Origin of the sequence: Mesorhizobium sp. M0894, from assembly GCF_040319725.1 — a bacterium.
In the GTDB taxonomy this organism is placed as follows: domain Bacteria; phylum Pseudomonadota; class Alphaproteobacteria; order Rhizobiales; family Rhizobiaceae; genus Mesorhizobium.
Genome location: NZ_JAMYOG010000016.1, coordinates 1 through 56,051, shown reverse-complemented (window position 1 = coordinate 56,051; position 56,051 = coordinate 1). Strand labels below are relative to the sequence as shown.

The 56,051-nt window shown below is 64.2% G+C and carries 54 protein-coding genes (1 of these 54 running past the window's edge); 19 read left to right on the top strand and 35 right to left on the bottom strand.

Annotated elements, in window-relative coordinates; translation table 11 throughout:
- A protein-coding gene (locus NKH91_RS25370; RefSeq protein ID WP_023717972.1) for a propionyl-CoA synthetase crosses the window boundary here: on the bottom strand, positions 1-1,774 show its 5' portion. Its footprint begins 134 nt before the window's first position; 1,774 of the gene's 1,908 nt are visible here — the first part of the coding sequence; its start codon is at positions 1,772-1,774; its stop codon lies off the left edge, out of view.
- A gap of 171 nt (positions 1,775-1,945) precedes the next feature.
- On the opposite strand from NKH91_RS25370, the gene NKH91_RS25365 reads away from it, so the two are divergent.
- Positions 1,946-2,743, top strand: a complete 798-nt coding sequence (locus NKH91_RS25365) for a DUF2259 domain-containing protein (protein ID WP_023717971.1) — start codon at positions 1,946-1,948, stop codon at positions 2,741-2,743.
- Positions 2,744-3,025: 282 nt separating this feature from the next.
- Here the strand turns inward: NKH91_RS25365 and dhaK are convergent, their stop codons facing one another.
- The 14 genes from dhaK to NKH91_RS25295 all read right to left on the bottom strand — a co-directional run bounded on the left by dhaK (position 3,026) and on the right by NKH91_RS25295 (position 15,745).
- Entirely contained in the window at positions 3,026-4,012 is a 987-nt protein-coding gene (gene dhaK, locus NKH91_RS25360) for a dihydroxyacetone kinase subunit DhaK (protein ID WP_352483976.1), read from the bottom strand.
- A 26-nt stretch (positions 4,013-4,038) separates the two neighbouring features.
- Positions 4,039-4,461 (bottom strand): hypothetical protein, encoded by a 423-nt coding sequence (locus NKH91_RS25355; RefSeq protein ID WP_023717968.1) that lies wholly within the window; start codon positions 4,459-4,461, stop codon positions 4,039-4,041.
- Between the two features lie 7 nt (positions 4,462-4,468).
- Entirely contained in the window at positions 4,469-6,085 is a 1,617-nt protein-coding gene (gene ptsP, locus NKH91_RS25350) for a phosphoenolpyruvate--protein phosphotransferase (protein ID WP_352847839.1), read from the bottom strand.
- Positions 6,069-6,371, bottom strand: coding sequence for an HPr family phosphocarrier protein (locus NKH91_RS25345; RefSeq protein WP_352717826.1), 303 nt, complete (start codon positions 6,369-6,371; stop codon positions 6,069-6,071). The genes ptsP and NKH91_RS25345 overlap by 17 nt, the downstream gene beginning before the upstream one ends.
- A 23-nt stretch (positions 6,372-6,394) precedes the next feature.
- Positions 6,395-6,784 carry a dihydroxyacetone kinase phosphoryl donor subunit DhaM gene (gene dhaM, locus NKH91_RS25340; protein WP_006325214.1) on the bottom strand — a complete coding sequence of 130 codons (390 nt, stop codon included), beginning with the start codon at positions 6,782-6,784 and terminating at the stop codon, positions 6,395-6,397.
- Positions 6,781-7,383, bottom strand: coding sequence for a dihydroxyacetone kinase subunit DhaL (gene dhaL / locus NKH91_RS25335; protein ID WP_352847840.1), 603 nt, complete (start codon positions 7,381-7,383; stop codon positions 6,781-6,783). The genes dhaM and dhaL overlap by 4 nt, the downstream gene beginning before the upstream one ends.
- Positions 7,384-7,464: 81 nt before the next feature.
- Complete coding sequence (locus NKH91_RS25330; RefSeq protein WP_352847842.1) at positions 7,465-9,108, bottom strand: dihydroxyacetone kinase subunit DhaK; 1,644 nt, start codon at positions 9,106-9,108, stop codon at positions 7,465-7,467.
- Positions 9,109-9,175: 67 nt separating this feature from the next.
- On the bottom strand, positions 9,176-10,189 hold the full coding sequence (locus tag NKH91_RS25325; protein WP_352885275.1) for an ABC transporter ATP-binding protein: 1,014 nt from the start codon (positions 10,187-10,189) through the stop codon (positions 9,176-9,178).
- A complete protein-coding gene (locus tag NKH91_RS25320) occupies positions 10,182-11,294 on the bottom strand; it encodes an ABC transporter ATP-binding protein (RefSeq protein WP_023717961.1) in 1,113 nt (370 codons plus the stop codon). The genes NKH91_RS25325 and NKH91_RS25320 overlap by 8 nt, the downstream gene beginning before the upstream one ends.
- 3 nt (positions 11,295-11,297) lie before the next feature.
- Positions 11,298-11,498: a hypothetical protein gene (locus tag NKH91_RS25315; protein WP_023717960.1), complete on the bottom strand. Its 201-nt coding sequence runs from the start codon at positions 11,496-11,498 to the stop codon at positions 11,298-11,300.
- Positions 11,495-12,445, bottom strand: coding sequence for a carbohydrate ABC transporter permease (locus NKH91_RS25310; RefSeq protein WP_023717959.1), 951 nt, complete (start codon positions 12,443-12,445; stop codon positions 11,495-11,497). Before NKH91_RS25310 ends, NKH91_RS25315 begins: the two co-directional genes overlap by 4 nt.
- A complete protein-coding gene (locus NKH91_RS25305) occupies positions 12,442-13,389 on the bottom strand; it encodes a carbohydrate ABC transporter permease (protein ID WP_031211681.1) in 948 nt (315 codons plus the stop codon). The genes NKH91_RS25310 and NKH91_RS25305 overlap by 4 nt, the downstream gene beginning before the upstream one ends.
- A gap of 122 nt (positions 13,390-13,511) precedes the next feature.
- Positions 13,512-14,843, bottom strand: a complete 1,332-nt coding sequence (locus tag NKH91_RS25300) for an ABC transporter substrate-binding protein (protein ID WP_023717957.1) — start codon at positions 14,841-14,843, stop codon at positions 13,512-13,514.
- 212 nt (positions 14,844-15,055) lie between these two features.
- Positions 15,056-15,745: a PIG-L deacetylase family protein gene (locus NKH91_RS25295; protein WP_352847845.1), complete on the bottom strand. Its 690-nt coding sequence runs from the start codon at positions 15,743-15,745 to the stop codon at positions 15,056-15,058.
- Positions 15,746-15,771: 26 nt separating this feature from the next.
- Here NKH91_RS25295 and NKH91_RS25290 point away from each other — a divergent pair, with 26 nt between their 5' ends.
- The 5 genes from NKH91_RS25290 (at position 15,772) to nhaA (ending at position 22,649) form a co-directional block, all read left to right on the top strand.
- Positions 15,772-16,662 (top strand): DMT family transporter, encoded by an 891-nt coding sequence (locus NKH91_RS25290; RefSeq protein WP_352847847.1) that lies wholly within the window; start codon positions 15,772-15,774, stop codon positions 16,660-16,662.
- 75 nt (positions 16,663-16,737) lie between these two features.
- On the top strand, positions 16,738-19,320 hold the full coding sequence (gene hrpB, locus NKH91_RS25285) for an ATP-dependent helicase HrpB (RefSeq protein ID WP_352847849.1): 2,583 nt from the start codon (positions 16,738-16,740) through the stop codon (positions 19,318-19,320).
- A gap of 91 nt (positions 19,321-19,411) precedes the next feature.
- On the top strand, positions 19,412-20,737 hold the full coding sequence (locus NKH91_RS25280) for an ActS/PrrB/RegB family redox-sensitive histidine kinase (RefSeq protein ID WP_352847852.1): 1,326 nt from the start codon (positions 19,412-19,414) through the stop codon (positions 20,735-20,737).
- 63 nt (positions 20,738-20,800) lie between these two features.
- Complete coding sequence (locus NKH91_RS25275; protein ID WP_023676342.1) at positions 20,801-21,364, top strand: ActR/PrrA/RegA family redox response regulator transcription factor; 564 nt, start codon at positions 20,801-20,803, stop codon at positions 21,362-21,364.
- Between the two features lie 91 nt (positions 21,365-21,455).
- Complete coding sequence (gene nhaA, locus NKH91_RS25270) at positions 21,456-22,649, top strand: Na+/H+ antiporter NhaA (RefSeq protein WP_352483987.1); 1,194 nt, start codon at positions 21,456-21,458, stop codon at positions 22,647-22,649.
- 49 nt (positions 22,650-22,698) lie between these two features.
- Here the strand turns inward: nhaA and NKH91_RS25265 are convergent, their stop codons facing one another.
- The 7 genes from NKH91_RS25265 to NKH91_RS25235 form a co-directional block, all read right to left on the bottom strand.
- Positions 22,699-24,126 carry a gamma-aminobutyraldehyde dehydrogenase gene (locus NKH91_RS25265; RefSeq protein ID WP_352495756.1) on the bottom strand — a complete coding sequence of 476 codons (1,428 nt, stop codon included), beginning with the start codon at positions 24,124-24,126 and terminating at the stop codon, positions 22,699-22,701.
- A gap of 25 nt (positions 24,127-24,151) precedes the next feature.
- Positions 24,152-24,967, bottom strand: coding sequence for an ABC transporter permease (locus tag NKH91_RS25260; protein ID WP_352847855.1), 816 nt, complete (start codon positions 24,965-24,967; stop codon positions 24,152-24,154).
- A complete protein-coding gene (locus NKH91_RS25255; protein ID WP_023717950.1) occupies positions 24,957-25,907 on the bottom strand; it encodes an ABC transporter permease in 951 nt (316 codons plus the stop codon). The genes NKH91_RS25260 and NKH91_RS25255 overlap by 11 nt, the downstream gene beginning before the upstream one ends.
- 14 nt (positions 25,908-25,921) lie before the next feature.
- Positions 25,922-26,920 carry an ABC transporter ATP-binding protein gene (locus NKH91_RS25250; protein WP_352495758.1) on the bottom strand — a complete coding sequence of 333 codons (999 nt, stop codon included), beginning with the start codon at positions 26,918-26,920 and terminating at the stop codon, positions 25,922-25,924.
- A gap of 182 nt (positions 26,921-27,102) precedes the next feature.
- On the bottom strand, positions 27,103-28,257 hold the full coding sequence (locus tag NKH91_RS25245; RefSeq protein WP_352847857.1) for an ABC transporter substrate-binding protein: 1,155 nt from the start codon (positions 28,255-28,257) through the stop codon (positions 27,103-27,105).
- Between the two features lie 198 nt (positions 28,258-28,455).
- A complete protein-coding gene (locus NKH91_RS25240) occupies positions 28,456-29,382 on the bottom strand; it encodes a LysR family transcriptional regulator (protein WP_023717947.1) in 927 nt (308 codons plus the stop codon).
- 66 nt (positions 29,383-29,448) lie between these two features.
- The gene (locus NKH91_RS25235; protein WP_352548939.1) at positions 29,449-30,225 is read right to left on the bottom strand and encodes a DeoR/GlpR family DNA-binding transcription regulator; all 777 of its coding nucleotides are present in this window, start codon (positions 30,223-30,225) and stop codon (positions 29,449-29,451) included.
- 435 nt (positions 30,226-30,660) lie between these two features.
- On the opposite strand from NKH91_RS25235, the gene NKH91_RS25230 reads away from it, so the two are divergent.
- Together NKH91_RS25230 and NKH91_RS25225 are read left to right on the top strand one after the other, a co-directional pair.
- Positions 30,661-31,545, top strand: coding sequence for a phosphotransferase family protein (locus NKH91_RS25230; protein WP_023717944.1), 885 nt, complete (start codon positions 30,661-30,663; stop codon positions 31,543-31,545).
- A complete protein-coding gene (locus tag NKH91_RS25225) occupies positions 31,542-33,995 on the top strand; it encodes a GcvT family protein (protein WP_352847860.1) in 2,454 nt (817 codons plus the stop codon). Before NKH91_RS25230 ends, NKH91_RS25225 begins: the two co-directional genes overlap by 4 nt.
- An 18-nt stretch (positions 33,996-34,013) precedes the next feature.
- Here the strand turns inward: NKH91_RS25225 and NKH91_RS25220 are convergent, their stop codons facing one another.
- Positions 34,014-34,646: a class I SAM-dependent DNA methyltransferase gene (locus NKH91_RS25220; protein ID WP_023717942.1), complete on the bottom strand. Its 633-nt coding sequence runs from the start codon at positions 34,644-34,646 to the stop codon at positions 34,014-34,016.
- A gap of 104 nt (positions 34,647-34,750) precedes the next feature.
- On the opposite strand from NKH91_RS25220, the gene NKH91_RS25215 reads away from it, so the two are divergent.
- Positions 34,751-35,653, top strand: coding sequence for a phosphotransferase (locus tag NKH91_RS25215; protein ID WP_352847862.1), 903 nt, complete (start codon positions 34,751-34,753; stop codon positions 35,651-35,653).
- On the opposite strand, the gene NKH91_RS25210 is transcribed toward NKH91_RS25215, so the two are convergent.
- From NKH91_RS25210 to ilvD, 3 genes are all read right to left on the bottom strand, one after another.
- Positions 35,650-36,570 (bottom strand): DMT family transporter, encoded by a 921-nt coding sequence (locus tag NKH91_RS25210; protein ID WP_352847864.1) that lies wholly within the window; start codon positions 36,568-36,570, stop codon positions 35,650-35,652. The genes NKH91_RS25215 and NKH91_RS25210 overlap by 4 nt on opposite strands.
- Before the next feature lie 114 nt (positions 36,571-36,684).
- On the bottom strand, positions 36,685-37,959 hold the full coding sequence (locus NKH91_RS25205; RefSeq protein WP_352495764.1) for an amidohydrolase family protein: 1,275 nt from the start codon (positions 37,957-37,959) through the stop codon (positions 36,685-36,687).
- Between the two features lie 28 nt (positions 37,960-37,987).
- Complete coding sequence (gene ilvD, locus NKH91_RS25200; RefSeq protein WP_352483996.1) at positions 37,988-39,832, bottom strand: dihydroxy-acid dehydratase; 1,845 nt, start codon at positions 39,830-39,832, stop codon at positions 37,988-37,990.
- A 282-nt stretch (positions 39,833-40,114) separates the two neighbouring features.
- Between ilvD and NKH91_RS25195 the strand changes: the two genes are divergently transcribed.
- Positions 40,115-40,588: a VOC family protein gene (locus NKH91_RS25195; RefSeq protein WP_352847867.1), complete on the top strand. Its 474-nt coding sequence runs from the start codon at positions 40,115-40,117 to the stop codon at positions 40,586-40,588.
- Between the two features lie 172 nt (positions 40,589-40,760).
- On the opposite strand, the gene NKH91_RS25190 is transcribed toward NKH91_RS25195, so the two are convergent.
- The 3 genes from NKH91_RS25190 to NKH91_RS25180 form a co-directional block, all read right to left on the bottom strand.
- Positions 40,761-42,353, bottom strand: coding sequence for a peptide chain release factor 3 (locus tag NKH91_RS25190; RefSeq protein ID WP_352484942.1), 1,593 nt, complete (start codon positions 42,351-42,353; stop codon positions 40,761-40,763).
- A 94-nt stretch (positions 42,354-42,447) separates the two neighbouring features.
- Complete coding sequence (locus NKH91_RS25185; RefSeq protein ID WP_352847869.1) at positions 42,448-43,374, bottom strand: haloalkane dehalogenase; 927 nt, start codon at positions 43,372-43,374, stop codon at positions 42,448-42,450.
- A 4-nt stretch (positions 43,375-43,378) separates the two neighbouring features.
- Complete coding sequence (locus NKH91_RS25180) at positions 43,379-43,969, bottom strand: TetR/AcrR family transcriptional regulator (protein ID WP_352847870.1); 591 nt, start codon at positions 43,967-43,969, stop codon at positions 43,379-43,381.
- Between the two features lie 117 nt (positions 43,970-44,086).
- Between NKH91_RS25180 and NKH91_RS25175 the strand changes: the two genes are divergently transcribed.
- Positions 44,087-45,163 carry an NAD(P)/FAD-dependent oxidoreductase gene (locus NKH91_RS25175; protein ID WP_352847872.1) on the top strand — a complete coding sequence of 359 codons (1,077 nt, stop codon included), beginning with the start codon at positions 44,087-44,089 and terminating at the stop codon, positions 45,161-45,163.
- On the opposite strand, the gene NKH91_RS25170 is transcribed toward NKH91_RS25175, so the two are convergent.
- From NKH91_RS25170 to NKH91_RS25160, 3 genes are all read right to left on the bottom strand, one after another.
- The gene (locus NKH91_RS25170; protein ID WP_352847875.1) at positions 45,157-46,530 is read right to left on the bottom strand and encodes an amidase; all 1,374 of its coding nucleotides are present in this window, start codon (positions 46,528-46,530) and stop codon (positions 45,157-45,159) included. The genes NKH91_RS25175 and NKH91_RS25170 overlap by 7 nt on opposite strands.
- A 156-nt stretch (positions 46,531-46,686) precedes the next feature.
- Positions 46,687-47,487 carry a class II glutamine amidotransferase gene (locus tag NKH91_RS25165; protein WP_352484936.1) on the bottom strand — a complete coding sequence of 267 codons (801 nt, stop codon included), beginning with the start codon at positions 47,485-47,487 and terminating at the stop codon, positions 46,687-46,689.
- Between the two features lie 5 nt (positions 47,488-47,492).
- A complete protein-coding gene (locus tag NKH91_RS25160; protein ID WP_023717932.1) occupies positions 47,493-47,708 on the bottom strand; it encodes a DUF6356 family protein in 216 nt (71 codons plus the stop codon).
- 115 nt (positions 47,709-47,823) lie between these two features.
- Between NKH91_RS25160 and NKH91_RS25155 the strand changes: the two genes are divergently transcribed.
- From NKH91_RS25155 to NKH91_RS25145, 3 genes are all read left to right on the top strand, one after another.
- Positions 47,824-48,294 carry an Lrp/AsnC family transcriptional regulator gene (locus tag NKH91_RS25155; protein WP_023717931.1) on the top strand — a complete coding sequence of 157 codons (471 nt, stop codon included), beginning with the start codon at positions 47,824-47,826 and terminating at the stop codon, positions 48,292-48,294.
- An 84-nt stretch (positions 48,295-48,378) separates the two neighbouring features.
- Positions 48,379-48,864, top strand: a complete 486-nt coding sequence (gene dut / locus NKH91_RS25150; protein WP_023717930.1) for a dUTP diphosphatase — start codon at positions 48,379-48,381, stop codon at positions 48,862-48,864.
- Positions 48,865-48,877: 13 nt separating this feature from the next.
- Positions 48,878-49,534, top strand: a complete 657-nt coding sequence (locus NKH91_RS25145; protein WP_352484934.1) for an HAD family hydrolase — start codon at positions 48,878-48,880, stop codon at positions 49,532-49,534.
- A gap of 33 nt (positions 49,535-49,567) precedes the next feature.
- Here the strand turns inward: NKH91_RS25145 and NKH91_RS25140 are convergent, their stop codons facing one another.
- Positions 49,568-50,152 carry a TetR/AcrR family transcriptional regulator gene (locus tag NKH91_RS25140; RefSeq protein ID WP_352885276.1) on the bottom strand — a complete coding sequence of 195 codons (585 nt, stop codon included), beginning with the start codon at positions 50,150-50,152 and terminating at the stop codon, positions 49,568-49,570.
- Positions 50,153-50,234: 82 nt separating this feature from the next.
- Between NKH91_RS25140 and NKH91_RS25135 the strand changes: the two genes are divergently transcribed.
- From NKH91_RS25135 to NKH91_RS25120, 4 genes are all read left to right on the top strand, one after another.
- A complete protein-coding gene (locus NKH91_RS25135; RefSeq protein WP_352484931.1) occupies positions 50,235-50,645 on the top strand; it encodes an SRPBCC family protein in 411 nt (136 codons plus the stop codon).
- A 75-nt stretch (positions 50,646-50,720) separates the two neighbouring features.
- Positions 50,721-51,575, top strand: a complete 855-nt coding sequence (locus NKH91_RS25130; protein WP_352847879.1) for a hypothetical protein — start codon at positions 50,721-50,723, stop codon at positions 51,573-51,575.
- Between the two features lie 77 nt (positions 51,576-51,652).
- Complete coding sequence (locus tag NKH91_RS25125) at positions 51,653-52,456, top strand: isocitrate lyase/PEP mutase family protein (RefSeq protein ID WP_352484928.1); 804 nt, start codon at positions 51,653-51,655, stop codon at positions 52,454-52,456.
- A 14-nt stretch (positions 52,457-52,470) separates the two neighbouring features.
- Complete coding sequence (locus NKH91_RS25120) at positions 52,471-53,469, top strand: proline racemase family protein (protein WP_352847881.1); 999 nt, start codon at positions 52,471-52,473, stop codon at positions 53,467-53,469.
- Here NKH91_RS25120 and NKH91_RS25115 read toward each other — a convergent pair.
- Positions 53,466-54,161 (bottom strand): sulfate transporter family protein, encoded by a 696-nt coding sequence (locus NKH91_RS25115; RefSeq protein ID WP_352484924.1) that lies wholly within the window; start codon positions 54,159-54,161, stop codon positions 53,466-53,468. The genes NKH91_RS25120 and NKH91_RS25115 overlap by 4 nt on opposite strands.
- 78 nt (positions 54,162-54,239) lie before the next feature.
- The gene (locus NKH91_RS25110; protein ID WP_502899029.1) at positions 54,240-55,130 is read right to left on the bottom strand and encodes a DMT family transporter; all 891 of its coding nucleotides are present in this window, start codon (positions 55,128-55,130) and stop codon (positions 54,240-54,242) included.
- A gap of 218 nt (positions 55,131-55,348) precedes the next feature.
- Between NKH91_RS25110 and NKH91_RS25105 the strand changes: the two genes are divergently transcribed.
- Positions 55,349-56,051 (top strand): adenosine kinase (locus NKH91_RS25105; protein ID WP_352885277.1); only part of this gene is annotated, 703 nt, incomplete at its 3' end.

Genomic DNA, 56,051 nt, shown 5'->3' with positions numbered 1-56,051 from the left:
AGCGCGTCTTCGGCAGGCGCTTGATCGTCACCACCGTCTTGAAGGCGGCGACCGGGCCGATCCGTTCGCGCACCAGCGCGACCACCTCGTTTTCGATGATGCCCGCGTCGCGGTCGACGCCGGCATTCAGCACGACGAAGCCGAGCGGAACCTGGCCTTTCATCGCATCGGCGATGCCGACGACGGCGCATTCGGCAACGTCGGGATGCGCGGCCAACACCTCCTCCATGGCGCCGGTCGACAGCCGGTGGCCGGCGACGTTGATGATGTCGTCGGTGCGGGCCATGACATAGAGATAGCCGTCCTCGTCCATCATGCCGGCATCCGCCGTTTTGTAGAAGCCGGGGAACTCCTCGAGATAGGCTTGGCGAAACCGCTCGTCGGCATTCCACAGCGTCGGCAGACAGCCGGGCGGTAATGGCAGTTTGACCACAACGTTGCCCAGTGTGCCGCGCTTGACCGCATGCCCGGCATCGTCGAGCACGCGAATGTCGTAGCCGGGCATCGGCATGCCGGGCGAGCCGTATTTGACAGGCAGCAGGCCCAGTCCGGCGGGATTGATGGTCATCGGCGAACCGGTCTCGGTCTGCCACCAGTGGTCGATCACCGGCACGTTCAATTTCTGCTCGGCCCATTTGATGGTTTCCGCATCGGCGCGCTCGCCGGCAAGGAACAGCGTGCGGAACCGGGACAGATCGTGTTTCGGGACGAACTCGCCCCTCGGGTCCTGTCCCTTGATGGCGCGGAAGGCGGTTGGCGCGGTGAAAAGTGCGACCACGCCATGCTCGGCGATCACACGCCAATAGGTGCCGGCATCGGGCGTGCCGACCGGCTTGCCTTCGAACAGCACCGTCGTGCAGCCATGCAGCAGCGGGCCGTAGACGATGTAGGAATGGCCGACCACCCAGCCGACGTCCGAAGCCGCCCAGAACACTTCGCCGGGTTTCACACCGAACTCGTTTTCCATCGACCATTTCAACGCGACCATGTGGCCGCCATTGTCGCGCACGATGCCCTTTGGCTGGCCGGTCGTGCCGGACGTGTAGATGATGTAGAGCGGATCGGTGGCAAGCACCGGAACGCAGTCGACATTGGCACCCGCGGCCCGCTCCCGCGCCACAGCGTCGGCATAGTCGATGTCGTAGTTTTCCCTGAGCTCGCAGCGCAATTGGTCGCGCTGCAGGATGAGGCAGGCTTCGGGCTTGTGCCGCGACATCTCGATCGCCTTGTCGAGCAGCGGCTTATAGGCAACGACACGCGCGGGCTCCAGGCCGCAGGACGCCGAGATGATCAGCTTCGGCTTGGCATCGTCGATGCGCGTGGCGAGCTCATGTGAGGCAAAACCGCCGAAGACCACTGAATGCACGGCGCCGATCCGCGCGCAGGCAAGCATGGCGAAGGCTGCTTCCGGCACCATCGGCATGTAGATGATGACGCGATCGCCTTTTTGGATGCCGCGATTCTTGAGTACCGAGGTCAGTGCAACCACCTCGCGCTTCAACTCGGCATAGGTGAATTTCTTGATTGTGCCCGAAATCGCGCTGTCATGAATAAGCGCTATTTGGTCGGCGCGGCCGTCCGCCACATGACGATCGACGGCATTGAAGCAGGTGTTGCACGAGGCACCATTGAACCACCGGCCATAGACGCCGGCATTGGCATCGAACACGGTCTCGAAGGGCGAGAACCAGTCGATTGCGCCGGCGGCATCGGCCCAGAATTTTTCCGGGTCGCGTTTCCAGCCATCATAGACCTCGTGGTAGCGTGACGCCATCCAGCTTCCTCCCCAGGAATGTTTGCTGTTCTTGAAATAGCGTATGCTGCTTTCTGTAACCATGTATTTGTGCTTTTCGTTTGCCGTCGGTCTAATTCGGCCGCAAATGCAGGGTCGTCGTGGCCTGCGGGGCTGATACGGCCGAATTTTCGACATTGGGGGCAGGGCGCGATGAAACTGCGATACGAGCTTGGATTTGCCGTCGTTGCGACGCTGGCGTTCGCACTCGCTTCAGCTGCTCAGGCCGGCGATGCGGCGGCACGGCGCATCATCGGCTTTTCGCCCGACGGCAACTATTTCGCCTTCGAGCAGTACGGCACGCTCGATGCCGGTGCTTCGGATTCGGGCTGGTCGGAGATCGAAATCATCGACACCCGCACCGATCAATTCGTCGGCGGCAAGCCGATCCTCATCGTCGACGAGACGGAGGATTCTACGTTGACACTTGCGCAGGCAAGGGCACAGGCCGCCGAGCTGGCAGCGCCCTTGCTGGCCAAATATGCCATCGCACTGCGCGGCGAGCGGACGGGCTTCGACAAATTCACTTTTCCCGACGACATGGTCGCCTACAACGACATTGCGCGCCTCGAGCAGGTTTCGCAGAAATGGCTTTGGCCGACTTATGACGAGCTTGGCATCTCGACCATTCAGCTCGACCAGATCCTTGCCGACAGCACGGCGGATTGTTCATCGAGTTTCGACAGGACGCAGCAAGGCGAAACGACCGGCAAGGCGCTCGGCTTTCGCCTGACGCTGCAGGGTCAGGACGGCAAGCCGATCAAGCTGCTGCATGAGGACAGGGCGGTGCCGGGTTCGAGGAATTGCCCGACTTCTTACAGCCTGTCGGAATCTTACGCATTCACCCCCGACCGCAAAGCAGGCGTGCTTGTCGTACTCGTGCAGCGTTTCAGCCAGGGATTTGAAGGGCGTGACCGCCGTTTCATAGCCGTGACAGGGCAGGCGCGTTGAGACAACCCGCTGAGAAATAATCTGCTACTCGAGTTGATTCCTAAAGCGGCAGCGCAGCGAGCATGAGGCCAACCCCGCCGGCGATCAGCAAGGCGGCTGCCAGCATTTTCCCATGACGCTCGAAACCTGTCGGCGCCCGATCCCAATTGTAACGCATGCCCCAACTCCGCAAGCCCGCTGAGTCCCTTATCTTACCTAGGGTGAGGAGGACAACAGTCTGGCGATGCACCACGCTGCTGCTGTCGGTCTTATCACCGACTATTTCTGGGGCATTCTCCGCCGCTACATGCCCCAGCGCAGCGCGGCGGTGTGCACAGGCGCATCCCAAAACACTGCCGTCTCGGCGTCGAACATGCTCAGCGTGATCGAGCAGCCGGCCATGTCGAGCGAAGTCACATAGGACCCAACCAGCGACCGGGTCACCGTCACGCCGTGCTTCTCGAAGGTTTTGCGGGCGCTGTTGTACATCAGATAAAGCTCCATCAGCGGCGTGCCGCCAAAGCCGTTGACGAAGAGCAGCGCCCGGCCTTTGGCGCCGTCGCCCAGATCGCCGAGGATCGCGGTACAGATCTCCTCGACGATAGCGTCGGCGCTCTTCAACGTGTCGCGCCGCCTTCCGGGCTCGCCATGGATGCCGACCCCGAACTCCATCTCGCCGTCGCCGATGTCGAAGGTCGGCTTGCCCGCCGCCGGCACGGTGCAACTGGTCAGCGCCACGCCCATCGAGCGCGTTGCGCCGTTGACGCGCTCGCCCAGCGCCTTCAAAGACTCCAGTGGCATGCCTTGTTCGGCCGCCGCGCCGACGATTTTCTCGACCACCAGCGTACCGGCGACGCCGCGCCGGCCGGTGGTGTAGGACGAGTTTTCGACCGCGACGTCGTCATTGGTCACGATTTGCATCACGCCTTCCGACATTTCAGCGGCCATGTCGAAATTCATTACGTCGCCCTCGTAGTTCTTGACGATGAACAGGCAGCCGGCGCCCGTATTGACGGCTTCAGCCGCCGCCATCATCTGGTCCGGCGTCGGCGAGGTGAACACCTGGCCGGGGCAGGCGGCATCCAGCATGCCGTGCCCGACGAACCCGCCATGCAGCGGTTCGTGACCCGAGCCGCCGCCGGAGATCAACGCCACCTTGCCCGGCTTGAGCACCTTGCGGCGGACAAATTTGTGCTCCTCGCCAAGCGCCAGGATATCGGCATGCGCGGCAACGAAGCCGTCGAGGCTCTCGGTCAGCACCGTGTCGACGGAATTCAGAAATTTCTTCATGGCTGTCCTCCCGAAATAGCCCAGCGTCAGCTGCCCTTGCCGGCGATGCTGGTGATCTTCTGGATGAAATCATTGACCGCCCGGTCGAGCGCCGCGTTCTGCTTGTCGTCGCCGAAATCGGGAACGATCAGCGAGACATGGCGTGTCTTGCGCATGCCTGCAGCCAGCGACATCTTTCCCGGATGCGCCCGATGGTAGGCTTCGAGGAAATGATCGCGTTCGGCCGGGCTGAAATGGCAGACGGAGAAGATAGCCGGCAAATGCTTCGACGGGATCGGCGTCGAATAGGCCGGGCTGGAAATCTGCGTGACGAAGCTGCGATGCTTGCCCAGCGCGTCGGCGAGGCGCTGGCGCATGCCGGACGGGCGCTGATCGATCACCTGCGACAGGATCGTCTTGTAGGCGCGGATCGCCTCTTCGGGGCCGGATTGCGACGCCTTGTCTGACATGCCGGGCCTAGATCCAAACGTCCGCGATGGCCGCCTTGGCCATCGCGAGTTGGGCGGGAGCGACGGAGAGGTCACGCAGGCCGGCTTCGAGCAGCGCCGGGATCGAGGCGGGGTCGCCGCCGGCATCGCCACACAGGCTGACCGGGATATTATGCTCGCGCCCGAAGGCGGCAACCGACGCGATCAGCCGGAGTACGGCCGGGTGCCTGACGGAATTCAGATGTGCGACCGAAATGTTATCGCGAGCGGCGGCCATCACATATTGGGTCAAATCGTTCGAACCGATCGAGAAGAAGGCGGCCCTGGCGAATGCCTCCGGCGCAATCGCCACCGAAGGCACCTCGACCATGATGCCAAGTGGCGGCATTTTTTGCGCGATGCCGCGCGCCAAAAGGTCAGCCTGCTCCTCAGCGAACAGCGCGGTGGCGCGTTCATACTCTTCCGGAACGGCGATCATCGGGAACATCACCTTCAGATTGCCGTGCATGGCGGCGCGGAGCAAGGCGCGGATCTGCACACGAAAGACCTCCGGACGCGCCAGCGACAGCCTGATCCCGCGCAGCCCAAGGAATGGATTACATTCCTCGACGGTCAGGCCCGGCACAGGCTTATCGCCGCCAGCATCGACGGTTCGGATCGTCACCGGCCTGTCGCCTGCCCATTCCAGCACTTTGCGGTAGGCGCGATATTGCGTCTCCTCGTCCGGCAGCGTCTTGCCGAACAGGAATTCGGTCCGCATCAGCCCGACGCCGTCGCACGTCGCAGCATCGATGCTGTCGACATCGGACGGATCGGCGATATTCACCTGCACCCGGACCGCTATGCCGGTCTTCGTTGCCGCAGGCCTTATCAGATAGGCTGCCGCTTCGCCGCGATGCGCTGCGAAAGAGGACGACGATCGCCGGAATATGGCGATCTCCGCTTTCGAAGGCGCCAACATGATGGCGCCATGTTCGGCATCGAGCAGTGCGATTCCGGCAAGGTGGGCCGGCGAAGCACCGAGCCCGGCTACCCCACGCGCCACGAGCCCAAGCCCCACCACCATAGGCACGCCGCGCGAGCGCGCCAGCATTGCGACATGACTTGCGGCACTTCCGGCCTTAAGCGCTATGCCGCCGCCGGCACTCCAGTCGGTTTCGAGGAAGCGCGTCGGTGCGATATCCTCGCCGTAGAAGATCGCACCCGCCGGCGCGGCAATGTCGCCGCTTCCGGTCAGCGCGCGTAGCACCTGGTCGCGTATATCGCGCATGTCGGCGGCGCGGGCCCGGAAATAGTCCTGCTCGGATGTCTCATAGCCGGCTATCTCGGCGTCGAGTGCCCGCCGCCAAGCCACATCAGCGGCCATGCCCTCGGCAATGTGCGAAAAGGCCGGGGCGGTCAGCGCATCGTCCTCCAGCATGGCGAGCTGGAATTCGAGGATATCGGACGCCTCGCTGTCGCTGGTTTCGATCAATGTCGCGAGCCGGCCCGCGGCAATGCCGATGGCGACCTCAAGCGCCGCCTTCTCGTCCGCGGCACTCGCCTTGCGAACATAACGTACAGCGGCCTGGTCCAGATCGAACAGCGGCCCCTCGGCATAGCCGGCCGATGCCGAAATGCCCTGCAGCCTAAGCGGTTCGGGCATGGTCCTTGCCCTCGTCGAAATCGCGCCGCACCAGCTCGACCAGCGCGTCGACCGCCTCGCCGGCGCCGTCGCCTCTGGCTCGGATATGCAGCACAGTGCCTTTCGGCGCCTTGGCCGCCATCACCTTGACGATGCTCTTGGCGTCGTACCACGGCCCGTTGGCGGCGACCGCCACTTCGACCTCGGCCGAAAACGTCTTGGCAAGCTTGGTGAACTTCACCGAAGGACGCGCATGCAGGCCTACCTCATGGGTGATCAGGACGCTGGCTTCGGCTGCTGCGGACATGCTTGTCAAAATTCCCGTTCGTTTCACGAGGGCGACAATTCGTGCGCCGTCGCTACCACTTCCCTGAGCGAGGCGCCGCCGGAAGCCTCGGTCGCCGCCATCACCGCGCCTTCGACGATCGGCGCATTGCAGACGATGATCTTCTGGGCGCGTGGTTCGCCGATCATCTCGACCGCCATCTCGCTATTGGTCTCGGCGCCGCCGAGATCGACGAGGATGGCGACACCCGCCTCCGACCAGGCCTTGTCGATGGCGCCCATGATCGCCTCGACATTGGTTCCCAGCCCGCCATGGCCGTTTCCGCCGCACCATGCAAGCGGCACTTCGTCGCCGACCATCTGCCGCACCATGTCTGCGGTGCCTTCGGCGACCAGCGGCGAATGCGATACGATGACGATGCCGACATTGCTCATGCGCGCGCCTCGATTGCTTCGGCGACGGCCCGCACCAGAAGCGCGGTCGAGCGTGCGCCGGCATCCATATGACCGATCGAACGGTCGCCAAGGAAGGAGGCGCGCCCGCGCAAGGCCTTCATCGGCACCGTTGCGTCGGCTGCATTGTCGGCAATATCGACTATGTCCGCTGCCGTCTTTCCCTGCACCAGCGCTTCATGCACCGGCTGCAGTACGTCGAGCATGGTCTTTTGCCCGGCCTGCGACTTGCCTCTGGCGGCCACCGCTTCAATCGCCTTGCCGAAGGCCGCAGCCAGATTGGCGCGATCCGGCGCGGCGGAAATCTCCTTGCCGAGCGCCATGAACAGCGTGCCGAACAGGGGTCCGGAGGCTCCGCCGACGGTCATCACCAGCTTGGTGCCGACCGCCTTCAGCGCCTCGGGCAACGGCTTTGCCGCGAACGCGCCGGCCTCGGCCCGCACGGCCTCGAAGCCGCGTTTCATGTTGAGCCCATGGTCGCCGTCGCCGATCGCCTGGTCGAGCCCGGTCAGCTCTTCGGCATGGGCGGCGATGGTGTTTGCCGCCGCCTCGATTAGCCTGGAAAGATCCGCTACCGCCATATCACCCATGCTCCTGGCCTCCGCGCTGCCGGCAGTACGAGAAAATTGCATATCCGGCAATTGAAGCATTCTTTTCCCCAGTCAAGCGGGTTCGAGCAACGCAGCGAGGGCAGTGAAGACCTCGGCGACGGCAAAGGCGCCGGGGTCGACCACGCCGTCGAGCTGGCTGCCAATATAGGCGGACCGGCCAGCCTTGGCCCTGCGCATGGCAGCGGTGGCCTCGGCGCCGCGCTGCGCCGCGACCGCCGCATCTTCCAGACTGCCGCTATCCAGCGCCCTTAAGGCGGGTTCCAGGGCATCGATCATCGTGCGATCGCCGATCCTCGCTCCACCATAGAAGGACATCCGATCGAGGCCGGCGAGAAGTGCCTTGGGAAAAGTTGCGCCAGACGCCAACGCCTGCGCGGCGGCTGTAAAGAAGATCGACAGCAGTACGCCACTGGAGCCGCCCATGCTGGCGCTCAGGATGTCGCCCACGGTGGCGAGCGTTGCGGCAGGGTCGGCGAGCGGCAGTGTCTCAAGGCGGCTAAGCACGCTCCGCGCGCCGGCCGCCACAGTTGATCCGGTGTCGCCGTCTCCCGCCTTGGCATCCAGTCCGTTCAACGCGCCTTCAAGCGAGATCAGCCGTTCGCAGACCGCGACAACCAACTGCTCGGTGCGTGCATCCTGGCTGGCTTTTGACGCGTTGTTCGGGCCGGTGGCTTTGGCCACCGGCACGACGCTCACTGGGCGAACGGCTCTTGCCGGCAGCCAGGCGTGAGGGCCGACCGGCGCCCGCAAGGCTACTTCGCGAGGCGCATCGAGCCGGATCAGCGACAGGGAAAAGCCGTTCATGTTGAGCGCCGTCATAAGCTGCCCGGGCCCGATCGTCAGCGTCACCTTTCGTGCCAGCGGTGAAGCCAACACCGCATTGGTGACAAGCAACATTTCCAGCGGCGGCACCGAACCGAGATTGTTGATCAGCAAGGCGTAGTCACTGGCGGGATCGAGCCGCGCGGCAAGGCGCTCCGACATGATCGCAACCAGCCTTTCGGCACTTTGCACCGCAATCCGCTCAACGCCCGGTTCGCCATGGATGCCGAGGCCGAGTTCGGCGTCGTCGGCGCCAAATCTTTCGTCATGGCTCTGGCCGGGGATCGAGCAGGACGACAGCGATATGCCGAGTGAAACGATGTCCACCGCCGCGGTCCGCGTCGTAGCGGCAACCGTCGCCAGATCGTTGCCGGCTTCCGACAGGTGGCCGGCGATCTTGTGCACGAACAAGGTGCCGGCAACGCCACGCGGCTGGGCAATATCCGGCAGGGCAATGTCGTCGGCGACGATCACCATCTCGACGCGGAAGCCTTCGGCGCGCGCCTTCTCGGCTGCCAAGCCGAAGTTGAGGCGATCACCGGTGTAGTTCTTGACGATCAGCAGGCACCCGGCGGGACCGGTTACCGCGCGGATGGCGGCCAATACTGCTTCCACGCTCGGCGAAGCAAAGATCTCGCCTGATACTGCCGCCGTCAGCATGCCCACGCCGACGAAGCCGGCATGCGCGGGTTCGTGCCCGGCCCCGCCGCCGGAGATGATGCTGACCTTGCTCTTATCCCAGTCCGCACGGAGGACGACCTTGATTTCGGGATAGCCGTCGAGGCGAGCGAGATCGCCGGCGCCGGTCGTGCCGAGAAAGCCGTCCAGTGCCTCAGTTACGGTCGTATCCCTGCGATTGAAAAAATGCTTCATCGAATTGGTCCAGTCCGATGCCCGAAATTGCCGGTTGAAAGGTGCCAGGAAAACACTCGCGCAGCGCTCACATCAGCCGTCGCCCATCGGCGCCGAAATACAGTGGCGAGCGGTAACGGATCATGATCTTGTCGCCTTGCGCCAGGTGGGTGTCGGGGTCGGTCAGCGTCACCAGCTTCTTGGTCCCCACCGTCACGTGCAGATGGTTCTGGTCGCCGAGATGCTCGACCCAATCGACGACGCCGTCGGCATGGCCGTTCGCGGCCTTCTCGATCGAAAGATGTTCGGTGCGCGCTCCGACCGTCTTCGTTCCCGCCGGCGCGCCGCCATCCGGCAGCAGTCCGACCGGCAACAAATTGATTGCCGGTTGGCCGAGCCTTGCGGCGACGTGAAGGTTTGCCGGCTCAGAATAGATCGCGCGCGGCGAACCGATCTGCACCAGTACGCCGTCGGCGAGGATGCCGATGCGGTCGGCCATGGTCATCGCTTCGATCTGGTCGTGGGTGACGTAGAGCATGGTGGCGCCGAGTTCGGCCTGGATGCGCTTCAGCTCGAGCCTGAGATCGGCGCGCAGCTTGGCGTCGAGCGACGACAGCGGCTCGTCCATCAGGTAGATCGACGGCTTGCGCACCAGAGCGCGGCCGATGGCGACGCGCTGCATCTCGCCGCCCGACAGTTTGGTCGAGCGATTATTCAGCTTGTGGTGGATGCGCACCATCTTGGCCACGTCCTCGACGCGGCGGCGGATCTGATCCTCCGGCATTTTGCGCGCCGGCGAGCGTAGCGGAAAGGCGAGGTTGTCGTAGACCGACAGATGCGGATAGAGCGAATATTGCTGGAACACGAAAGCGGTGTCGCGCTCGGCCGGCGACAGCGTCGTCGTGTCGTGGCCGGCAATATGGATCGAGCCCGCTTCGGGCCGCTCCAGCCCAGCGATCAGCCTGAGCGTCGTCGTCTTGCCGGCGCCGGTCGGCCCGAGCAGCACGACGAATTCCCCGTCGGCGATATGCAGGTCGAGATTGTTGACGGCGACATGCTCGCCAAAAACCTTGGTCACGCCTTTGATGTGAACGTCAGCCATGATGCGCTCTCCCCTGGGAGGCCGACTCATGGATTTCGGTGCGCACCGCACGGCCGGATCCTTTTGCGAACAGCGACAGCCGCGCGCTGCTCAGCGCCAGGCCGACATGATCGCCCGGATTGAGCCGGATTTCGGCCGGCACCCTGGCCTTGATGATGCCGTCTGCCGTCTCCACCGCCACGATTTGCGTGGTACCGAGATACTCGGTGCCGTAAATGGCGCCGCGCAGCTTCGAGGCGTCGTCGAAGCGGATGTGCTCCGGTCGGATGCCAAGCGCCATCTCGGCCGGTGCAACATCCTCGCGCACTTCCGGCACGGCCACCTTCGCGCCTTGCACAACAATTTCCCTGGCGCCCTTTGAAAGGCCGCCGCCGAAGCCGAGGAAATTCATCGGCGGCGAGCCGATGAAGTCGGCGACAAACATCGTCGCCGGCCGGTCGTAGATCTCACGCGGCGTGCCGAACTGCTCGATGACGCCATGGTTCATCACCGCGATCTTGTCGGCCATCGACATCGCTTCCATCTGGTCGTGCGTGACATAGACGGTGGTGGCGTGGATGCGGTTGTGCAATTCGCGCAGCTCATGGACCATCAGGTCGCGGAATTCGGTGTCGAGCGTGCCGAGCGGCTCGTCCATCAGGAAACACTTTGGCCGCCGCACGATGGCGCGGCCGAGCGCCACGCGCTGGCGGTCGCCGCCGGCAAGCCCGGAGACGGATTTGTTGAGCAGATGGTCGATCCGCAAGAGCTTCGCCGTCTCTTCCACTCGGCTCCGGATTTCAGCGCCTGGCATGCCTTGCGCCAGAAGTGGAAAGCCGATGTTCTTTCTCACATTCATGTGCGGATAGAGCGCGAACAGCTGGAAGACGAAGGCGATGTCGCGCTCGCGGGCACGCCGCATGGTGACGTCCTCGCCGCCAAGCAGGATCTTGCCGCCGGTCGGCAGTTCGAGCCCGGCGATCATGCGAAGCGTCGTCGTCTTGCCGCAGCCCGACGGCCCCAGCATGACGAAGAACTCGCCGTCCTCGACGACGAAGTTGGAATCCTGCACGGCGACGAAATCGCCGAAAGCCTTCCTCAGATGTTCGATCCTGATCTCGGCCATCGTCTACTCCGGAAATTTCGAGACGATGATGAACATCGCCGTGCCGGCAAGCATGGTGATGAAGGAATAGGTGTAGAGCGCCAGTGCGAAGGGCTGGAACAGCATCAGGAAGCCGATGGCGATGATCGCGGTGGCGACGTTTTCCATCAGCCCGCGCCTGGCCCAAACGGGCCAGCGCGATTTGCGTTTTGCGGTCAGGTTCATTTGCGCACCGCGCCAAAGGTGATGCCGCGCAGCAATTGCTTGCGAAGCAGGATAGTGAAGACCAGGATCGGCACCAGGAAGATCGTTGTGCCGGCCGCGACCGCCGGCCAGTCCTGGCCGCCTTCGCCGATGATGGTCGGGATGAAGGGCGGCGCGGTCTGCGCCGTGCCCGAGGTCAGTAGCGCAGCGAAGGCATATTCGTTCCAGGCAAAGATCAGACAGAAAATGGCGGTTGCGGCAATACCGGTGGTCGCCTGCGGCAGTACCGTGCGCCAGAACGCCTGCAGCCTGGTGTAGCCGTCGATCATCGCCGCTTCTTCATATTCGCGCGGGATCTCGTCGATGAAGCCTTTCAGCAGCCACACTGCCAACGACACGTTAACCGCCGTATAGAGCAGGATCATGCCGAGAGCCGTGTCCGACAGGCCAAGCTCGCGATACATCAGGTAGATTGGGATGGCGACAGCGATCGGCGGCATCATCCGCGTCGACAGGATGAAGAACAAAAGGTCGTCGGCGAGCGGCACCTTGAAGCGCGAAAAACCGTAGGCCGACAGCGTGCCGAGGAACACTGCGCAAAAGGTTGAGCCGAAGGCGATGATCAGCGAATTGACGAAGCGCGGCATGAAGTTCGAGGGGCCGGCGATCACCATGTTGCGCTTGCGCACCGTCTCGTCGCAAAGGCCCGTCGCCGGCCCCAGCGAGTTGATGTATTCCGGCGTCTGCCTTGTCCGCGTCGTGAACAGGTTGCAGTAGCCCTCAACGCTGGGCTGGAACAGGATCTTCGGCGGATAGGCGATCGAATCCGGCGGCGTCTTGAAGCTGGTGGCGAAGATCCACAGCAGCGGCACGATCGAGATCAACGCGTAGGCGACGATGATCGTGCCGGCGACGCGCTTTGACGTGGCCGAGGGTGCGACGACCGAATGGGCTGACGTCAGGCTCATCTCTGCTTCACCTTGTTGAGCGCCTTGACGTAGATGTTCGCCAGGCCGAACACCGCGACGAACAGGATGATGGCGAAGGCCGAGGAATAGCCCGTCCGCCAGCTTTCGAAGGCCTGCCGCTTCAGCGTGATCGAGGCCACTTCGGTGGTCGATCCCGGCCCGCCACCGGTCAGCAAATTGACCATGTCGAACATCTTGAAGTTCTCGATTCCGCGAAACAGCACCGCCAGCATGATGAAGGGCAGCGCCATCGGCAGCGTGATCGACCAGAACTGCCGCCAGTTGGAGGCGCGGTCGACCTCGGCCGCTTCGTAGATGTATTCGGGGATCGAGCGCAGGCCGGCGAGGCAGATCAGCATCACGTAGGGAGTCCACATCCAGGTATCGACGATGATGATCGACCATGGCGCCAGCGACACGTTGGACAGCATGCTGATCTCGGTTGCCGGAATGCCGGTGACGAACGAAACGGCGTAGGCGAACAGCCCGATCTGCGGCTCGTAGAGGAAGCGCCAGAAATTACCGACCACCGCCGGCGACAGCATCATCGGCACCAGGATGATGGTCGTCCAGAAGGCGTGGCCACGAAACTTGCGGTCGATCAGCCAAGCCAGCGTAAAGCCGATCAGCGTCTGCAGCAGGATGGTCCAGAACACGAAATGCGCCGTCGTCTGCATGGCGATCCAGATGTCCTGGTCAGCGAGGATGCGCTTGTAGTTGGCCAGCCCAAGGTTCTTCACCACCTCGTTGGGGCGATTGGCGCGAAAGTTGGTGAAGGACAGGTAGATCGCCCAGAACAGCGGGAAGATATTGATGGCGAGAAGCAACAGGATCGTCGGCGAGATGAACAGCCAGGCGAGGCCCTTGTCGCTGATGCCCCGGACCTTGCGGGCCAACGGCTCAGGCGTAGCCCGGGCAACGCTGTCCGCCGTCCGATTGAGCATGGTCAGTCCTGCTTCGGTCACTTGGATCGTCTCGACAATGGAATTTATCTGAACTGTGTCCCGTGCCAAGGGCGGCACGGGACGGTTCGGTCATGGGCTCGGGAGGAGCCGGTTACATCCGATTACATCTTGCCATCGTCCTGGAAGACCTCGGTCCAGTCCTTGACGAGGCCGTCGAGCGCGTCCTTGGCCGAGCCTTGCCCGGCAACGACATAGTCGTGGAAGCGCTTCTGCGATGCCTGCAGCAGCGGTGCGTAGCTCGGCTCGGCCCAGAAATCCTTCACGATGGCCATAGAGTCGAGGAAGGTCTGCGCATAAGGCTGGCTGGCCGGGAAGCCCGGGTCCTTGACGACCGCGTTGAGGCAGGAATAGCCGCCGAGCGACCACCATTTGGACTGCACGTCCTTGTTGGCGAACCATTTGATGTATTTGAGCGCGGCTTCCTGCTTGTCGGAATAGGAGACCACCGAGATGCCCTGGCCGCCGAGCTGGGCGAACTGGTCGCCGTCGGGACCCTTGGGATTGACGAAATAGCCGATCTTGTCGCCGCCGACATTTTCGTCCTTCTGCAGGCCTGGCCAGGTGAAGGCGAAGTTCATGTGCATCGCCACCTGGCCGGATTTGAAGGCGTCGACGCCTTCGCCCATGTAGCTGTTCGAGGCGCCGGGAGGGGTGCAGCAATCATAGAGCGCCTTGTAGAACTCCAAGCCCTTCACCGATTTATCGGAGTTGACGAAACCTTCCATCTCGTAGGGCTTTTTCGGATTTTCATACTGGAAGCCGAAGCTGTAGAGGACGTCCATGGCACCCATGGTGATACCTTCCGAGCCGCGCTCGGTGTAGATCGACGCGCCATAGACGGTCTTGCCGTCGATCTCGCGCTTCTGGAAGAATTCGGCGATCTGCCTCAGCTGGTCGAAGGTTGTCGGCGGGCCGAGATCCCAACCGTATTTCTCCTTGAATTCCTTCTGCAGTTCCGGCTTGGAGAACCAGTCCTTGCGATAGGTCCAGCCGACGACGTCGCCCATAGCCGGCAGCGCCCAGTAATTCGGCGAGTTCTTCGGCCATTCCGAGTAGCCGACGACAGTCGCCGGCACGAAATCGTCCATGCTGATCTTCTCCTTGTCGAAGAAGTCGTTCAGCTTGACGTAATGGCCGTTCTCGGCGGCGCCGCCGATCCACTGGCTGTCGCCGATGATCATGTCGCACAGCTTGCCGTGCGAATTCAGCTCGTTGAGAAAGCGGTCGGCATAGTTGGTCCACGGCACGAATTCGAATTTCATGCCGATGCCGGTTTCCTTGGTGAAGTCCTTGGACAATTCCACGAGCGCGTTAGCCGGGTCCCAGGCTGCCCAGCAAAGCGTCAGATCTTCTGCCTGCGCGACGTTCGAAACGGCTGTCGACGCGAGGAGTGTCGATGCCAGTCCCAACGCCAGTTTCAAGGTCGATTTCATGCCTTCCTCCCATTTGCGAAACGCGTCCGGATGACGGTTTCAAGAGCCCGCTAAACCCCTCCTCCGGGGCCTAAACACAACGGCGCGGCAACACGTCGGATGTTTAGTAATTTGTTTAGTGATGCAATTTTTACTAAACAAGGCAAGCGAATTCGTTGCTGCACCGCAGCATGCTGGATAGGAAAGCAACGTGAGAAGTTGCGGCGACCTGCCTAGGTCACCGTCTTGTTGCTGACCGCCACCGGACGGATCACTGGGGCCGGCGGCAGCAGCGCGCGGATATCGGCGAAGGGGAAGACCGGCTCGAAGCGGAAGGCCTCGGCGAACGATCCGGCTGGGCCGTTGCACTGGCCGGCGCGAAAGGCGTTCTGCGTGCGCGCCGCGTCGACGAAACGCTCGGGATCCTGCGACTGGTGCGCCCGGATCGCCTCCGCCTTGAGATCGAAATGCCTGGAGATATCGACGTAGTGCGTTGGCGAAAACCCGGTGCCGCCGAGCGTGTCGGCATGCAGCACCGGCACCGAGAATGACGCTGCGATGCGCACGCTATCCGATAGCGCGCGGTGGTCGCCATGATAGTCGTTCGGCGCATGGGTGATCGCCAGATCCGGCCTTATCTCGCCGATCAGTGCTTTCAGCGCCGCGATCAGGGCGGCGTCCGCCACCAGCGCGCCATCGGGAAAATCGATGAAGCGCGGCGTCACGCCAAGCAGACCGGCCGCCGCCGTCGCCTCTTTGCGGCGCGTGCGGGCAAGCGCGGCCGGATCGCCATAGCCGCCCCTGGCGCCATCCGTGGCTACGGCAAAAAAGAGTTCTGCGCCTTGCGCGGCATAGGCGGCCATCGTACCGAACATGAAGATCTCGATGTCGTCCGGATGCGCGCCAAGCGCCAATATCTTCACTCTCATCCCTCCCGGAACTGGAAAACGTGCCCAACGGAATTCTGCTCGCTCTCATCGCCTATGCAAGCTATTCGTGCAGCGACGCGGTTGTCAAAAGCCTGGGCGGGCAGTTCAACGTCTTCGAGATCGGCTTCTTCTCGACATTGTTTGCCGGCTGCTTTCTGCTCTTTGCCAGGCCGCCAGGCGAGCGCTGGCGCGATTTCTGGCGCACGACGCGGCCCTGGGCGGTACAGGCCCGCGCCTGGGCTGGCATCGCCTCCGGCGTGCTCAGCGTCTACGCCTTCACCACCATCCCACTGGCGGAAGTCTATGCGCTGATCTTCCTGGCGCCGCTATTCGTCACCATCCTGGCCACGCTGGTCCTCAAGGAGAAGGTCGGCCCATGGCGATGGCTGGCGGTGGTCGCGGGCTTTGCCGGGGTCATGCTGGTCGTCAGGCCGGGGTTTCGCGAGTTGCATCTTGGTCATCTGGCGGCGTTCATCATCGCCTTCCTGGCCGCCACCAATGTCATCCTGATGCGTTCGCTTGCCGCGCAGGAAAAGCGCACGACGATGCTCGGCGTGCTGATCGGCTACGGCCTGCTCTTCAACGGCGTCGGTGCGGCGGCCACCTCGTTCTCGCTGCCGGATGGCAGGCAATGGGCTTGGCTGGTGCTGGCCGGCGCCTTCACCGCCAGCGGCCAGCTGCTGCATCTGTTGGCGGTCAAATACGCACCGGCCAACCGCATCGCGCCAACGCATTATTCGCAGATCGTCTGGGCGGTGGTTCTAGGCGCGCTGTTCTTCAGGGAATATCCGGATTTTCTGTCGCTGGTCGGGCTTGCCGTGGTCGGCGGTTCCGGTCTGCTGACGATGGTGCGCGAGGAGGTGCGGCTCGGCACGGTGCGCTGGAACCCGTTTGCGCGGACCCGACTTTGAGCTGGTACCAAGCTTGCGCGGCGACCGCCACCGCTGATATGCGATCGCTGCCAACTGGCTGCACATCATAGGACAATGACGACAAAACCTTTGCCGGACCTGCCGGTCTCCGCGGTCTTGCCGGCGCTCAATGAAGCGCTGAGCCATGGTAACAGCGCCGTGCTGGTGGCTCCGCCCGGCGCCGGCAAGACGACGCTGGTTCCGCTGACGCTGCTCGATGCGCAATGGCTCGGCGCCGGAAAGATCATCCTGCTCGAGCCGCGCCGCCTCGCCGCCCGCGCTGCCGCCCGCCGCATGGCCGAACTGCTTGGCGAAGAGCCCGGTGAAACCGTCGGCTATGCCATGCGCATGGAAAACCGGACTTCCGCGAAGACCAGGATCGTCGTCGTCACCGAAGGCGTGTTGTCCCGCATGATCCTCGACGATCCCGAGCTGCCTGGTGTCTCGGCGGTGTTGTTCGACGAGTTCCACGAACGTTCGCTCGACGGTGATTTCGGGCTGGCGCTGGCGCTCGACGTGCAGGGTGCGCTGAGGCCCGACCTCAGATTGCTGGTCATGTCAGCGACGCTCGATGGCGCGCGTGTCGCAAAATTGCTTTCCGGCGCGCCGGTGATCGAGAGCGCAGGCCGCGCCTTTCCGGTCGACATCCGCTATGACGAGCGGCCGGCCGGCGTCACCATCGAGGATGCCATGGCCAGGGTGATCCGCTCGGCGCTTGCCGGGGAGGAGGGCAGCGTGCTTGTCTTCCTGCCCGGCCAGCGCGAGATCGAGCGCACCGCCGAGCGGCTGGCGGGCAAGGTCGGCGCCGACACCGACATCGTGCCGCTCTACGGCATGCTCGACAACAGGACGCAGGACGCAGCGATCAAGCCGGCGCCGCCCGGCCGTCGCAAGGTCGTGCTGGCGACGTCGATCGCCGAAACCTCCATCACCATCGACGGCGTGCGCGTCGTCATCGATTCCGGCCTGTCGCGGCTGCCGCGCTATGAGCCGGCCAGCGGCCTGACGCGGCTGGAGACGGTGCGTGCTTCCCGCGCTTCCGCCGACCAGCGCGCCGGCCGGGCCGGGCGCACACAGCCGGGCGTCGCTATCCGGCTGTGGCGGGCCGAGCAGACAGCGGCACTGCCGGCCTTCACGCCACCGGAAATCCTCGAAGCCGATCTCTCCGGCCTGTTGCTCGATTGCGCGGCGTTCGGCGTTGCCGATCCGACGAGCCTGTCCTTCCTCGACCCCCCGCCGGCTCCGGCGCTCAACGAGGCAAGGGCGCTGCTGCGCGCGCTCGATGCCGTCGATGCGGCAGGGCGCTTGACGGAGGCCGGTGCCGCGATGCGCAAGCTGGCTCTGCCGGTCCGGCTCGCCCACATGGTCGCCGAGGCGGCAAGGACCGGCCAGGCGCTCGAGGCGGCGATGCTGGCCATGCTGCTCACCGAGCGCGGCCTTGGCGGCGATGGTGCCGATCTCGAACGGCGGCTGATGCGCTTTCATGCCGAAAGATCGCCGCGTGCCACCGCTGCCCGGCAGCTGGCCGAGAGGTTGGCAAAGCAGGCTTCACCCTCCCCCTCGACGGGAGGGTCGGCGAGCGAGCCGAGCGCAGCGAGACGAGGGAGACGCGGCGGGGTCGCCGATGGCGTGCCCGAACCGACCCCACCCCGGTCCGCTACGCGGATCGACCCTCCCCTCAAGGGAGAGGGCAGCACCGCCGGCGCTCTCCTCATCCATGCCTGGCCGGACCGGGTCGCTAAAGCGCGCGGCGAGCGTGGCCGCTTCGTGCTTGCCACCGGCTCCGGCGCCATGCTCGACGCCTCCGACCCGCTGGCCGGCGAGACCTGGCTCGTCGTCGCCGATCTGCAGGGTAAGGCGCAGAACGCCCGCATCACCGCGGCGGCGGCGCTCGACGAGGCCGACATCCGCACCGCGCTGGCGGAAAAGATCGAGACTCGCCGCGAGGTGAGCTTCGACCGCGATAGGCGCGCGGTGCGGGTGCGCGAAACGGTTCGGCTCGGCGCCATCACGTTGTCCGAACGCATGCTGCCGGCGCCGACCGGTGCCGACGCAGACAGCGCCATTCTCGACGCCTTGCGCGAACACGGCCTGTCGCTGCTGCCGTGGAGCAGGGAAGCGGAGACGTTGCGGCAGCGGCTCGGCTGGCTGCATCGCGGCCTCGGTGCGCCATGGCCCGATGTCTCCGATGCGGCGCTCGTCGAGCGCCTCGACGACTGGCTGCTGCCGTTCCTTTCCGGTGCCGCATCCTTTGCCGCGATCGATCCCAGCGTGCTTTCGCAAGGCCTGATGACGCTGGTACCGCACGAATTGCAGCGCAAGATCGACACATTGGCGCCGACCCATTTCGACGCGCCGTCGGGCAGTCAGCTGCCGATCCGCTATGAAGGCGAATGGCCGGTACTGGCAATCCGCGTGCAGGAGCTGTTCGGCCTCGACCGGCATCCCGCGATCGCCAACGGCACTGTGCCGCTGACGCTCGAATTGCTGTCACCGGCGCACCGGCCGATCCAGACGACGCGCGACCTGCCCGGGTTCTGGCGCGGCTCCTGGGCCGATGTGCGGACAGACATGCGCGGCCGCTATCCCAGGCATGTCTGGCCGGAGAACCCGCTTCTCGCCGCCGCCACGAGCCGCGCCAAACCGCGCGGTACCTAATGATTCCCGGACTGTTATCCCGAACGGAAGGCCAGCTTCGGCGCTTTTTCGGAAAAGACCTCCGGCTGTTTCCCCTCTATAATCATTGGCCATGATAAACATCCTGCACGCACCCGACTTCCAGCAAAGCCAGCGGCTGCGCCTCAACACGCTGATCAGGTTGCGCTGGCTTGCCATCGTCGGCCAGAGCCTGACCGTGCTTGTCGTCGCTTACGGGCTGAAATTTCCGCTGCCGGTCAGCATGTGTTTTGCGCTGATCGCTTGTTCGGCCTGGATGAACCTTTTGCTGACCTTCCGCTATCCGGCGGCGCATCGGCTTACCCCGCTCTCGGCCTTTGCCATCCTGACCTTCGACAGCCTGCAGCTTGCCGGCCTGCTCTACATGACCGGCGGTCTCACCAATCCGTTTTCGCTGCTGATGACCGTGCCCGTCGTCGTCTCGGCGACGTCGCTGCCGCTGCGGCTGACCGCCATGCTCGGCGCGCTGGTGATCGTGGCGGCGACGCTGCTGGTCTTTTACCACCTGCCGCTGCCCTGGCATGAGGGCGCGCCATTGGCGATGCCGTTCATCTATGTCGCCGGCATGTGGATGGCGGTGTTCTGCTCCATCGCCTTTACCGCGATCTACGCCTTCCGGGTGGCCGAGGAGGCGCGGCTGCTTGCCAACGCGCTTGCCGCCACCGAACTGGTGCTGCAGCGAGAGCAGCATCTCTCGGCCCTCGACGGCCTCGCCGCCGCCGCCGCGCACGAGCTCGGCACGCCGCTCGCCACGATCGCGCTTGTCGCCAAGGAGATGGAGAAGGCGCTTGGCCAAGATCCGAAATATGGCGAGGACGTGAAGCTGCTGCGTTCGCAGAGCGAGCGCTGCCGCGAAATCCTGAAGCGCCTGACCAGCCTTTCCTCCGAGAGCGAGGTGCACCTCTCGCGCCTGCCGCTGACCTCGCTGGTCGAGGAGGTGACGGCGCCGCACCGCGATTTCGGCATTTCGATCAAGCTTCGGCCGGGCGAGCGCATCGGCCCGGAACCGGTGGGCCGGCGCAATCCCGGCGTCATCTACGGCCTCGGCAATCTGGTCGAGAACGCCGTCGACTTCGCCCGCAAGAATGTCACCGTGCGCTGGAGCTGGAACGAGGCCGTTGTCAGCTTCACGATCATCGACGACGGGCCGGGCTTTCCGCCCGAGATCATCGACCGCATCGGCGAACCCTATATGTCAACGCGACAAGGCACCGAAGCCGGCGGCGGCCTCGGCCTCGGCCTATTCATCGCCAAGACCTTGCTCGAACGCTCCGGCGCGACGCTCGATTTCCGCAATTCGAGCGAGCCCGGCGAGGGCGCTATCGTGCAGATATCGTGGCCGCGCAGCGTCTTCCTCAATCCCGAGCAGGCTTCGGCCACCATGTTCGACACGGCCTAAATTGGACAATAGCGTTGCGAAACTATATTTGCGTAAAAATCAGGCAGCAGGATTTTCAGCACGATGAGTACTGACGAAACGATTGGCGCAATGGTCGAAGGCGAGGACACCTCGCTGCTGATCGTCGACGACGACAAGCCGTTCCTGACGCGGCTTGCCCGCGCCATGGAAACCAGGGGTTTTGTCGTCGAGACGGCAGAGAGCGTCGAGGAAGCGGTTGCCAAGGCGCGCGCCAATCCGCCGGCCTATGCGGTGGTCGACATGCGGCTGGCCGACGGCAACGGCCTCGACGTCGTCGCCGCGATCCGCGAGAAGCGCGACGATGCCCGCGCCATCATCCTCACTGGCTACGGCAACATCGCCACCGCGGTGACGGCGGTGAAGCTCGGCGCTATCGACTATCTGTCGAAGCCGGCCGACGCCGACGACATCTTTGCAGCCCTGACCCGCACGGCGGGCGAACGCGCAGCACCGCCCGAAAATCCGATGTCGGCCGACCGGGTACGCTGGGAGCACATCCAGCGCGTCTATGAAATGTGCGACCGCAACGTCTCGGAAACCGCGCGCCGGCTGAACATGCATCGCCGCACGCTGCAGCGTATCCTCGCCAAGCGCGCGCCGCGCTAAAAGGCTCTGACTGCAGGCTTGCCCGGCCAGCGCTGTTTGCGCATCATCGCTTGGCGGTGTCGGACCTTGCCGCTGATACGACGGAGGCGACATGCAGGACGAAAAGCGGCTGGTCTCCATGCTGCGCGAATTCCTCGACAGCGAGGCGGCCGGCGGCCTCATCCTGATGGCTGCGGCGGCCCTGGCCCTGATCGTCGCCAATTCGCCGCTGGGCGAGGCTTATTTCTCCGCCCTCCACGCCTATCTCGGACCGCTCAGCGTCTCGCACTGGATCAATGACGGCCTGATGGCGGTGTTCTTCCTGCTGGTCGGCCTCGAGATCAAGCGCGAGATGCTCGACGGCCAGCTCTCGACCTGGCCGCGCCGCGTGCTGCCCGGCATCGCCGCCGCCGGCGGCATGGCGGTGCCGGCACTGGTCTACGTCGCCATCAACCGCAACAATGAAGCCGCTCTGTCCGGCTGGGCGATCCCGACCGCCACCGATATCGCCTTTGCGCTCGGCGTGCTGTCGCTGCTTGGCGGCCGAGTGCCGGGCTCGCTGAAGATATTCCTCACCGCGCTCGCCATCATCGACGATCTCGGCGCCGTGCTCATCATCGCGGTGTTTTATACCAGCGGGCTGTCGCTCGCCTATCTCGGCGCCGCCTTCGCCGTCATCGCGCTGCTGGTGGTGCTCAACCGCATGCGGGTGCTGACGTTGCTGCCGTACGTCTTGCTCGGCATCGTTCTGTGGGTTTTGGTGCTCAAATCGGGCGTCCATGCGACGCTTGCCGGCGTCGCGCTGGCCCTCACCATTCCATTGAAGATATCGCCGGGCAGCGGCCACGATCTCGACCATTCGCCGCTGCACCGGCTCGAACACGGCCTGCACAAAGTCGTCGCCTTTTTCGTCATCCCGATTTTCGGCTTTGCCAACGCCGGCGTCTCGCTCGGCGGTCTCAGCGCTGCCGCCCTGGCCGAGCCGCTGACGCTCGGCGTCGCCGCCGGCCTCGTCGCCGGCAAGCTGGTCGGCGTGTTCGGGTCTTCTGCGCTTGCCATCCGGCTCGGCTTCGCCGATCTGCCGGTCAATGCCGGCTGGCTGCACATGATCGGCATTTCGCTGCTCTGCGGCATCGGCTTCACCATGAGCCTGTTCATCGGCCTGCTCGCCTTCGCCAGCGACGTCGCTCTGCAGGACGCGGTCAAGGTTGGCATCCTCGCCGGCTCCTTCATCGCCGCGCTCCTCGGCGCCACCGTGCTGCTGGTGGCGCCGGCGGCGGACGGGACGGACGAGGCGGAAGAATAGTCGCGCCGCCACTTCCGGCCTTCAGGCCACCTTCTCTCGCATCTGGACCCTACCCGTGCGCAATCATGACGTGGCGGACGGCTGTGTAATCCTCCAGCGCATAGAGCGACATGTCCTTGCCGTAGCCGGATTGTTTCAACCCGCCATGCGGCATCTCGTTTGTCAGCATGAAGTGGGTGTTAATCCAGGTGCAGCCATATTGCAGGCGGGCGGCCGTCGCCATGGCGCGCGAAACGTCCTTGGTCCACACCGATGACGCCAGGCCATAGTCAGAGTCATTGGCCCAGTTCACCGCCTCGTCGACTTCGGAAAAACGGGTGACCGAGACCACCGGGCCGAACACTTCGCGGCGCACGATCTCGTCTTCCTGCAGCGCGCCGGCGACGACGGTCGGCTGGTAGAAGAAGCCGGAGCCCTCGCCCGGCTTGCCGCCCGTGGTAATCTCGATGTGCTTGAGCTCAGAGGCGCGCTCGACGAAGCTCGAGACGCGATCACGCTGGCGACGCGAAATCAGCGGGCCGATCTCGTTCTCGGTATCGTCGGGGCGATCATACTTGATGGTCGAGACCGCAGCGGAGAGGTCGGCGACAAGCTTGTCGTAGATCTTCTTGCCGGCGTAGATGCGGCAGGCGGCGGTGCAGTCCTGGCCGGCATTGTAATAGCCGAAGGCGCGCAGGCCGTTGACCACCGCACCGAGATCGGCGTCATCGAAGACGATGACCGGCGCCTTGCCGCCGAGCTCGAGATGTGTGCGCTTGACCGATTTGGCGGCGGCCTGCAGCACCTTCTTGCCGGTGGCGACGTCACCGGTGATCGAGATCATGTTGACCTTCGGGTGGTTGATCAGCGTGTTGCCGACACTGTCGCCGCGGCCGAGCACGACGTTGACGACGCCTTCCGGCAGGATATCGGCAAGGATTTTCGCCAGCTTCAGCGCGGTCAGCGGCGTCTGTTCCGACGGCTTGAAGACGACGGTGTTGCCGCCGGCAATCGCCGGCGCCAGCTTCCAGGCCATCATCATCAGCGGATAGTTCCACGGCGCGATCGACGCGACAACGCCGATGGCGTCGCGGCGGACCATCGAGGTGTGGCCGGGAATGTATTCGCCGGCGACCTGGCCGGGCATCGAGCGGACCGCACCGGCAAAGAAGCGGTAGCAGTCGACGATCGCCGGGATCTCGTCATTGAGCACGGCATTGATCGGCTTGCCGCAGTTCAGCGCCTCGAGCGTCGCGAAATCCTTTGCCGCGGCCTCGATGCGATCGGCGATCTTCAGGAGATAGCCGGCGCGCTGCGCCGGTGTTGTGCGGGACCAGGTGACGAACGCTTTTTCCGCGGCAAGCACTGCTGCCTCGATCTGCGCCGGGCTGGCCTCGGGCAGGTTGACGATGGTCGCCCCGGTCTTCGGGTTGAGGATCGGTTCCTCGGTCTCGGTGCCTTTTTCGAATTTCGAGCCGATCAGCATCTGCGTGTCCATGGAAGTCTCTCCCTTATGAACGAGATCATTTGCCCGAACCGGCGATCTGGTCGCCGTCGCGGGTCAGGTAATAGGCAGCGAGGATGGGAAGCAGCGTCACCAGCACCACGACCATCGCCACGACATTGGTGACCGGACGCTGGCGCGGACGGATCAACTCTTCGAGCATCCAGATCGGCACCGTTTGCTGCTGGCCGGCGGTGAAGGTGGTGACGATGACCTCGTCGAAGGACAGCGCAAAGGCCAGCATGCCGCCGGCCAGCAGCGCGGTTGCGATGTTGGGCAGCACGACATGCCGAAAGGTCTGGAAACCGTCGGCGCCGAGGTCCATCGACGCCTCGATCATCGAGCCGGACGTGCGGCGGAAACGGGCGACCGCATTGTTGTAGACGACGACCACGCAGAAGGTGGCGTGGCCGAGCACGATCGTCCAGAACGAGAACGGGATTTCGGCCAGCGCGAACGCCGAGCGCAGCGCGATGCCGGTGATGATGCCGGGCAGCGCGATCGGCAGGATCACCAGCAGCGAGATGGTTTCGCGGCCGAAGAATTTTGTGCGGGACACGGCGGCGGCGCACAGCGTGCCGAGGACCAGCGCGATGGCGGTCGAGATCGCCGCGACCCGTACAGACAGCGACAGCGCCTGCCAGACGTCGGGGCGGTTCCAGGTGGTGGCGAACCATTGCGTGGTCAGGCCCGGCGGCGGCCAGACGAAGCTCTTCTCCTCGGTGGTGAAGGCATAGACGAAGATCAGCAGAATCGGCAAATGCAGGAAAAGCAGGCCCCCGGTGGCAGCGAGCTTCAGGCCGATCGGCGCGGATTGGCCGCGGTCAGAGCGCATCGAAGGCCCCCATGCGCTTGGCGCCCCAGAGATAGAAGCCCATGATGACGATCGGCACCACAGTGAAGGCGGCGGCGAGCGGGATGTTGCCGGCGGTGCCCTGCTGCGAATAGACGGCCTGGCCGATGAACAGCCGCGAGGTGCCGATGATCTGCGGAATGATGTAGTCGCCGAGCGTCAGCGAGAAGGTGAAGATCGAACCGGCGACGATACCCGGCAATGCCAGCGGGAACAGCACGTTGCGGAAGGTCTGGCCGGGTGACGCGCCGAGATCGGAAGAAGCCTCGACCAGATTGCCCGGCACGCGCTCGAGGGCCGCCTGCACCGGCAGGATCATGAACGGCAGCCAGACATAGACAAAGACGATGAAGGTGCCGGTGGACGATACCGACAGCGAGTTGCCGCCGACGATCGGCAGCGACAGCCAGGCATCAAGCAGCCACAGAAGATGCAATTTGGCCAGCAGCCACGTCAGGATGCCTTCCTTGGCGAGGATCAGCTTCCAGGCATAGATCTTGACCAGGTAGCTCGACCACAGCGGCAGCATGACGCCGAGATAAAACAACGCCTTCCAACGGCCGCGCGCATAGCGCGCCGCGTAATAGGCGATGGGAAAGGCAATGACCGCCGACGCAAACGTCACCAGCGCCGCCATCGTCACCGTGCGCAGGATGATGTCGAGATTGGCGGCCTGCAGCAGGTCGCCATAAGTCTTCAGCGTGAACTCGCGGTTGATGAGGCCGGAGAACTCGTCGATCGAGAAGAAGCTCTGCAAAAGCAGCGCGAACAGCGAGCCGATATAGACGATGCCGAGCCAAAGAACCGGCGGCAGCAGCATGAGCAGAAGCAGGAGTTGGGGCCGGCGCCAGAAGAGGTCGGAGAGCGCGCCGCGCAGGCCGCCGCTTCCCGGCAGGATGGCGGGGGTCGTGGCCCGCGGCATGGCGGCGTCCAGGCTCATCCCAGCTCGTCCATCAGATGCAAATGCTCGCGGTTGAAGGTGAGCACCACCGCCTCGCCTTCCCGGGGCAAGGCAGCACCCGCCGGCACGATGGCATGCAGCCGCAAGCCTTCGGCATCGAGCGCCAGTCTTATCGTCGCGCCGAGATAGTTGGTCGACACCAGGCGAGCCGCAACGCCGTCGCCCTTGGCCGCCCGGCCGATGCGAATGGATTCAGGGCGCAGGCTGCCCCAGCGATGCTGGCCGGCATAGCGCTGGACGAAATCCGGCGGCAGTACGTTGGACGAGCCGACGAAATCGGCGACGAAGCGGGTCTTGGGGCGCTGGTAGATGTCTTCCGGCGTGCCGATCTGCATGATCTTGCCGTCGTTGAAGACGGCGACGCGATCGGCCATCGACAGCGCCTCGCCCTGGTCATGGGTGACGAACACGAAGGTGATGCCGAGCGCCTTCTGCAGCGATTTCAACTCCTCCTGCATGTTCTCGCGAAGCTTGAGGTCGAGCGCGCCGAGCGGCTCGTCGAGCAACAGCACCTTGGGCTGGTTGACCAGCGCACGGGCGAGCGCGACGCGCTGGCGCTGGCCGCCGGAAAGCTGGCCAGGGCGACGCGCGCCGTAGCCGGGAAGCCGCACCAGCGCCAGCGCTTCTTCCGCCGCCTTTTGCCGCTCCGGTCTGCCGACGCCCTTGACCATCAGCCCATAGGCGACGTTGTCGAGCACGTTGAGATGCGGGAACAGCGCATAATCCTGGAACACGGTGTTGACGTTGCGGCGATAGGGCGGCACGCCCTCGGCGCGTTCGCCGAAGATCGAGATCGAGCCCGCCGTCGGCTGCTCGAACCCGGCGATGAGGCGCAGGCACGTCGTCTTGCCCGAGCCGGAAGGCCCGAGCATGGCGAAGAACTCGCCCGGCACGATGTCGAGATCGACCGCGTCGACGGCACGCACGCTGCCGAAATGGCGGGAGACTTTTTGGAAAGAAACGGCGGAGGTCATGGGTTGTCCTGATCTGTCAGGCTCATCAAATTCAGGGTAGCGCTGCCCCTCATCCGCCTGCCGGCACCTTCTCCCGTAGTGGACGGGGAGAAGGGAGGCGCTCCAACGCTGGCGACCCCCCGTTCTTCACGGGGAGAGGGTAAGGGTGAGGGGCAGCGCCGAGCTTCGTAGGTGAGACGAACTCACCGTCCGCCGATGACGCCGATATAGTCCGACACCCAGCGGTAATAGGGCACGCACTGGTCGTTCTGGGTGGCGCATTTCGAGACCGGCGTCTTCCAGAACTTGATCTTGTCGAAATTGTCGTAGCCGTTGGTCTTGCAGCCCTCTTCGCCGAGCAGTTCGTTGCCCTTGCAGGCGGCGGGCACCACCGGCAGCGAGCCGAACCAGGCGGAGACGTCGCCCTGCACTTTCGGCGACAGCGAATGCTCAATCCACATGTAGGCGCAGTTCGGGTGGGCCGCATCGGCCTCCATCATGGTGGTGTCGGCCCAGCCGGTGACGCCCTCCTCGGGAATGGTCGAGGCGACCGGCTTCTTGGCCGCGATCAGCGTGTTGACCTGATAGGGCCATGAACCGGAGGCGACGACGCCTTCGTTCTGGAAATCGTCGACCTGGATGGCAGCGTCATGCCAGTAGCGTCCGACCAGCGTACGCTGGACGCGCAGCAGGTCGAGCGCAGCCTGGTACTGGTCCTCAGTCAGTTCGTACGGATCCTTGATGCCGAGCTCCGGCTTGTGGGCCATCAGGTAGTTGGCGGCATCAGCAATGTGGATCGGCCCGTCATAGGCCTGGACGCGGCCCTTGTTCGACTTGCCGTCGGGTAGCTTCATTTCCTCGAACACGATGTTCCAGCTCTTCGGCGCCTCCTTGAACACTTCGGTGTTGTACATCAGCACATTCGGCCCCCATTGGTACGGCACGCCGTAATGGACACCGCCGACGGTGAACCAGGGCGCATCCTTCAGCCGGTCGTCGACCGTCTTCCAGCTCGGGATGAGGTCGGTGTTGATCGGCTGGACGCGCTTGCCCGCAACCAGGCGCAGCGAGGCGTCGCCCGAGGCAGTGACAAGGTCGAAACCGCCTTCGTTCATCAACGAAACCATCTCGTCGGAGGTGTTGGCGGTCTTGACGTTGACCTTGCAGCCGGTTTCCTTCTCGAACGAGGTGACCCAATCATAGCCCTTGTCGGTTTCGCCGCGCTCGATATAGCCCGGCCAGGCGACGATATTGACCTCGCCTTCACCCTTGCCCAGCTCCTTGACCTGGGCGATGGCCTGGCCGGAGAAGGTCAGCGCGACCGTCAAGGCAGTGCATGATTTCAGCAATGAATTCATCGTCGATCTCCCATTTTGCATGACCTCGAAACCGGTTTCGGTTTTCGGAAAAGGTCATGCGCCCGTTCAAACGTTGGATGCGCGGCTCTAAGGGGCCGTGCTCCTGCGGCAGCTTTGTTCCTTGGCTCAAAAGTGCTGCGAAATTTCCGGTTTCGCAAATTCATTTATCAGAAAGCCGATATCGGTTTTTCCGATACATCACCGGCCGATCTTCTCGGGCCGTTGGCGCACCATGCGCTGCGACTGGGCAAGTCCGATGAAGTCGCGCGCCGCCTGCGGCAGGCCGGAGCCGCGCCGCCAGACCATGCCGACCTGGACGACCGGCAACGATCCCGAAATATCGCGCGATTCGATGCGGTCGCCTTCCAGCGACCATGGCCGGTAGACGAGGTCCGGCAGCAGCGCCACGCCGGCGCCGGTGGCGACGAGACTGCGCACCGCTTCGACCGAGCGGGTGCGGAATGCGACGTGCGGTTTGGCGCCGATCGCCGTCAGCAGCTTTCCGGTATTCTCCTCGATCTCGTCGACGGTCAGCATGATCAGCGGTTCCGAGGCGATATCGCCGATGCCGATGATGTCGGCACCGGCCAACGGATGGCCGAGCGGCAGCCACAGCCGGTAGGCCGAGACTTCGAGGATTTCGGACTGCAGCGCGGTGCGGTCGCGCAGGTTCGAGGTGACCATGACCGCAATGTCGAGCTTGCCGCCGATCAACAGGTGCTCGAGATAGTCGCCATTGTCCTCGATCGCCGAGACCTCGACACCCGGATAGGCGCGGCGGTAGCGGGCAAGAAGATCGGACAGCACATAGCCGGCGACCAGCGAGGTGACGCCAAGTTGCAGCCGCCCGCTTGCCGCGATCTGTTCGCCGAAGAAGGCGCGGCGCGCATCGGAAACGTCGGCAAGGATCTTCCTCGCATGGCGCAGGAACTGGTGGCCCTTGTGGGTGATGTTCAGCCCGCGCGGGTGGCGCTCGAACAGCTCGACGCCGAGATCGTGCTCCAGCTCCTTGATCGCCTCGGTGACCGAGGATTGCGAGATCGACAGATTCTGGGCGGCGCCCGACACCGTGCCTTGCTCGGCGACGGCGATGAAGAACTGCAATTGGCGGATGGTGAAAGCCATGGCCGGACTAAACACGGCAGAGGCGGCGCTGGGAAGTGGGTGCTGGTGCCGTTCTCCCGATAGAGCTCAGTCCTCGCTTCCGCCATCCGCAATGCTGAGCCGCGCGCCGGCCTGGGCAAGGGCGGCGGCGATGTCATGCGGCGGCGGACGGTCGGTCGCGAGTTCGGAAAAGCCGTCGAAGCCGCAGACCTGAACCAGACCCTGCCGGCCGAATTTGCTGTGGTCGGTGACGACAAGCGAACGCTGGCCGCGCGACAGCACCATGCGGGCGAACTCAGCCTCTTCGAGGTCATAGTCCATGACACCCGTGATGGCATCGACCGCGCCGGTCGAAATCACCGCGTGGCTGACGGAGAAGCGGCTGACGAATTCGATGGCTGAGACGCCGAAAGCAGCACCGGAATCGCTGCGCAGCTCGCCGCCGGCCATATAGACCTTGTTGCCGTTGACGGTGGCCAGCGTGCGGGCGATGTCGGAGGAATTGGTGACGACCGTCAGCCGCCGGTGGCCGAGCAGCTCGCGGGCCAGGAAGCTCGTGGTCGTGCCGGTGTCGAGCATGATCGACTCGCCGTCGCGGATGGTGGCAGCGACCATGCGGGCAATTGCCCGCTTGGCATCGGCGTTCTCACGCATGCGCCGCTCGAACGGCGCTTCGCCGGCAATCGACGGCAGGCCGACGGCGCCATGCATCTTGAGGATGGAACCATCGCTGGTCAGTGGCTTGACATCGCGGCGTACCGTCTCCAGCGAGACGCCCAGCCGGTCAGCCAGGCTGGCAATGGTGACGGTGCCTTCCTCCTTGAGGAGGCGCAGGATTTCGCCATGCCGCTTCGAGTGGCCCATCGGTTCCAACCGGTCGAATTGTTGCACCATTGACCGTTTCTACGGCATAAATGCCACTTACTCCAAGATATTTCGCAAAATTCGGGCAAAAAAGCAGAAAACACCACAATTTCGCGTTGACAACGTCTCCAGCCTGGCGCGACATTATCGCTGTGACAGGCTCGGAACGGAGGCCGACGGCTGAGCCGCACGAAAAATTGCTTGCCTGAACACCTGGGAAATCCTCGGGTGCGAGGGAACCGAAAATTAGGATCCGCGGGGGCGGATGCCGGCGTCGAAGAACCCGGCACAAAGGGGCTCGTCGGTGCGGTGCGGGATACCGATCCCGAGATCTGCACCGACGAGATCTTCGCGTTGCCTCCATTCCTCCGTCCGATTGTCATCGCTGGCCAGCCATGACATGCGTGGAAAATTGACCCAATGTTGGACGAGATCGTGACTGTCGAAGACCGCATCCGCGCGCTGCCTTGCTGGACCGGCAGCATCGACATTGCGCCGCTGCCGGGCGGGTTGAGCAATGCCAATTACCTGGTCAAGGACGCGGCCGGGCGGCACGTCGTGCGCATCGGGCAGGACTATCCGTTCCACCATGTCTTTCGCGAGCGCGAGATGATGACCGCGCGGGCAGCACACGCGGCAGGCTTCGCTCCGGCCGTCCGCTACACCGGACCCGGCGTCATGGTGACGGAGTATCTCGGCGCCAAGGCCTATGTCGCGCAAGACGTGCGCGCCGATCTCGGCCGCGTCGCCGCGTTGCTGCGCGGTTTCCACCGGGAGATGCCCGGTCATGTCTCCGGCGCCGGCTTCATGTTCTGGGTATTCCACGTCATTCGCGACTATGCGCGCACGCTGGAGGAAGGCGGCAGCCGCAAGCTGGGCGAATTGCCACGCCTGCTGACGCTGGCGGACGAGCTCGAGCGCGCGCAAAAACTGCTGCCGATCGTCTTCGGCCACAACGATCTTCTGCCGGCTAACATAATCGATGACGGTCACAGGCTATGGCTCATCGATTTCGAATATGCCGGCTTCAACACCGCGATGTTCGACCTTGCCGGCGCGGCTTCCAATGCCGGCATGAGCGACGAGGAATCCTTCGCCTTCCTGACCGCCTACTTCATGAAGGAGCCGGACGAAGCGATACGGCGCTCGCACGCCGCCATGCAATGCGCGTCGCTGCTGCGCGAGGCGATGTGGGGCATGGTTTCCGAGCTCTACCTCGATGCGCCCGGCGTCGACTACGCCGCCTACGCCGACGAAAACCTGGCGCGGCTCGAAGCCGCCCTGGAAAACTACAGGACAAAATACGGGATGCGGCCATGACCTTGCCCGCCCACGCCGGCATCGTCGTCATCGGCGGTGGCATCATCGGCTGTTCGACGGCCTATCATCTGGCGCGCGACCACAAGGCCGAAATCGTGCTGCTCGAACAGGGCAAGCTGACCTCGGGCTCGACCTGGCATGCTGCCGGGCTGGTCGGTCAACTGCGCTCGTCGGCGTCGATCACGCGGGTGCTCAAATATTCGGTCGATCTCTACAAAGGGCTGGAAGCCGAAACCGGCCTTGCCACCGGCTGGAAGATGACCGGCTGCCTGCGGCTAGCCACCAATGCCGACCGCTGGACCGAGTATAAGCGGCTGGCAACGACGGCAAAGAGTTTCGGCATGGACATGCATCTGCTGTCGCCGATCGAGGTCAAGGAAATGTGGCCGCTGCTGGAAACCGGCGACCTCGTCGGCGCTTCTTGGCTGCCCAGCGACGGTCAGGCAAGCCCTTCCGACATCACCCAGTCGCTGGCCAAGGGCGCGCGCATGCACGGCGCAAAATTGTTCGAGGAGGTGCGGGTCACCGGCTTCGAAATGAGAGACGGCCGCATCACCGCGGTGAAGACCAGCAAGGGCGATATCGCCTGCGACAAGGTGGTGAACTGCGCCGGGCAATGGGCGCGGCAGGTGGGTGCGCTCGCCGGCATAAACGTGCCGCTGCAGCCGGTGAAGCACCAGTACATCATCACCGGGAGGATCAACGGCTTGGCGACCGATGCGCCGACGATTCGCGACCCCGATCGCCGCACCTATTTCAAGGAGGAGGTCGGCGGGTTGGTGATGGGCGGCTACGAGCCGAACCCGCAGGCCTGGACGACCGGTCTGCCCGGCGGCGATGTGCCGGACGATTGGGAGTTCCGGCTGTTCGACGATGATTACGATCATTTCGAGCAGCATATGAGCCAGGCGATCGAGCGTGTCCCGGCGCTCACCAATGTCGGCGTCAAGCAGATGATCAACGGTCCGGAGAGCTTTACGCCGGACGGCAATTTCATCCTCGGTGTGGCGCCGGAATGTCCCAATATGTTCGTCGGCGCCGGCTTCAACGCCTTCGGCATTGCATCCGGCGGCGGCGCCGGCTGGGTGCTGGCGCAATGGGTGGTCGACGGCGAGGCGCCACTCGACCTGTGGGTGGTCGACATCCGCCGCTTTTCCGATCTGCACCGCGACCGGCAATGGGTCCGAGACCGCACGCTGGAAGCCTACGGCAAGCACTACACGATCGGCTTCCCGCACGAGGAATATGTCAGCGGCCGGCCACGCATCGTTTCGCCTTTATACGAACGGCTGCAAAAACATCGCGCCGTGTTCGGCTCGAAACTTGGCTGGGAGCGGCCGAACTGGTTCGCGCCGGAAGGCATCGAGCCGAAGGACGTCTATTCGATGGGCCGGCAGAACTGGTTTTCACCCGTCGGCGACGAGCACCGCCACGTGCGCGAAAAGATCGGCATTTTCGACCAGTCGTCTTTCGCCAAATACGAAATGACCGGCGCCGACGCGCTGAAGGCGCTGGACTGGATCTGCGCCAATGACGTCGCCAAGCCGGTCGGCCGGCTGACCTACACGCAGCTCCTCAACACGCGCGGCGGCATCGAGGCCGATTTGACCGTGGCGAGGCTCGATGAGGAGAAATTCTACATCGTCACCGGCACCGGTTTCCGCACGCATGATTTCTCCTGGATTGCCGATCATATCGGCAGCGAGTTCGACGTGACGCTGACCGACGTCACCGAGGAGTTCGGCACATTGTCGCTGATGGGGCCGCGCGCCCGCGACGTGCTGTCAGCGGTGACCGATGCCGACGTCTCGAACGCCGCCTTTCCGTTCGGCCATGTTCGCGAGATCGCCATTGCCGGCCACATCATTCGGGCACTGCGCGTCACCTATGTCGGCGAGCTCGGCTGGGAGCTGCATGCGCCGATCGCGGCGACGGGCGAGGTTTTCGACGCACTGATGGCGGCGGGCGCGGTTCACGACGTCCGTCCGGTCGGCTACCGGGCGCTGGAATCGCTGCGGCTGGAAAAAGGCTACCGCGCCTGGGGCGCCGATATCACGCCCAACGACACGCCGCAGGAGGCGGGCCTCGGCTGGGCGGTGAAGCTCAGGAAGAACACCGATTTCCTCGGCCGGCGGGCGCTTGAAAAGCTCGACGGCGCGGCGCTCAGGAAACGTTTTGCCGGCTTCACAGTCGACGATCCCCGTGTCGTGCTGCTCGGGCGTGAGACCATCCTGCGCAATGGCGAGGCCGTCGGTTATCTCACCAGCGGCGGCTATGGCTACACCGTCGGCAAGAACATCGGCTACGGCTATGTGCGCAATGCCGATGGCGTGGGCGATGATTTCCTCACCTCCGGCGATTACGAGCTGGTGGTGGCGATGGAACGGACGCCGGCTAAAATCCACCTCGAGCCGCTTTACGATCCGGCGGGAGCAAAGGTGAAGGCCTAAAGCCTTCCGGTTTCAGCCTCAGTTCACGATGAGCACCAGCCCCCGGCTGGGCACCGTATCGGCCTCGCCTGGCATCGAGACATAGGGCGGCGTCTCCTCGGCGCGGGTGACGGTGCCTTGCGCCTCGAGCTCGGCGATCCGCGCGGCAAAACCCGCATCCCACAGCGTGTTCTTCACCGTCAGCACGATCACCCCGCCCGGCCGGCAGATGCGGATCAGCTCGTCCAGACCCTCGGCCCCGACATGGCCGGACGTGAAGACGCCGGCTGAGATGATCCCGGCATAGGCATCGTCCACGAAAGGCAGCGGCGCGCCAAGCGCGAGGCAATGAAGGGCCGAATAGACGCCTTTGCGCGCGGCTTGCGCCAGCATGCCTTCCGAAATGTCGAGCGCCTCGACCTGCGGATAACCGGTGATGGCAAGCCATTCGCCGATGAGCCCGGTGCCTGCGCCAGCATCGAGGAGAGGAGCGGCGCCGCGCGGCAGATGGCGGGCCAGCAAGGCAAGGCAGATAGTCGGATGGCGATAGCCGGCCGCCGACATGTCGGCGTCATAGGTGCCGGCCCAGCTGTCGTAGAGCGCCGCGACGTCTTCCGGTCGCTTCGCCGCATAGGCTGCGGCGAGCGCGCTCTGCTGTTTGCTGTCCGTCATCGCTTTCCGTCGCCTGGTATCGATCTGCGACGCGATCATAGCCAAACGGCGAAAACTGTGGAACCGTCGTCGCGACAATAAAGACGGGAAAAGGAGCGAAAGCCATGGCGGACGACCAGGCACGCGCCGCACTTGCGGCCATTCCGATGCTGGCCGGTTATGACGGCCCGCTGGAACGGCTCGGCGGCCTGACCAACCTCGTCTTCAGGGGTAAGGATTTCTGCCTGCGTATCCCCGGCAAGGGTACCGAGGAATACATCAACCGCGCCAACGAGGCAGTGGCGGCGCGGGAAGCGGCGAAGGCCGGCGTCAGCCCGGAAGTGCTGCATGTCGATGCCGAGACCGGCGTGCTGGTGACCCGCTTCATCGCCGGCGCCGAGACGATGTCGCCGGAAAAATTCAAGACCCGACTGGGCAGCCCGGCACGCGCCGGCAAGGCCTTTCGCAAACTGCACACATCCGGCGCGGTGTTCCCCTTTCGCTTCGAGCTATTTGCGATGGTCGACGACTATCTGCAGGTGCTGTCGAGCAAGGATGTCGCACTGCCTGCCGGCTATCACGATGTGGTCCGCGAGGCGGAAACCGTGCGCTCGGCACTTGCGGCTCATCCTCTGCCGATCGTCGCCTGCCACTGCGACCCGCTCTGCGAAAACTTTCTCGATACGGGCGACAGGATGTGGATCGTCGACTGGGAATATTCCGGGATGAACGATCCGCTCTGGGATCTCGGCGACCTCAGCGTCGAAGGGCAATTCGACGCCGCGCAGGACGAGGAGATGATGCTGGCCTATTTCGGCGGCGAGCCGAGACCGGCGGAGCGCGCCCGCATCGTCATCTACAAGGCGATGTGCGACCTGTTGTGGACGCTGTGGGGCTTGATCCAGCTTGCCAACAAAAATCCGGTCGACGATTTCCGCGCCTACGCCGACGGCCGCTTCGCGCGCTGCAAGGCACTGATGGAGACGCCGGAATTTTCACGGCATCTCGCGGCGGTGCGCCAGGGTTAGTTCACACCCCTCGGCACGTTTTCGGGCGGCACCGTGTCGACCACCTTCTGGCGGTGGAAGATGAACAGGCCGGCCAGCACGACAATGGCCGAGCCGACCAGGATGCGTGGCCCAGGCACATCGCCGAAGAAGGCCGAGCCGAAGACCACTGCCCACAACAGCAGGCTGTAATGCAGCGGCGCCAAGGTCGAGGCAGGCGCAAGCTTCAATGCCCTAGTGATCATCAGATGCGCGCCGCAGGAGACAATGCCGAGAAGCAGCATGGCGCCGAAATCGAGCGAGGACGGCGTCTTCCAACTGCCGATGGTCAACGCAGCGCCGACCAGCAGCGTGCCGATGGTTTGCCAGGTGACCAGCGAGGTGTCGCTGGTGCCGCGCAGTCGCCGGTTGAGGATGATGGCGAAGGCAAAGGAAATGCTGCCGGCGAGCGCGGACATCGACGACAGCGAGAACGCGGCCGAAGACGGCTTCAGCATGATCAGCACGCCGCAGAAACCGACCAGGATAGCCGCCCAGCGGCGCCAGCCGACCCTTTCGCCAAGCAAGAAGTGCGACAGCGCCGCGACATAGATCGGCCCGGCCATGTAGAAGCTCATCACGTCGGCGAGCGGCAGATAGACGACCGCCGCGTAGAACAGCGCCGTGTCGAGCGTCGTCATCACCACGCGCAGCAGCTGCAGCTCCGGCCGCTCCATGCGAAACAGCTTGGCCGCACCCTGATGTGCAATCATCGGCCCGAGTATGAAAAAGGCGCCGATCGAGCGGATCAGCACGACCTGGCCGACGGAAAAACTGGCGACCAGCCACTTGCCCATCGCGTCGTTCAAGGCAAACAGGAAATCGCCGGCGAGCATCAGCAGGATGCCGGCCAGCAGCACGTTCCTGATCGTCGAGTTCTGGGCTGCGGGCTGCGCCATTCCGTTACCGGTTCCTCGCCGTGGCTACGGTGACCCGCGTCGTAGTCGCTAGCAGCGGCCGTGACGAGGCGAAAATCGAGAATTCGGTAAGACCAGCGCCGGAAATCGGCTGGTCTAAGCGTGGCGCCGATTCACGGTGCCCGGCCTTCCGGCGATCGAAAGCCGCGTGTCCTGCCGGCTCCGCTCGGCCACCACCTTGCCTTTGGCAATGACGCAGAGCCGCTCGGGGCGCAGGCGCAGCGCCTCGAGCGGGTTGCCGGCATCGAGAACGACCAGGCTGGCGCGCTTGCCGACGGCCAGGCCAAGGTGGTCGAGACCCATGATGGCGGCATTGACGTTGGTGACCATGTCGAAACAGCGCGCCATCTCGGCTGGGCTCGACATCTGCGCGACATGCAGGCCCATGAAGGCGACGTCGAGCATGTCTGCGGTGCCCAGCGAATACCAGGGGTCGAGCACGCAATCCTGGCCCCAGCCGACGCGGATCCCGTGCGCCAGCATTTCCTTGACCCGCGTCAAGCCGCGGCGCTTGGGAAAGGTGTCGTGGCGGCCCTGCAGCATGATGTTGATCAGCGGATTGGGGATCGCCGAAACGCCGGCCTCGGCGATCAGCGGCAACAGCTTCGAGACGTAGTAATTATCCATCGAATGCATCGAGGTGAGGTGCGAGCCGGCCACTCTGCCCTGCAATCCAAGCCGCTGCGTCTCATAGGCAAGCTGCTCGACGTGGCGCGACAGCGGATCGTCGGTCTCGTCGCAATGCAGGTCGACCATCAGGCCGCGCTCGGCCGCGATCTCGCAGAGCTCGGTGACGGAGCGCGTACCGTCGGCCATGGTGCGCTCGAAATGCGGGATGCCGCCGACGACATCGACGCCCATGTCGAGCGCGCGGGTGGTGTTGTCGCGCGCCGTCGGCGAGCGGTAAAACCCGTCCTGCGGGAAGGCGACCAATTGCAGGTCGATATACGGCGCAACCGTCTTCTTCACGTCGAGCAGCGCTTCCACCGCCAGCAGGCGATCGTCGCAGACATCGACATGGGTGCGGATGGCGAGCAGGCCCATCGACACCGCCCAGTCGCAATAGGCAAGCGCACGGTCGCGCACCGCCTCGTGGGTCAGAAGCGGCTTCAGCTCGCCCCACAGCGAAATGCCTTCGAGCAACGTGCCCGAGACATTGATGCGGGGAATGCCGAGCGAAAGCGTGGCGTCCATATGGAAATGCGGATCGACGAAAGGCGGCGAGACCAGATTGCCATGGGCATCGATCGCCGTGCCGGCGCTGATGTTGAGCTCAGGCTCGATCGCCGCGATCGTCTCGCCGACGATGCCGATATCGGCGATCCTGCCGTCGGGCAGCGTCCCGCCGCGCACCACAAGGTCGAAATCCATTTATCGCCACCTCGTTGAAGAATGATGCCTATTCCGGCACGTACCGCACCGCACCCTTGGCAGCACTGGTTGCCATTGCTGCATAGGCGCGCAAGGCCGTCGTTACCTTGCGCTTGCGCTTTTCCTCGGGCTTCCAAGCGGCTGTTCCCTTCGCCTCCATCGCCGCGCGACGGGCGATGAGTTCCGCGTCGTCGACAGCCAGCCGGATGGTGCGGTTGGGGATGTCGATCTCGATCGTGTCGCCTTCCCTGACCAGCCCGATCAGCCCGCCTTCCGCCGCTTCCGGCGAGACGTGGCCGATCGACAGGCCGGAGGTGCCGCCGGAAAAACGCCCGTCGGTGATCAGTGCGCAGGCTTTGCCGAGACCCTTCGATTTAAGATAGCTGGTCGGATAGAGCATTTCCTGCATGCCGGGGCCGCCGCGCGGCCCTTCATAGCGGATGACGACGACATCGCCGGCCTTGACCTCGTTCGACAGGATCGCCTTGACGCTGGCGTCCTGGCTTTCGAACACTCTTGCCGGACCGGTGAATTTCAGGATCGATTCATCGACGCCGGCAGTCTTCACGATGCAGCCGTCGAATGCGAGATTGCCTTTCAGCACGGCGAGGCCACCATCCCTTGAGAAAGGATGTTCGGCCGAGCGGATGACACCTTTCTCGCGGTCGAGATCGAGATCATCCCAGCGGCGGTCCTGGCTGAACGCGACTTGCGTCGGCACGCCGCCGGGTGCCGCCAGGAAGAAATCGCGGACATTCTGGCTGGTGGTGCGCGAGATATCCCAGTGGTCGAGCGCTTCGCCGAGGCTCGCGGTGTGCACCGTCGGCAGGTCGCGGTTGATCAGCCCGGCGCTATCCAGCTGGCCGAGGATCGCCATGATGCCGCCGGCGCGGTGGACATCCTCCATGTGGACGTCGGCCTTGGCCGGAGCCACCTTGCAAAGCACCGGTACCCGCCGCGACAGCCGGTCGATGTCCTCCATGGTGAAGTCGACCTCGCCCTCATGTGCTGCGGCAAGGATGTGCAGCACGGTGTTGGTCGAACCGCCCATGGCGATGTCGAGCGTCATGGCGTTCTCGAAGGCGCCCTTCGAGGCGATGCTGCGCGGCAGCGCGGTGTCGTCGTCCTGCTCGTAATAGCGCTGGGCGAGATCCACGATCAGATGGCCGGCCTCGACGAACAGGCGCTTGCGGTCGGCGTGCGTCGCCAACGTCGAGCCGTTGCCGGGTAGCGAGAGGCCGAGCGCCTCGGTCAGGCAGTTCATCGAATTGGCGGTGAACATGCCCGAGCACGAGCCGCAGGTCGGGCAGGCCGAGCGCTCGATGATCTTGACGTCCTCGTCGGAGATCTTGTCGTCGGCGGCGGCGACCATGGCGTCGACCAGGTCGAGCGCCTGGCTCTTGCCGGCGAGCACCACCTTGCCGGCCTCCATCGGTCCGCCGGAGACGAAGACAGTCGGGATGTTGAGGCGCAGCGACGCCATCAGCATGCCCGGCGTGATCTTGTCGCAATTCGAGATGCAGACCATGGCGTCTGCGCAATGCGCGTTGACCATGTATTCGACGGAATCGGCGATCAATTCGCGCGACGGCAGCGAATACAGCATGCCGTCATGGCCCATGGCGATGCCGTCGTCGACGGCGATGGTGTTGAATTCTTTGGCGACGCCGCCGGCCTTCTCGATCTCGCGGGCAACCAGCTGGCCGAGGTCCTTGAGATGGACGTGGCCCGGCACGAACTGGGTGAAGGAATTGACCACGGCGATGATCGGCTTGCCGAAATCCGAATCCTTCATCCCGGTGGCGCGCCACAGGCCGCGGGCGCCGGCCATGTTGCGGCCATGGGTGGTGGTGCGGGAACGGTAGGCGGGCATTGAACTGTCCTTGCTGTCTGCGTCGCACCCAAAGGTGCGGAAAACCGGAATTGAGCCGCAGGCCTTATAGACGCCACGCTCTGGTCTGGCCACAATTTTGCGCTGCGCCAGGTAGCGGAACGAACGGCCAGCCAAAGACGCAGCCGGTCCAGACCGCAAAAAAGTCAGAGGTGCTGTCGGATCGTGTTTTGCTCGAGCGTCCTTGGGCAGACAGCAGGAGCGGGGCATCAATCACCAGCCGGCCGTTTCGAAAGCAAACAAACCAGCCCGAGGAGCAAGAGAATGCAAAAGATCACCACCTGCCTGTGGTTCGACGACCAGGCCGAGGAGGCCATGAACCACTACGTTTCCATCTTCAAGAATTCGAAGGTGCTGAGCGTGATGCGCTGGCCCAAGGGCAGCGGCGATCGTGAGGGCAAGGTGCTGATGGTCTCATTCGAGCTCGACGGCGTTCCGTTCCAGGCCCTCAACGGCGGCCCGCAATTCAAGTTCACCGAGGCGGTCTCGCTCTCCATCGACTGCAAGACGCAGGAAGAGGTCGACTATTTCTGGGACGGGCTCATCGCGGGCGGTGGCGAGCCCAGCCAGTGCAGCTGGCTGAAGGACAAATTCGGCCTCTCCTGGCAGGTCGTTCCCGAGCAGCTGCCCAAACTGCTGTTGGACCCCGACAGGGAAAAGGCCGGCCGCGTGATGCAGGCGATGATGCAGATGACCAAGATCGACGTCGCCAAGATCGAAGAGGCGGCCAAGGCGTGAACGAACGCGATCTTCCCTTCTCCCCCTGTAAGGGGAGAAGGTGGATCGGCGCAAGGCGCCGAGACGGTTGAGGGGTGTTGGACGGAATGAGACGTTGGTGTTTCCTGGAACACCCCTCATCCGTCGCCTTCGGCGACACCTTCTCCCGCAAGGGGAGAAGGAAAGCGCCGCATCAAGCCGCTCTGTCGCGGACCTGGTAATCCTTCACCGCCGCGAAGCGGATCGCCTTCCAGCGTTCGGCTTCGTAGTTTAGCGAGAAGGCGTGCTGGGCGAGGAACACTGGATCATTGTCGAGGTCGCGGGCGATGTCGCCGCGATGCGCTTCGATGAAGCGCTGGAGTTCGGCCCTGTCGTCGGCCGATATCCAGCGGCAGACGGAAAAGCGCGACATCTCGAAATCGACCGGCAGCGTGTATTCGAAGTTCAGCCGCTCCTTTAGCACGTCGAGCTGCAAGGCGCCGACGACACCGACGATGGCCGGCGAGCCGTCCTCCGGCGAGAACAATTGCACGACGCCTTCCTCGGCCATCTGATGCAGCGCCTCCTTGAGTTTCTTGGCTTTCATCGCGTCGCCGAGGCGAACGCGGCGCAGGATTTCAGGCGCGAAATTCGGCACGCCGCGAAACAGGATCTCCTCGCCCTCGGTCAGCGTGTCGCCGATGCGCAGCGTGCCGTGGTTGGGGATGCCGACGACATCGCCGGCAAACGCCTCGTCGGCGGTGACGCGGGTGCGGGCGAAGAAGAATTGCGGCGCCGACAGGCTCATCGGCTTGCCCGTGCGCACCAGCTTGGCCTTCATGCCGCGCTCGAGCTTGCCGGAGCAGACCCGGACGAAGGCGATGCGGTCGCGGTGGTTGGGGTCCATATTGGCCTGGATCTTGAAGACGAAGGACGTCATCTTGTCCTCGGTCGCCTCGACCTTGCGGCTGTCGGCCTCCTGCGCACGCGGCGGCGGCCCATAGGCGCCGAGCGCCTCGATCAGGTCGCGCACGCCGTAATTGCGCAGCGCCGAGCCGAAATAGACCGGCGTCAGATGGCCCTCGCGGAAGGCATCGAGGTCGAGCGGGCGGCAGGCTTCGCGCGCCAGCTCCAGCTCTTCGATGAAAGCCTCGCGCTCGTTCTCCGGCAGCAGGCCGGCAACGCGGTTGGAATCGGGGCCGTGGACCGGCGTGCGCTCCTTTTCGGCGTCGCCCTTGCGCACCGCGTTCAGCGCCAGATGGTAGGTGCCGGAAAAGGTCTTGCCGCGGCCGATCGGCCAGGTGATCGGTGCTGTGTCCAGCGCCAACTTCTGCTCGATCTCGTCGAGGATATCGAACGGGTCGCGGCTTTCGCGGTCCATCTTGTTGACGAAGGTGATGATCGGGATGTCGCGCAGCCGACAGACCTCGAACAGTTTCAGCGTGCGCGGCTCGATGCCCTTGGCGGCGTCGATGACCATGACCGCACTGTCGACCGCCGACAGCGTGCGATAGGTGTCGTCGGCGAAATCCTCGTGGCCTGGCGTGTCGAGCAGGTTGAAGACAGTGTCCTCATATTCGAAGGTCATCACCGAGGTGACCACCGAAATGCCGCGCTCGCGCTCGATCTTCATCCAGTCGGAGCGGGTCTGGATACGGTCCTTCTTGGCCTTGACCTCGCCGGCAAGCTGGATCGCGCCTCCGAACAAAAGCAACTTTTCGGTGAGCGTGGTCTTGCCGGCGTCGGGGTGCGCGATGATCGCGAAAGTGCGGCGGCGCGATACCGCTTCTGTAATCATTTCGGACATTTTTCAGGATTCCGTGTGAGGCCGGGCTTCTAGCAGCGGAGTGCAGTGCTGTCGACCTCTCCGGCTGCCGCAGCCGCCGGTTCACGTCCCGACGTCAGGCCGGTTCGGCGGCATGGCTCTCGAAGGCCACCTCGGGAATCCACTCGGCAATTGCGGCGCCGATCTTGTCGGCATGGTCCTCCTGCAGATAATGCGCGCCGGGTCCGAGATCGATCAACCGGCAGTTCTTCAGGCCAGCCGCGAATTCCCGGGCCGCCTGCGGGGACACAAGGGCGCCGGGATCGCCTGAGAAAAGCAGCTTCGGGTAGGAGGAAGCCCGGAGCGCCCGATGGTCGTGCTCGCTGATGGCGGCGACATCGGCGGGCTGGCCTTCGATCGGGAGTTCGCGCGGCAGCCGCAGAATCGGCTTGCGCGATTGCGGTGTCGGGAAGGGCGCCCGGTAGGCGGCCATTTCCTCATCGCTCATCGTGCGCAGCACAGCGGCCGGCAGCACCCTTTCGACGAAGACCTTGTCTTCCAAGACAAGCTTCTCACCGACGCCAGGCGTGCGCATTGCCTTGAACAATTCGCGCGCCTGCGGACGCTGGTGGAAATCGTCCCAGCTCTCGAAGGGGCGGATGAATTCCATGAAGGCGAGTCCGAGGATCCGCTGCGGCCGCCGGGCCGCGAGATGGAAGGCGAGTGCGGTGCCCCAGTCCTGCGCGACGACCACCATGTCGGCGACGCCAAGCGCCTCAAGGAAAGCATCGAGATACCGGACGTGGTCGAAGAAGCGATAGTCGATGTCCGGCTTGCCGGACTGGCCATAGCCGATCAGGTCGGGCGCTATGCAGCGGCCGAACGGCGCCACATGCGGGATGATGTCTCGCCAGATGTAGGACGACGTCGGGTTGCCGTGCAGGAAGAGCACCGTCGGACCGGCAGTGCCTGCCTCCACATAGGACATGGTTGAATCGAGTACCGCGACTTGCGAGCGCGGCAACATTGTGCGGGATTGCTGCTTTTCGAGTTTCGGGTTCATCGGATCAGCTCCTTTTTGCGAAGACTGTTTTGACGACGATATTCTTGAAACGCTCGAGCGGTTCGGGACTGCGCTCCACCTTCATGCACAGCATCGCGCCTTGCCAGGAACTCAAAAGGAAATCGGCGAGATCCTCGGCATCGAACGCGTCGGTGATATCGCCGGCCGCTTGGCCTTCGGCGATGCATTCGGCAAAGGGCTTACGCCAACGTTCGAAAATGGCGACGAGTTGCAGCCTCAGCGCCTCACTGTGAGCCGCCGTCTCGAGGCTGAGATTGCCGATCATGCAGCCCCGTGCCCAATCATGCGCCTCCAGCTTCGACGTGATGATTTCGAGATAGCGGCGCAAGCGCCCGACCGGGGGCGTGCCGTCTCGGGCGAGGGCCTGCTCCACCAAGCCGCTCACATAGGCGAAATAGCGGTCCAGCACCTCGCCGGTGAACGCCTCCTTGGAGGCAAAATGATTGGTGAAAGACCCCGGGCGGGCATCGGCCGCGGCGACGATGTCGCGTACGCCGGCGGACGAATAGCCGGAATTCCAGATGGTTTTGAAACCGGCGTCGAGAAGTTTTTCGCGAAGTGAATGTCTGGCCATATCGATACAATACGTACGTACGTATTAAAGTCAAGAAGCATATTTGATACCGCGCGCTCTTGGCAGAACCCACGGGCAATGGCATCGCGGTGGTGGCGTTGGAACGAGGAGTGAAGCATGACAGAGGCGAAAGAAGTGATTGTCACCGGCGCCGGCATCATGGGCGCCTCCATCGCTTGGCACCTGACCAAGGCCGGAGCAAAGGTGACGGTCATTGCCGGCAGCGGCGCCGGCGGCGTCGCGACGCCGAATTCCTTTGCCTGGATCAATGCCAGCTGGGGCAATCCGGAGCCCTATTTCCGGCTGCGCATTCGGTCGATGGCCGAATGGACGCGACTGGCGAACGAGGTGCCCGGCATCCCGTTGCAATGGTGCGGCGGCCTGTGCTGGGACCTGCCACGTCCCGAACTTGAGGCCTATGCGGCCGAGCACTCCGCCTGGGGCTACGGCATCGAGCGTGTCGACCGTGCCGGAGCTGCGCGCATCGAGCCCAATCTGACCGAACTTCCCGATTTCGCCCTTTATGTCGCCGAGGAAGGTGTCGCCGAGCCGGTCGCCGCCACGCAAGCACTGCTGGCCGACGTCGAACGGCGCGGCGCGCGGCTGCTGACAGGAGTTACCGCGACCGCGCTTGTGCGGGCCAACGGCCAGGTCTCCGGTGTCGACACATCCGCCGGGCGGATTGTTGCCGACGAGGTGGTGATCGCGGCCGGAGCCGGCTCTCCGGCACTAGCGGCAACAGCCGGGATAGAACTGCCGATCGGGACACCGCCCGGCCTGATCGTGCATTCGCGCCCCTACCAAAAGCTGCTCAATGGCCTGGTGATCGGCGACCGACTGCATATGCGCCAGACCGCGGAAGGCCGCATCATCGCCGGCTCGGATTTCGGCGGCGCCGATCCCGGCATGGATGCCGCGGCGACCGCCCGCGACCTGTTTGCGGCGATGAAGGCCATGCTGCGCGGCGCAGATAGGCTGGAACTCGATTTCCACACCATTGGCTACCGGCCGACGCCGGTCGACGGCTTTCCGATCATCGGCCGCGCCGAAGGCGGGGGCGGCGTCTACGTCGCCGTTATGCATTCCGGCATCACGCTGGCACCGGCCGTCGGCCTGTTCGCCGCCCGCGAGATCCTCGACGGCGATCGCGATCCGCTGCTTGATCCCTACGGGCTGGCGCGGTTTACTCAATAACCGGGCGGGCGGCGAAAGCCGCCGGCCAGCGGCTCGATTGCCCTGGCGATCCCGAGCAGGCGCGACTCCGACCAGCGTTTGCCAACAAGCTGTAGTCCGATGGGCAGGCCATTGCTGTCCTGTCCGCGGGGCAGCGACAGTGCGGGATGGCCGCTGTAGTTGAACACCGCGCCATAGGCCGGCAGCATCCAGTAGCTTTGCTCGCTATCGTCGACCTCGATCGGCGTTCCCGGCTCGCAATGCGGGAAGGCGGTGACCATTGCGACCGGGCACAGCAAGGCGTCGCAACCGTCGAAGAACCGATCCCACGCCAGGATGGAGCGGTCGCGGCGGGCGAGCGCCTCGAACCAGCGCGAGACCGGCGTCGGCTTCTCCGGTGGTTCGGGCTGCGCCGCCTCCAGCATCATGCCGATCAGGACGCCGCCCTGCTCCAGGTCGTCGTGCAGGTCGAGCTCCGGCAATTTGGCTTCCTCGACGATGGCGCCCGCGGCCTGAAGCTCTTTTGCCAGACTTTCGACCACCGCGCTGATCTCGCCGACCACCGGAAAGCCCGGAAAGGACGGCGCGATGGCGATGCGCAAATTCCTGAGATTCAACTCCGGCATGCTTTCGACCGGTACCGGCGCAAGGTCGGTGTCGCTTCCATCCGGCCCGGCAATGAGGCGGTAGATCAGTACCAGGTCTTCGACGCTGCGCGCCATCGGTCCGAGGCAGGAGATCCGCCGGACGCTGCGCGGCGCGCCGCCTGGATCGGGGAAGGCGCCGGCGAGCGAGACGCGGTGCTCGGTCGGCTTGAGGCCGTAGACGCCGCAAAAGGCAGCGGGCAGCCGGATCGAATCCTGCATGTCGGTGCCGACCTCGAACGGCGTCATTCCAGCGCTGAGCGCCGCCGCCGCACCGCCACTGGAGCCGCCGGCGGTGCGCTGGAGGTCCCAAGGATTGCCGGTACGGCCGAACAGCGGATTGCTCGACTGCCAGTCACTAAGCATTGTCGCCACGTTCGTCTTGCCCACCAAAATGCCGCCTGCCGCCTTCAGCCGTGCAACGACTGGACTGTCTGCCCTCGCGGCATAGTCGGCGAAGGCCGGGAAGCCGACAGTGGTTCTCATGCCCGCGGTTTCGTGCGTGTCCTTCAGTGTGAACGGCACGCCGTGCAGCGGCCCAAGGGCTTCGCCGCGCGCCTGCGCTCCGTCGGCCTTGCCGGCGCGCTGCCGCGCACCTTCCCGATCGAGGGTTACGACGGCGTTGACCGCCTCATTGTGCCTGTCGATCTGCGCCAGATGCGCGTCCAGCGCTTCCACAGCGGAAATCTTGCGGTCACGAATGGCGGCAACCAATTCTGTGGCGGAGGAAAAGGCGAGGTCCATGACCAATACTCCGGCTTGCCAGCGGCGCCAGCCTCACCAAATGGCGGGCAACGGCGCGTCTTCAAGCCGAGTTCAGCATTCGAGGACAGGCGGTGCTTGATCGGAATTGCGCTGCCTGCTGCAATCGGCGCTGTCCTGCGACGCGTAGCGAGGAATCTACACGGCCAGCGCCAGCTTTGCCGCGGCGGGCACAAACGGACGAATGCTCATGCCGTCTCTGCCGATGGTGACGAAGCTCGAGGGCGGAATCGCCTGCCAGTCGCTGCCGTCGCGGTCGAAGGGTTCCGACACGACGCAACGGCCTCCGCCATTGCGGAAGGCGGACGTGTAGAGCGTCGGCGCGTGGCCGTCGCTCGTATAGCGCACCGCGTAAAGCGATTGTCCGTCGGAAAAAGCCGCCGTCAATTTCAGCGCCGGCTCGAAGCCGCCGCGGCGCGAGGCGTCGATGACGCGGCTGGTGGCGCGCGATACGGCGCCCTGCGGATCACCTGCCAGGTCCTCTTCGGTCATCATCAGAAAGAACAGTTCCGAATCCGTGGCGCCCTCACGCTGGTCGAAGGCGGCGTCGGAGAGCGAATTCTCCAGCGCGCGACGGATCTTTTCGAAGCCGCCGATCTGGCCATTGTGCATGAACGACCAGCGGCCCGAAATGAACGGATGACAGTTCATGCGGCTGGTGGCGCCACCGGTCGAAGCCCGGATATGGGCGAGGAACAGGCCTGACTTGATCTGCCGGCACAGGCTTTTCAGATTGGGGTCCGACCAGGCCGGCAGGATGTCGCGATAGAGGCCGGGCTCCGGTCGGTCGCCATACCAGGCCAAGCCAAAACCATCGCCATTGGTCGGCGATTTGGCTTCCTGGGCGCAGTGGCTCTGGGCGATCAGCGAGTGGCAGGGCGCCGTGACGATGTCTTCGAGAAAGACGGCTTCGCCGAGATAGGCGGCCCACCGGCACATAGCGCCTAACGTCCCCTGTTATGCGTCCGCTCGTAGAGCTCACGGATGATGCCGCTTGCCGTGGTCTCGAACAGAAACGGCAAGAACGCATGAATGAGCGCGGCAAAAGCCGCCATGAACAATCGCGACGAGAACCATGCGGCGAAAGCCATATGGCCGAAATAACTCTCGCCGACCGCAGCCGGGTGAGAGGTGAAAAGTCTTGCGAGCCGTGCGGTCATGTCGGTCCCTCCTGCCAGCATGAAGAGCCGACGATGAATATCCTGGCATGGGTGTTCGGTTCATCGGTCCCAAATTGTCCTTGTGAAAGGCTGAATTTTGGGACAAACATCCCACATGACGCCGGAAATCGACGAAATAGACCGGAGATTGCTGGCCGAGCTGCAGCGCGACGGCACGCTGTCCGTCGACCAGCTCTCGGCAAGAATATCGCTGTCGCGCAATGCCTGCTGGCGCCGGGTCAAGCGGCTGGAGGAAGACGGCGTCATCACCGGCCGCGTGGCGCTGGTCGACGCCGACAAGCTCGGGCTCGGCCTTTCCGTGTTCATCCTGATCCGCACCTCGAATCACGATCCCGACTGGCTGCAAAAATTCCGGGCGGCGGTGACCGGGTTTGCCGAGATCACCGGCGCCTACCGCATGTCCGGCGATCTCGACTATGTCTTGCGCGCCCGTGTCGCCGACGTCAAAGCCTATGACCGGCTCTATCAGCGGTTGATCGCCAAGGTGGCGTTGTCGGACGTTTCGGCCTCGTTCGTCATGGAAGAGATCAAGGAGACCACGATCGTTCCGATGGAACTGCGCTGAGGCGGAACTGCGCTGAAAGAAAGCCGTTGATAGCATTGTCGCCGAGTTGACTGGACCGGCGTTCGCGACGATAGGATCAGCCTTATGCGCGCAGCACTTTATCCCACCTCCGTCATCGGTCCGGCTGTCGGCTTCGTCAGGCTGCCGCATGGCGAGGGATTGCCGCTTCCCGCCTATGAGAGCTCGGGCGCCGCCGGCATGGACCTGCGCGCCGCCGTCCCGGACGACAGGCCGCTCTTGATCCTGCCGGGAAAGCGCGCGCTGGTGCCGACCGGCCTGGTCCTGGAAATTCCCGAGGGCGTCGAAGGCCAGGTCCGGCCGCGTTCGGGCCTCGCCTTCAAGCACGGGCTCACCTGCCTCAACACGCCCGGCACTATCGACAGCGACTATCGCGGCGAGGTCAAGGTGCTGCTGATCAATCTCGGCGACGAGGATTTCGCGGTAACGCGCGGCATGCGGATTGCCCAGATCGTCTTCGCCCCGGTGACGCAGGCGACCGTCGAGGAGCGCACATTGGCCGGCGGCACAACGCGCGGCTCCGGTGGCTTCGGATCGACCGGCACGGCCTGATGAGCGCAGCGAAATGAAGATCCCCAAGCTCGTCATCTTCGATTGCGACGGGGTTCTGGTCGACACCGAGAACCTGGCCAACCGGCGCCTCGCCGAATGGTTGAGCGCGGCAGGCTTTCCGGCCAGCTTCGAATATTGCCGCAAGAATTTCTCCGGCCGCAGCATGGTCTCGGTGCAGAAGGAAGTCGAGGCGACCGGCGTCAGCCTCGGCGCCGATTTTGTCGAGCGCTGGAACGCCGGCCTGCCGGACCTGTTCGCGCATGGCGTCGAGGCCATCCCCTACGTTCGCGAGTTCATCGAAACCGTGCACGCCGCCGGCATCGCCACCTGCGTCGCCTCATCGGCACGGGTATCGAAAATGCACATCACACTCGGCCAGACCGGGCTGCTGCCGCTGTTCGAGCATGCGCTGTTCAGCTCGACCATGGTCTCGCGTGGCAAGCCATTCCCCGACCTCTTCCTGCATGCGGCAGCGACGATGGGCTTCGCGCCCGCCGATTGCATCGTCATCGAGGACAGCGTCGCCGGGACGGCAGCCGGCATCGCCGCTGGCATGCGCGTCTATTCCTACCACGGCGATCCGCTTTCCGACCGCGATGGACTGAGCGAAGCCGGCGGCATCCTGTTCGACGACATGCGTGAACTGGCCGGGCTGGTGCCGATCCACTAATCGCCTTTGCGCAGGCTGCATGGGCGCCCAATGTCAGACCGGGCGTGGGGCTCCAAGTACTCGGTCGACCGTGTCGCGTATGAGACTGCGCAGATTGGCTGGCCTGTCGAGATGACTGACGACAAGGAGTCCGTCCGCCGCCACCGTTAGCGCGTCCGCGGTGCGGTCCGGATCGCGATTTGCGTCCGCGATCAGCAGATCCCTTAGGATGCCCCACTTCCAGTGACGATGCTTATCGATCGCCTGGCGAACCGGGCTGCTGGGGTCGGGGTATTCGGCAGCGGCATTCTGGAAAGGGCAGCCGCGGTAGCCCCGCTGATCCGCCGCATCGGCGATGAGATCGAATATGGCAAGGATCATCTGGCGAGGTGGCCGCCGGCCAAGGCTCGCGATTGCCGCCCGTCCTCCCTTGCTGAGCTCCTCGATGTAGGCGCGGACGAGGTCGTCCTTGGCCGCGAAGTGATGATAGAACGTCGCCTTGGCAACGCCGGCTTCGGCGATGATGCGGTCGATGCCGACTGCGCGGACCCCCTCCAGAGAAAACAGCGCGGTCGCCGTATCGAGGATACGACGGCGCGCAAGACTTTCGGGACGATCGTTGATTCGGGCTGCGGACATGCCTTGACTATATAGCAGACAGGTCTGTATACATCCATATGTAGACAGACAGGTCTACCCACCAGCGGAGGAAAAGTGAAACATGGCTTCGATAGTCAGGGAAATCATCGTAGATGCTCCACCGGAAAGCGTATGGGCGACGGTCGGCGACTTCGCCGGCGGCGCCCAACGGATAGCCCCAGGCGTTTTCGTCGACTGCCGGGTGGAGGAGGGCGACGTGCGGGCCCTTATGTTCGCCGACGGCAAGATTGTGCGAGAGCGGCTCATCGCTCGCGACGAGCAGAGCCGGCGGATCGTGTGGGGATGGCTCGGCGACGAGGTCACCCACGATAACACTTCCATGCAGGTCTTTGCCGAGGGCGAGGGCCGGAGCCGCCTGGTCTGGATCCACGACACTCTGCCCGACGAACTCGGCGCGTGGCTCGCAGCCGCCATGGATCACCTGGTGCCGGTTTTCCAGCAGACCCTGGCGAGCCAAGCCAAGCCAACATAGTGAGGCAACGCCAGGTGTTTCCCCTTGGCCGCAAAATGCTCTAGCTTGCGCGCGCCCGACATAACGAGCGCGCGCATGACCTTCTCCCTGCTTCGTTTCATCTTTGCCTGCCTGCTGCTGCCTTGTCTTTGGACGGGCAGAGCGGAGGCCGTCAGCTTCCCGGAGCTCGGCAGCGCCGTCCCCGGCCACGGCGATGTCACCTATCTCGATCTCGCCAGGATGGTCATTCCCGATCTGGCCGCGGACAAGGACGGCTTTTTCCGGGGTTCGATGCCGATCGAGATGCGCCACATCGCTGGTCCGGACTACGACGGCTCGCCGCCGGCGACGTCGGGTCTTTCCAACGCCGGCGTGCTCGGCATCAAGGCCGGCGGCAAGGAGCGGCTGACCATGCTGTTCGACCTCGGCGACTCGCCTGACAGTGCCGAGGGCTATGCGGTGCTGGCACTCTACGACATCACCGGCAAGCCGGCCCTGCTCGACGCGGTCAATGTCGCTGTCGACCGCATCACCTATCTTCGCGATCCGGGCAAGCTGCCGATCGGGCCTGGTGACGACGCCATCATCAGCATGAGCACGCATTTCAATTCGAGTCAGGGCTATGGGATCACGCCGCTGATCATGGTCCGCAGCGACAGGTTCGAGCTGATCGACATGATCTATACGTTCGACGAAAACCTCTGCACCAACCGAAGGACGCAGAATGCGGCGTTCCAGGCGATTGCTGACGGCCAGCCCTATGCAGCCATCAAGGTTACGGTGACCGACGCGACGGTACCGGGCGAAGAAAGCTGCGACGGCCAGCAGCCGCCAGCGGCGTCTTCGCGCAACATTTCCGTCACCTATCATTGGGACAAAAACGCTTCGCACTACGTCAAGGATTCCGACGCGCTGGACCGATTGGCAGAAGAGAACGCCAAACGCTTCTGAGCCAACCGCATTTGTTTGCCCGGCGCGTTCCGCCGGGCTAGAATTTGCCTCACATTCTGCACTGGAGGGGAGCATCCATGGATAAGGGCAAGATTTTTCGCGACCTGCATGCCTCGATCTTCGTCATGGCCAATTCCTGGGACGTCGGCACGACCAAGCTTTTGGCCTCGTTCGGCTTCAAGGCGCTGGCGACGACCAGCGCCGGTTTTGCCTTTTCGCGCGGCCTGCCCGATGGCGCGGTGACGTTCGAGGCGATGATCCACCATTGCCGTGAAGTGTCGGCGGCGACCGGGCTGCCGGTTTCGGCGGATCTCGAAAAGGGCAAGGGCGACAGCGCGACAAGTGCCGGCGAGACGATCTTCGCCGCCGAGGCGGCTGGCCTCGCCGGCTGCTCGATCGAGGACCATACCGGCGAGCCCGACAAGCCGATCTATGATTTTTCGCATGCGGTCGAGCGCGTCGCGGCGGCGGCGGAAGCGGCACGGGCGCTGAAACGCGATTTCGTCTTCACCGCGCGGGCCGAGAATTTCCTGTGGGGCAAGCCCGACCTCGACGATACGATCAAGCGGCTGCAGGCGTTCGAGAAAGCCGGCGCCGACGTGCTCTATGCACCAGGGCTGAGCGACATCGAGACGGTGCGGACCGTCTGCTCGGCGCTGACTAGGCCGGTCAACGTCATGGCCAGGCCTGGCTTCACCATCGCCGACCTAGCCATGGCGGGGGTAAAGCGCGTCTCGCTCGGCCCATGGCTCACCAATTTCGCCTTCGGCATGCTGGAGACCGCGGCGCGCGAGATCCAGCAGGACGGCACGTTCGGCTTCACCCGCGCCGCCATGCCGTTCGGCAAGCTGCAGGCGCTGTTTGCCAAATCTTCAGCCTAGGTAGGCCCCGGCGAATGACGCTCACCGTCGTCGACATGCACACCGGCGGCGAGCCACTGCGGATCGTCACCGGCGGCTACCCCGACATTCCCAAGGGCACGATTCTCGAAAGGCGTGCCTATGTGCGCGACCATCTCGATCATCTCAGAAAGATCCTGATGTTCGAGCCGCGCGGCCATTACGACATGTATGGCGCGCTGCTGGTGGAGCCTGACCTGCCGGGCGCCGACCTCGCGGTGCTGTTCATACACAATGAAGGCTATTCGACGATGTGCGGCCACGCCATCGTCGCGCTCGGCCGCTATGCCGTCGACGAGCGGCTGGTGGCGCCACGCGAGCCGATGACGACGGTCAATATCGAAGCGCCATGCGGGCTGATTTCGGCTGCGGTCGAGGTAAGGGATGGCAAGGCCGGTGCGGTGTCATTCGAAAGCGTGCCGGCGTTTCTGTTTGCCCGCGACCAGCGGATCGAGCTGCCGGGCTACGGCGCAGTCGGCTTCGACATCGCCTATGGCGGCGCCTTCTATGCGCTGGCCGACTGCCGCCAGTTCGGGCTGGAATTCGGCAGGAACCGGGTGCGCGATTTCGTCGATGCAGCGACGGCGCTGACCAATAAGCTCAAGGCCGAATTTCCGCTGTCGCATCCCGACCATGCCGATCTCGCCTTTCTCTACGGCACCATCCTGACCGACGGACAGGATGCGTTCTCCGACACGCCGACCAAAAACATCTGCGTTTTCGCCGAGGCCGAGGTTGACCGTTCGCCGACCGGCTCGGGCGTCACCGCGCGGCTGGCGGCCATGCACGCCAAGGGCCAGATCGAGATTGGCCGGACACGGCTGTTCGAGAGCATCGCCGGCTCGCGCTTTTCCGGCGCGGTCGTACGCACGGCCAAAGCCGGGCCGCATGACGCCATCATCGCCCGCGTCGGCGGCCGCGCTTACTACTCAGGGCGGGCCGAATTCATTGTCGAGGACGACGACGAACTGGGGCGCGGCTTTCTGCTGCGCTAAGCATCATCCCGCGCCGAGATCGCCTTGTGCAGGTGCACCATCATGGCGGCGGCGAACAGCGGCGTCAGAAGGTTGAGCAGCGGCACGGCGAGGAAGGCGGCGACAACCAGCCCGGCCAGGAACACGGTGACCGCGTGCTTCCTGCGCAGCGCCTTGGCCTCGGCCTCCGGGCGAAAACGCATGGCGGCGAACTCGAAGAACTCGCGCCCGAGCAGATAACCGTTGACGACGAAGAAGGCGGCGATATTGATGCCTGGCACCAGCAGAAGCAGCAGGGCGACGATGTTGCCGAGGATGACGACGCCGAAGAACCTGATCGCCAGCACCAGCGAGCGCAGCGCCGGCACTGCGCGGCCGGGCGGATCGTTGGGATAGTCGGTGCGCTCGACGACTTCGGCGACGTCGTCGAGGAACAGGCCAGCGATGATCGCCGTCACCGGCGCGATGAGCAGCGCCAAGCCCAGCGCAAGGCCGATGCCGGCGACGACGGCGCCCAGCCATCCGGCCCAGGAGGGCAGGCTGGGCAGCCATGCATCGATCCATGGCCAGGCCAGCCAGTCGAACAGGCCCTTGATCCCGAACCAAAGTGCCGCCAGCGTCAGCAAGGTCAGCCCCAGCGTCTTCACGAACACGGAACGGAATTCGGGCGAGAACAGCCGGCTCAAGGCGGCGCGGGCGGCGTCGAGGATCACGGCGTTTCCAATTCCATGTCAAACATGCCCGTGGCTGATATCTCCGAATAGGCGGAGACAGCGTAGGCTGCAAGCGCCCTAGCGCGCGACCTTCGCCTGGGGAATGGTCATCGCCGCCACGCCGACGACGACCAGGGCCATTCCCCACCACGCGCTCGGACCAAGGCTTTCGCCAAGGAACACGGCTCCGATAGCAACGCCGATCGGCACCCGCAGATAGGCTTGCGAGGTGGTGCCGACGGAGCCCAGCGTGTGGAGGAGACGGAAATAGATGCAAAAGGCCAGCGCGGTTGAAAACACCGAAAGCCCGAGCAGCGCAAGGATCGAAGCTGTCGACGGCGCCAAGGTCCATGGCTGGTCGAACGCAAGGCTCAAGGGGATCAGCATCGCGGCGCCGCAGAGCATCGAACCGGCGGCCGGCACCATCGGGTCGAGCCCCCTGAAGCCGCGGCCGAAAACGGCCGCGCCGGCATAGCAGATCGTCGCCGCGACCACGGCAAGTTGCGGCAACAATTGCTGTCCGAGGCCGCCTAGCGCCGGGGCGCCGACAACGAGGCATATTCCGGCTATTCCCGCCGCGACACCGAACAGCTTGCGCATGGTCGCCGGTTCGTGGCGGGTGATGAGGGCGGTCAGCAAGAAGGTGAAGATCGGCGAGGTTGCATTCAGGATCGTGGCCAGCCCGGCATCCAGCGAGCGCTCGGCCCAAGCGATCAGCGTGAACGGCACGACGCTGTTCAGGCATGCCTGGAATGCAAACCGGCGCCAGCTTGTGGCATCACCCGGCAAGGTCAGCCCGCGCCAGCGGATCAGGGCAAGCAGGATGCCACCCGCGATCAGGGTTCGCGCGGCGATCAGCGTCACCGGCGGGATCGTCGCTACGCCGATCTTGATGAAGCTGTAGGATGCACCCCAGAGCACCGCCAATATGACGAGCAGCACCAGCTCGATCCTGGTGTCGGTTTTCATAGACATGGCCGGCGGGCACCTCTGGGAATCGCTCATCTCAGCCATGCTTGTAAGCCAGGCACGCGAGAAATGCTTCGGCCGCCATCCAACGATGGTGGCTATGCTGACATTCGTCGGATCGCCGCATTGTCGACTAGGCAAAGCCGCATCAAACAGCTAGACCCGCCCGCGCCCGGCATGGCAGAAAGCCGGTGGGTTTTTGGCGGAGACATGAATTGATGCCGGACTATGACGTGCTTTGTATCGGAAATGCCATCGTCGACATCATCGCCCAGTGCGATGAGGCGTTCCTGGAAACCAACGGCATCATCAAGGGCGCGATGAATTTGATCGACACGAGGCGCGCCGAACTGCTCTACAGCCGCATGGGCCCGGCCATCGAAGCCTCGGGCGGCAGCGCCGGCAACACGGCGGCGGGCGTCGCCTCCTTCGGCGGTCGCGCCGCTTTCTTCGGCAAGGTCTCCAACGACGCGCTCGGCAAAATCTACGCGCATGACATGCATGCCCAGGGCGTCGCCTTCGACACCAGGCCGCTCGATGGCGAACCGCCGACGGCGCGCTCGATGATCTTCGTCACGCCGGACGGCGAGCGCTCGATGAACACCTATCTCGGCGCCTGCGTCGAGCTCGGCCCGGAGGATGTTGAGGCCGACAAGGCGTCGGGCGCCGCCGTCACCTATTTCGAGGGCTATCTGTGGGACCCGCCGCGCGCCAAGGAAGCGTTCCGGCAGACGGCGAAGTTCGCCCATGCCGCCGGGCGCGAAGTGTCGATGACATTGTCGGACTCGTTCTGCGTCGACCGCTACCGCGACGAATTCCTCGACCTGATGCGCTCGGGCACCGTCGATATCGTCTTTGCCAACAGCCACGAGATCAAGTCGCTCTACCAGACCGCGTCCTTCGACGAGGCGCTGGCGCAGA

What these genes read in the sequence shown, in the direction of transcription:
- NKH91_RS25365 (WP_023717971.1), top strand. Translation starts at nt 1,946, where the DNA reads ATGAAACTGCGATACGAGCTTGGATTTGCCGTCGTTGCGACGCTGGCG.
- dhaK (WP_352483976.1), bottom strand. Translation starts at nt 4,012, where the DNA reads ATGAAGAAATTTCTGAATTCCGTCGACACGGTGCTGACCGAGAGCCTC.
- NKH91_RS25355 (WP_023717968.1), bottom strand. Translation starts at nt 4,461, where the DNA reads ATGTCAGACAAGGCGTCGCAATCCGGCCCCGAAGAGGCGATCCGCGCC.
- ptsP (WP_352847839.1), bottom strand. Translation starts at nt 6,085, where the DNA reads ATGCCCGAACCGCTTAGGCTGCAGGGCATTTCGGCATCGGCCGGCTAT.
- NKH91_RS25345 (WP_352717826.1), bottom strand. Translation starts at nt 6,371, where the DNA reads ATGTCCGCAGCAGCCGAAGCCAGCGTCCTGATCACCCATGAGGTAGGC.
- dhaM (WP_006325214.1), bottom strand. Translation starts at nt 6,784, where the DNA reads ATGAGCAATGTCGGCATCGTCATCGTATCGCATTCGCCGCTGGTCGCC.
- dhaL (WP_352847840.1), bottom strand. Translation starts at nt 7,383, where the DNA reads ATGGCGGTAGCGGATCTTTCCAGGCTAATCGAGGCGGCGGCAAACACC.
- NKH91_RS25330 (WP_352847842.1), bottom strand. Translation starts at nt 9,108, where the DNA reads ATGAAGCATTTTTTCAATCGCAGGGATACGACCGTAACTGAGGCACTG.
- NKH91_RS25325 (WP_352885275.1), bottom strand. Translation starts at nt 10,189, where the DNA reads ATGGCTGACGTTCACATCAAAGGCGTGACCAAGGTTTTTGGCGAGCAT.
- NKH91_RS25320 (WP_023717961.1), bottom strand. Translation starts at nt 11,294, where the DNA reads ATGGCCGAGATCAGGATCGAACATCTGAGGAAGGCTTTCGGCGATTTC.
- NKH91_RS25315 (WP_023717960.1), bottom strand. Translation starts at nt 11,498, where the DNA reads ATGAACCTGACCGCAAAACGCAAATCGCGCTGGCCCGTTTGGGCCAGG.
- NKH91_RS25310 (WP_023717959.1), bottom strand. Translation starts at nt 12,445, where the DNA reads ATGAGCCTGACGTCAGCCCATTCGGTCGTCGCACCCTCGGCCACGTCA.
- NKH91_RS25305 (WP_031211681.1), bottom strand. Translation starts at nt 13,389, where the DNA reads ATGCTCAATCGGACGGCGGACAGCGTTGCCCGGGCTACGCCTGAGCCG.
- NKH91_RS25300 (WP_023717957.1), bottom strand. Translation starts at nt 14,843, where the DNA reads ATGAAATCGACCTTGAAACTGGCGTTGGGACTGGCATCGACACTCCTC.
- hrpB (WP_352847849.1), top strand. Translation starts at nt 16,738, where the DNA reads ATGACGACAAAACCTTTGCCGGACCTGCCGGTCTCCGCGGTCTTGCCG.
- NKH91_RS25280 (WP_352847852.1), top strand. Translation starts at nt 19,412, where the DNA reads ATGATAAACATCCTGCACGCACCCGACTTCCAGCAAAGCCAGCGGCTG.
- NKH91_RS25275 (WP_023676342.1), top strand. Translation starts at nt 20,801, where the DNA reads ATGAGTACTGACGAAACGATTGGCGCAATGGTCGAAGGCGAGGACACC.
- nhaA (WP_352483987.1), top strand. Translation starts at nt 21,456, where the DNA reads ATGCAGGACGAAAAGCGGCTGGTCTCCATGCTGCGCGAATTCCTCGAC.
- NKH91_RS25265 (WP_352495756.1), bottom strand. Translation starts at nt 24,126, where the DNA reads ATGGACACGCAGATGCTGATCGGCTCGAAATTCGAAAAAGGCACCGAG.
- NKH91_RS25260 (WP_352847855.1), bottom strand. Translation starts at nt 24,967, where the DNA reads ATGCGCTCTGACCGCGGCCAATCCGCGCCGATCGGCCTGAAGCTCGCT.
- NKH91_RS25255 (WP_023717950.1), bottom strand. Translation starts at nt 25,907, where the DNA reads ATGCCGCGGGCCACGACCCCCGCCATCCTGCCGGGAAGCGGCGGCCTG.
- NKH91_RS25250 (WP_352495758.1), bottom strand. Translation starts at nt 26,920, where the DNA reads ATGACCTCCGCCGTTTCTTTCCAAAAAGTCTCCCGCCATTTCGGCAGC.
- NKH91_RS25245 (WP_352847857.1), bottom strand. Translation starts at nt 28,257, where the DNA reads ATGAATTCATTGCTGAAATCATGCACTGCCTTGACGGTCGCGCTGACC.
- NKH91_RS25240 (WP_023717947.1), bottom strand. Translation starts at nt 29,382, where the DNA reads ATGGCTTTCACCATCCGCCAATTGCAGTTCTTCATCGCCGTCGCCGAG.
- NKH91_RS25235 (WP_352548939.1), bottom strand. Translation starts at nt 30,225, where the DNA reads ATGGGCCACTCGAAGCGGCATGGCGAAATCCTGCGCCTCCTCAAGGAG.
- NKH91_RS25225 (WP_352847860.1), top strand. Translation starts at nt 31,542, where the DNA reads ATGACCTTGCCCGCCCACGCCGGCATCGTCGTCATCGGCGGTGGCATC.
- NKH91_RS25220 (WP_023717942.1), bottom strand. Translation starts at nt 34,646, where the DNA reads ATGACGGACAGCAAACAGCAGAGCGCGCTCGCCGCAGCCTATGCGGCG.
- NKH91_RS25215 (WP_352847862.1), top strand. Translation starts at nt 34,751, where the DNA reads ATGGCGGACGACCAGGCACGCGCCGCACTTGCGGCCATTCCGATGCTG.
- NKH91_RS25210 (WP_352847864.1), bottom strand. Translation starts at nt 36,570, where the DNA reads ATGGCGCAGCCCGCAGCCCAGAACTCGACGATCAGGAACGTGCTGCTG.
- NKH91_RS25205 (WP_352495764.1), bottom strand. Translation starts at nt 37,959, where the DNA reads ATGGATTTCGACCTTGTGGTGCGCGGCGGGACGCTGCCCGACGGCAGG.
- ilvD (WP_352483996.1), bottom strand. Translation starts at nt 39,832, where the DNA reads ATGCCCGCCTACCGTTCCCGCACCACCACCCATGGCCGCAACATGGCC.
- NKH91_RS25195 (WP_352847867.1), top strand. Translation starts at nt 40,115, where the DNA reads ATGCAAAAGATCACCACCTGCCTGTGGTTCGACGACCAGGCCGAGGAG.
- NKH91_RS25190 (WP_352484942.1), bottom strand. Translation starts at nt 42,353, where the DNA reads ATGTCCGAAATGATTACAGAAGCGGTATCGCGCCGCCGCACTTTCGCG.
- NKH91_RS25185 (WP_352847869.1), bottom strand. Translation starts at nt 43,374, where the DNA reads ATGAACCCGAAACTCGAAAAGCAGCAATCCCGCACAATGTTGCCGCGC.
- NKH91_RS25180 (WP_352847870.1), bottom strand. Translation starts at nt 43,969, where the DNA reads ATGGCCAGACATTCACTTCGCGAAAAACTTCTCGACGCCGGTTTCAAA.
- NKH91_RS25175 (WP_352847872.1), top strand. Translation starts at nt 44,087, where the DNA reads ATGACAGAGGCGAAAGAAGTGATTGTCACCGGCGCCGGCATCATGGGC.
- NKH91_RS25170 (WP_352847875.1), bottom strand. Translation starts at nt 46,530, where the DNA reads ATGGACCTCGCCTTTTCCTCCGCCACAGAATTGGTTGCCGCCATTCGT.
- NKH91_RS25165 (WP_352484936.1), bottom strand. Translation starts at nt 47,487, where the DNA reads ATGTGCCGGTGGGCCGCCTATCTCGGCGAAGCCGTCTTTCTCGAAGAC.
- NKH91_RS25160 (WP_023717932.1), bottom strand. Translation starts at nt 47,708, where the DNA reads ATGACCGCACGGCTCGCAAGACTTTTCACCTCTCACCCGGCTGCGGTC.
- NKH91_RS25155 (WP_023717931.1), top strand. Translation starts at nt 47,824, where the DNA reads ATGACGCCGGAAATCGACGAAATAGACCGGAGATTGCTGGCCGAGCTG.
- dut (WP_023717930.1), top strand. Translation starts at nt 48,379, where the DNA reads ATGCGCGCAGCACTTTATCCCACCTCCGTCATCGGTCCGGCTGTCGGC.
- NKH91_RS25145 (WP_352484934.1), top strand. Translation starts at nt 48,878, where the DNA reads ATGAAGATCCCCAAGCTCGTCATCTTCGATTGCGACGGGGTTCTGGTC.
- NKH91_RS25140 (WP_352885276.1), bottom strand. Translation starts at nt 50,152, where the DNA reads ATGTCCGCAGCCCGAATCAACGATCGTCCCGAAAGTCTTGCGCGCCGT.
- NKH91_RS25135 (WP_352484931.1), top strand. Translation starts at nt 50,235, where the DNA reads ATGGCTTCGATAGTCAGGGAAATCATCGTAGATGCTCCACCGGAAAGC.
- NKH91_RS25130 (WP_352847879.1), top strand. Translation starts at nt 50,721, where the DNA reads ATGACCTTCTCCCTGCTTCGTTTCATCTTTGCCTGCCTGCTGCTGCCT.
- NKH91_RS25125 (WP_352484928.1), top strand. Translation starts at nt 51,653, where the DNA reads ATGGATAAGGGCAAGATTTTTCGCGACCTGCATGCCTCGATCTTCGTC.
- NKH91_RS25120 (WP_352847881.1), top strand. Translation starts at nt 52,471, where the DNA reads ATGACGCTCACCGTCGTCGACATGCACACCGGCGGCGAGCCACTGCGG.
- NKH91_RS25110 (WP_502899029.1), bottom strand. Translation starts at nt 55,130, where the DNA reads ATGAAAACCGACACCAGGATCGAGCTGGTGCTGCTCGTCATATTGGCG.